Annotated in this window: 57 protein-coding genes (2 of these 57 running past the window's edge); 28 read left to right on the forward strand and 29 right to left on the reverse strand. The window is 64.3% G+C overall.

The window, feature by feature from the left end:
- The 3 genes from pyk to DFR67_RS16125 all read left to right on the forward strand — a co-directional run.
- Positions 1 to 1410 carry the 3' portion of a pyruvate kinase gene (pyk, locus tag DFR67_RS16115; protein WP_110470520.1) on the forward strand. It extends 9 nt beyond the left edge of the window, so the window shows 1410 of its 1419 coding nt (coding positions 10-1419); the start codon falls outside the window, past its left edge; its stop codon occupies positions 1408 to 1410.
- A gap of 328 nt (positions 1411 to 1738) precedes the next feature.
- On the forward strand, positions 1739 to 2620 hold the full coding sequence (locus DFR67_RS16120; protein WP_110470521.1) for an acyl-CoA thioesterase: 882 nt from the start codon (positions 1739 to 1741) through the stop codon (positions 2618 to 2620).
- A 23-nt stretch (positions 2621 to 2643) separates the two neighbouring features.
- Positions 2644 to 3168: a hypothetical protein gene (locus DFR67_RS16125; RefSeq protein ID WP_110470522.1), complete on the forward strand. Its 525-nt coding sequence runs from the start codon at positions 2644 to 2646 to the stop codon at positions 3166 to 3168.
- Between the two features lie 8 nt (positions 3169 to 3176).
- Here the strand turns inward: DFR67_RS16125 and DFR67_RS16130 are convergent, their stop codons facing one another.
- Positions 3177 to 3974, reverse strand: coding sequence for a crotonase/enoyl-CoA hydratase family protein (locus DFR67_RS16130; protein ID WP_170135236.1), 798 nt, complete (start codon positions 3972 to 3974; stop codon positions 3177 to 3179).
- Between the two features lie 176 nt (positions 3975 to 4150).
- Positions 4151 to 4816, reverse strand: coding sequence for a YoaK family protein (locus DFR67_RS16135; protein WP_110470524.1), 666 nt, complete (start codon positions 4814 to 4816; stop codon positions 4151 to 4153).
- A 251-nt stretch (positions 4817 to 5067) separates the two neighbouring features.
- Between DFR67_RS16135 and DFR67_RS16140 the strand changes: the two genes are divergently transcribed.
- On the forward strand, positions 5068 to 6906 hold the full coding sequence (locus DFR67_RS16140) for an AMP-dependent synthetase/ligase (protein ID WP_110470525.1): 1839 nt from the start codon (positions 5068 to 5070) through the stop codon (positions 6904 to 6906).
- 44 nt (positions 6907 to 6950) lie between these two features.
- Positions 6951 to 7604 (forward strand): HAD family hydrolase, encoded by a 654-nt coding sequence (locus DFR67_RS16145; RefSeq protein ID WP_110470526.1) that lies wholly within the window; start codon positions 6951 to 6953, stop codon positions 7602 to 7604.
- Here the strand turns inward: DFR67_RS16145 and DFR67_RS16150 are convergent.
- Complete coding sequence (locus DFR67_RS16150) at positions 7593 to 9146, reverse strand: MFS transporter (RefSeq protein ID WP_110470680.1); 1554 nt, start codon at positions 9144 to 9146, stop codon at positions 7593 to 7595. The genes DFR67_RS16145 and DFR67_RS16150 overlap by 12 nt on opposite strands.
- Positions 9147 to 9249: 103 nt before the next feature.
- Between DFR67_RS16150 and DFR67_RS16155 the strand changes: the two genes are divergently transcribed.
- The gene (locus DFR67_RS16155; protein ID WP_110470527.1) at positions 9250 to 9807 is read left to right on the forward strand and encodes a TetR/AcrR family transcriptional regulator; all 558 of its coding nucleotides are present in this window, start codon (positions 9250 to 9252) and stop codon (positions 9805 to 9807) included.
- Here DFR67_RS16155 and DFR67_RS16160 read toward each other — a convergent pair.
- From DFR67_RS16160 to DFR67_RS16170, 3 genes are all read right to left on the reverse strand, one after another.
- Positions 9794 to 10267, reverse strand: coding sequence for a phosphoribosyltransferase (locus tag DFR67_RS16160; protein WP_110470528.1), 474 nt, complete (start codon positions 10265 to 10267; stop codon positions 9794 to 9796). The two genes, DFR67_RS16155 and DFR67_RS16160, sit on opposite strands and share 14 nt — an antisense overlap.
- Positions 10268 to 10328: 61 nt before the next feature.
- Positions 10329 to 11420, reverse strand: coding sequence for an NAD(P)H-dependent amine dehydrogenase family protein (locus DFR67_RS16165; RefSeq protein ID WP_110470529.1), 1092 nt, complete (start codon positions 11418 to 11420; stop codon positions 10329 to 10331).
- 34 nt (positions 11421 to 11454) lie between these two features.
- Entirely contained in the window at positions 11455 to 12462 is a 1008-nt protein-coding gene (locus DFR67_RS16170; protein WP_110470530.1) for an aromatic ring-hydroxylating dioxygenase subunit alpha, read from the reverse strand.
- A 118-nt stretch (positions 12463 to 12580) separates the two neighbouring features.
- On the opposite strand from DFR67_RS16170, the gene DFR67_RS16175 reads away from it, so the two are divergent.
- Complete coding sequence (locus DFR67_RS16175) at positions 12581 to 13198, forward strand: TetR/AcrR family transcriptional regulator (protein WP_110470531.1); 618 nt, start codon at positions 12581 to 12583, stop codon at positions 13196 to 13198.
- Between the two features lie 25 nt (positions 13199 to 13223).
- Here DFR67_RS16175 and DFR67_RS16180 read toward each other — a convergent pair whose 3' ends face one another.
- Both DFR67_RS16180 and DFR67_RS16185 read right to left on the reverse strand, forming a co-directional pair.
- Positions 13224 to 15623, reverse strand: a complete 2400-nt coding sequence (locus DFR67_RS16180) for an FdhF/YdeP family oxidoreductase (RefSeq protein ID WP_110470532.1) — start codon at positions 15621 to 15623, stop codon at positions 13224 to 13226.
- Positions 15624 to 15713: 90 nt separating this feature from the next.
- Positions 15714 to 16817, reverse strand: a complete 1104-nt coding sequence (locus DFR67_RS16185) for an FUSC family protein (RefSeq protein ID WP_158539971.1) — start codon at positions 16815 to 16817, stop codon at positions 15714 to 15716.
- A 262-nt stretch (positions 16818 to 17079) separates the two neighbouring features.
- Between DFR67_RS16185 and DFR67_RS16190 the strand changes: the two genes are divergently transcribed.
- Positions 17080 to 17259, forward strand: coding sequence for a hypothetical protein (locus DFR67_RS16190; RefSeq protein ID WP_110470534.1), 180 nt, complete (start codon positions 17080 to 17082; stop codon positions 17257 to 17259).
- A gap of 20 nt (positions 17260 to 17279) precedes the next feature.
- Here the strand turns inward: DFR67_RS16190 and DFR67_RS16195 are convergent, their stop codons facing one another.
- The 3 genes from DFR67_RS16195 to DFR67_RS16205 are packed head-to-tail and all read right to left on the reverse strand — an operon-like array spanning position 17280 to position 20060.
- On the reverse strand, positions 17280 to 18065 hold the full coding sequence (locus DFR67_RS16195; RefSeq protein ID WP_110470535.1) for an ABC transporter ATP-binding protein: 786 nt from the start codon (positions 18063 to 18065) through the stop codon (positions 17280 to 17282).
- A complete protein-coding gene (locus DFR67_RS16200; protein WP_110470536.1) occupies positions 18046 to 19041 on the reverse strand; it encodes a FecCD family ABC transporter permease in 996 nt (331 codons plus the stop codon). Before DFR67_RS16200 ends, DFR67_RS16195 begins: the two co-directional genes overlap by 20 nt.
- Entirely contained in the window at positions 19038 to 20060 is a 1023-nt protein-coding gene (locus tag DFR67_RS16205; RefSeq protein WP_110470537.1) for a FecCD family ABC transporter permease, read from the reverse strand. The genes DFR67_RS16200 and DFR67_RS16205 overlap by 4 nt, the downstream gene beginning before the upstream one ends.
- Before the next feature lie 32 nt (positions 20061 to 20092).
- On the opposite strand from DFR67_RS16205, the gene DFR67_RS16210 reads away from it, so the two are divergent.
- The 6 genes from DFR67_RS16210 (at position 20093) to DFR67_RS16230 (ending at position 25962) form a co-directional block, all read left to right on the forward strand.
- Entirely contained in the window at positions 20093 to 21028 is a 936-nt protein-coding gene (locus DFR67_RS16210) for an ABC transporter substrate-binding protein (RefSeq protein WP_110470538.1), read from the forward strand.
- Positions 21029 to 21133: 105 nt separating this feature from the next.
- On the forward strand, positions 21134 to 21259 hold the full coding sequence (gene amiA / locus DFR67_RS31145; RefSeq protein WP_245937989.1) for a streptamidine family RiPP: 126 nt from the start codon (positions 21134 to 21136) through the stop codon (positions 21257 to 21259).
- Positions 21260 to 21348: 89 nt separating this feature from the next.
- Positions 21349 to 22044 carry a hypothetical protein gene (locus DFR67_RS30540; RefSeq protein ID WP_158539972.1) on the forward strand — a complete coding sequence of 232 codons (696 nt, stop codon included), beginning with the start codon at positions 21349 to 21351 and terminating at the stop codon, positions 22042 to 22044.
- Entirely contained in the window at positions 22041 to 23381 is a 1341-nt protein-coding gene (locus DFR67_RS16220) for a CocE/NonD family hydrolase (RefSeq protein ID WP_158539973.1), read from the forward strand. The genes DFR67_RS30540 and DFR67_RS16220 overlap by 4 nt, the downstream gene beginning before the upstream one ends.
- On the forward strand, positions 23378 to 24739 hold the full coding sequence (locus DFR67_RS16225; protein WP_211325083.1) for a YcaO-like family protein: 1362 nt from the start codon (positions 23378 to 23380) through the stop codon (positions 24737 to 24739). The genes DFR67_RS16220 and DFR67_RS16225 overlap by 4 nt, the downstream gene beginning before the upstream one ends.
- Complete coding sequence (locus DFR67_RS16230) at positions 24736 to 25962, forward strand: MFS transporter (RefSeq protein WP_110470541.1); 1227 nt, start codon at positions 24736 to 24738, stop codon at positions 25960 to 25962. The genes DFR67_RS16225 and DFR67_RS16230 overlap by 4 nt, the downstream gene beginning before the upstream one ends.
- Here DFR67_RS16230 and DFR67_RS16235 read toward each other — a convergent pair.
- A complete protein-coding gene (locus tag DFR67_RS16235; RefSeq protein WP_110470542.1) occupies positions 25912 to 26655 on the reverse strand; it encodes a SagB family peptide dehydrogenase in 744 nt (247 codons plus the stop codon). The two genes, DFR67_RS16230 and DFR67_RS16235, sit on opposite strands and share 51 nt — an antisense overlap.
- 232 nt (positions 26656 to 26887) lie before the next feature.
- Here DFR67_RS16235 and styD point away from each other — a divergent pair, with 232 nt between their 5' ends.
- Both styD and DFR67_RS16245 read left to right on the forward strand, forming a co-directional pair.
- Complete coding sequence (styD, locus tag DFR67_RS16240) at positions 26888 to 28378, forward strand: phenylacetaldehyde dehydrogenase StyD (RefSeq protein WP_110470543.1); 1491 nt, start codon at positions 26888 to 26890, stop codon at positions 28376 to 28378.
- Positions 28379 to 28406: 28 nt separating this feature from the next.
- The gene (locus DFR67_RS16245; RefSeq protein WP_110470544.1) at positions 28407 to 29519 is read left to right on the forward strand and encodes an NDMA-dependent alcohol dehydrogenase; all 1113 of its coding nucleotides are present in this window, start codon (positions 28407 to 28409) and stop codon (positions 29517 to 29519) included.
- 73 nt (positions 29520 to 29592) lie between these two features.
- Here DFR67_RS16245 and DFR67_RS16250 read toward each other — a convergent pair whose 3' ends face one another.
- From DFR67_RS16250 to DFR67_RS16295, 10 genes are all read right to left on the reverse strand, one after another.
- Entirely contained in the window at positions 29593 to 30558 is a 966-nt protein-coding gene (locus DFR67_RS16250; RefSeq protein WP_211325084.1) for an AraC-like ligand-binding domain-containing protein, read from the reverse strand.
- An 8-nt stretch (positions 30559 to 30566) separates the two neighbouring features.
- Positions 30567 to 31880 carry a phenylacetate--CoA ligase PaaK gene (gene paaK / locus DFR67_RS16255; protein WP_110470545.1) on the reverse strand — a complete coding sequence of 438 codons (1314 nt, stop codon included), beginning with the start codon at positions 31878 to 31880 and terminating at the stop codon, positions 30567 to 30569.
- A gap of 29 nt (positions 31881 to 31909) precedes the next feature.
- A complete protein-coding gene (gene paaE / locus DFR67_RS16260; protein WP_110470546.1) occupies positions 31910 to 33010 on the reverse strand; it encodes a 1,2-phenylacetyl-CoA epoxidase subunit PaaE in 1101 nt (366 codons plus the stop codon).
- 1 nt (position 33011) lies between these two features.
- Positions 33012 to 33521: a 1,2-phenylacetyl-CoA epoxidase subunit PaaD gene (gene paaD / locus DFR67_RS16265; protein ID WP_110470547.1), complete on the reverse strand. Its 510-nt coding sequence runs from the start codon at positions 33519 to 33521 to the stop codon at positions 33012 to 33014.
- A gap of 1 nt (position 33522) precedes the next feature.
- Entirely contained in the window at positions 33523 to 34440 is a 918-nt protein-coding gene (paaC, locus tag DFR67_RS16270; RefSeq protein WP_110470548.1) for a 1,2-phenylacetyl-CoA epoxidase subunit PaaC, read from the reverse strand.
- An 11-nt stretch (positions 34441 to 34451) separates the two neighbouring features.
- Positions 34452 to 34814 (reverse strand): 1,2-phenylacetyl-CoA epoxidase subunit PaaB, encoded by a 363-nt coding sequence (gene paaB / locus DFR67_RS16275; protein ID WP_110470549.1) that lies wholly within the window; start codon positions 34812 to 34814, stop codon positions 34452 to 34454.
- On the reverse strand, positions 34811 to 35773 hold the full coding sequence (gene paaA, locus DFR67_RS16280; protein ID WP_110470550.1) for a 1,2-phenylacetyl-CoA epoxidase subunit PaaA: 963 nt from the start codon (positions 35771 to 35773) through the stop codon (positions 34811 to 34813). Before paaA ends, paaB begins: the two co-directional genes overlap by 4 nt.
- Before the next feature lie 82 nt (positions 35774 to 35855).
- Positions 35856 to 36635, reverse strand: a complete 780-nt coding sequence (locus DFR67_RS16285; RefSeq protein WP_110470551.1) for an enoyl-CoA hydratase/isomerase family protein — start codon at positions 36633 to 36635, stop codon at positions 35856 to 35858.
- The gene (locus DFR67_RS16290) at positions 36632 to 37510 is read right to left on the reverse strand and encodes a 3-hydroxyacyl-CoA dehydrogenase family protein (protein WP_110470552.1); all 879 of its coding nucleotides are present in this window, start codon (positions 37508 to 37510) and stop codon (positions 36632 to 36634) included. Before DFR67_RS16290 ends, DFR67_RS16285 begins: the two co-directional genes overlap by 4 nt.
- Entirely contained in the window at positions 37507 to 38226 is a 720-nt protein-coding gene (locus DFR67_RS16295) for an enoyl-CoA hydratase/isomerase family protein (RefSeq protein ID WP_110470553.1), read from the reverse strand. The genes DFR67_RS16290 and DFR67_RS16295 overlap by 4 nt, the downstream gene beginning before the upstream one ends.
- Before the next feature lie 123 nt (positions 38227 to 38349).
- Here DFR67_RS16295 and DFR67_RS16300 point away from each other — a divergent pair, with 123 nt between their 5' ends.
- The 7 genes from DFR67_RS16300 (at position 38350) to DFR67_RS16330 (ending at position 45201) form a co-directional block, all read left to right on the forward strand.
- A complete protein-coding gene (locus DFR67_RS16300; protein ID WP_110470554.1) occupies positions 38350 to 38961 on the forward strand; it encodes a TetR/AcrR family transcriptional regulator in 612 nt (203 codons plus the stop codon).
- Positions 38962 to 39035: 74 nt separating this feature from the next.
- Positions 39036 to 41081 (forward strand): phenylacetic acid degradation bifunctional protein PaaZ, encoded by a 2046-nt coding sequence (paaZ, locus tag DFR67_RS16305; RefSeq protein ID WP_110470555.1) that lies wholly within the window; start codon positions 39036 to 39038, stop codon positions 41079 to 41081.
- Positions 41078 to 41389 (forward strand): EthD family reductase, encoded by a 312-nt coding sequence (locus DFR67_RS16310; protein ID WP_110470556.1) that lies wholly within the window; start codon positions 41078 to 41080, stop codon positions 41387 to 41389. Before paaZ ends, DFR67_RS16310 begins: the two co-directional genes overlap by 4 nt.
- Before the next feature lie 29 nt (positions 41390 to 41418).
- Complete coding sequence (paaI, locus tag DFR67_RS16315; protein ID WP_110470683.1) at positions 41419 to 41790, forward strand: hydroxyphenylacetyl-CoA thioesterase PaaI; 372 nt, start codon at positions 41419 to 41421, stop codon at positions 41788 to 41790.
- Between the two features lie 107 nt (positions 41791 to 41897).
- The gene (locus tag DFR67_RS16320; protein WP_245937990.1) at positions 41898 to 42818 is read left to right on the forward strand and encodes a WcbI family polysaccharide biosynthesis putative acetyltransferase; all 921 of its coding nucleotides are present in this window, start codon (positions 41898 to 41900) and stop codon (positions 42816 to 42818) included.
- Positions 42815 to 43825, forward strand: a complete 1011-nt coding sequence (locus DFR67_RS16325; protein WP_110470557.1) for a glycosyltransferase family protein — start codon at positions 42815 to 42817, stop codon at positions 43823 to 43825. Before DFR67_RS16320 ends, DFR67_RS16325 begins: the two co-directional genes overlap by 4 nt.
- Positions 43822 to 45201, forward strand: a complete 1380-nt coding sequence (locus tag DFR67_RS16330) for a glycosyltransferase (protein WP_110470685.1) — start codon at positions 43822 to 43824, stop codon at positions 45199 to 45201. Before DFR67_RS16325 ends, DFR67_RS16330 begins: the two co-directional genes overlap by 4 nt.
- A gap of 24 nt (positions 45202 to 45225) precedes the next feature.
- Here DFR67_RS16330 and DFR67_RS16335 read toward each other — a convergent pair whose 3' ends face one another.
- Entirely contained in the window at positions 45226 to 46422 is a 1197-nt protein-coding gene (locus tag DFR67_RS16335) for an acyl-CoA dehydrogenase family protein (protein ID WP_110470558.1), read from the reverse strand.
- Between the two features lie 456 nt (positions 46423 to 46878).
- Between DFR67_RS16335 and DFR67_RS16340 the strand changes: the two genes are divergently transcribed.
- From DFR67_RS16340 to DFR67_RS16355, 4 genes are all read left to right on the forward strand, one after another.
- Positions 46879 to 47148 (forward strand): hypothetical protein, encoded by a 270-nt coding sequence (locus DFR67_RS16340; RefSeq protein ID WP_110470559.1) that lies wholly within the window; start codon positions 46879 to 46881, stop codon positions 47146 to 47148.
- A 67-nt stretch (positions 47149 to 47215) separates the two neighbouring features.
- On the forward strand, positions 47216 to 47986 hold the full coding sequence (locus DFR67_RS16345; protein WP_110470560.1) for a thioesterase family protein: 771 nt from the start codon (positions 47216 to 47218) through the stop codon (positions 47984 to 47986).
- A gap of 178 nt (positions 47987 to 48164) precedes the next feature.
- Positions 48165 to 49115, forward strand: a complete 951-nt coding sequence (locus DFR67_RS16350; RefSeq protein WP_110470561.1) for an alpha/beta hydrolase — start codon at positions 48165 to 48167, stop codon at positions 49113 to 49115.
- Positions 49116 to 49117: 2 nt separating this feature from the next.
- A complete protein-coding gene (locus DFR67_RS16355; protein ID WP_110470562.1) occupies positions 49118 to 50707 on the forward strand; it encodes a flavin-containing monooxygenase in 1590 nt (529 codons plus the stop codon).
- Between the two features lie 2 nt (positions 50708 to 50709).
- Here the strand turns inward: DFR67_RS16355 and DFR67_RS16360 are convergent, their stop codons facing one another.
- The 4 genes from DFR67_RS16360 to DFR67_RS16375 form a co-directional block, all read right to left on the reverse strand.
- Positions 50710 to 51789, reverse strand: a complete 1080-nt coding sequence (locus tag DFR67_RS16360) for an AraC family transcriptional regulator (RefSeq protein WP_110470563.1) — start codon at positions 51787 to 51789, stop codon at positions 50710 to 50712.
- 80 nt (positions 51790 to 51869) lie between these two features.
- A complete protein-coding gene (locus DFR67_RS16365; RefSeq protein ID WP_146240461.1) occupies positions 51870 to 52370 on the reverse strand; it encodes a hypothetical protein in 501 nt (166 codons plus the stop codon).
- Between the two features lie 456 nt (positions 52371 to 52826).
- Positions 52827 to 53441 carry a Type 1 glutamine amidotransferase-like domain-containing protein gene (locus DFR67_RS16370; RefSeq protein WP_110470686.1) on the reverse strand — a complete coding sequence of 205 codons (615 nt, stop codon included), beginning with the start codon at positions 53439 to 53441 and terminating at the stop codon, positions 52827 to 52829.
- Positions 53442 to 53463: 22 nt separating this feature from the next.
- Positions 53464 to 54801, reverse strand: a complete 1338-nt coding sequence (locus tag DFR67_RS16375; protein WP_110470565.1) for an APC family permease — start codon at positions 54799 to 54801, stop codon at positions 53464 to 53466.
- 109 nt (positions 54802 to 54910) lie between these two features.
- On the opposite strand from DFR67_RS16375, the gene DFR67_RS16380 reads away from it, so the two are divergent.
- Positions 54911 to 55768, forward strand: a complete 858-nt coding sequence (locus DFR67_RS16380) for an RCC1 domain-containing protein (RefSeq protein WP_110470566.1) — start codon at positions 54911 to 54913, stop codon at positions 55766 to 55768.
- Positions 55769 to 56095: 327 nt separating this feature from the next.
- Here DFR67_RS16380 and DFR67_RS16385 read toward each other — a convergent pair whose 3' ends face one another.
- Together DFR67_RS16385 and DFR67_RS16390 are read right to left on the reverse strand one after the other, a co-directional pair.
- Positions 56096 to 56752 (reverse strand): Ltp family lipoprotein, encoded by a 657-nt coding sequence (locus DFR67_RS16385; RefSeq protein ID WP_110470567.1) that lies wholly within the window; start codon positions 56750 to 56752, stop codon positions 56096 to 56098.
- A 306-nt stretch (positions 56753 to 57058) separates the two neighbouring features.
- Positions 57059 to 57096, reverse strand: the final stretch of a protein-coding gene (locus tag DFR67_RS16390) for a globin domain-containing protein (RefSeq protein WP_110470568.1). Its footprint extends 424 nt past the window's final position; the window shows 38 of its 462 coding nt (coding positions 425-462); its start codon lies off the right edge, out of view — the gene reads right to left on this strand; the stop codon is at positions 57059 to 57061.

Here is a 57096-nt window from a genome sequence, read left to right on the forward strand (position 1 = left end):
CGTACCAAAATCGTGTGCACCCTCGGACCGGCCACCGCAACCGACGATCGGGTGCGTGAACTGGTCGAGAGTGGAATGGACGTGGCGCGGCTGAACTTCAGCCACGGCAAACACCAAGACCACAAGGAGATGTACGACCGGGTCAGGAAGGCGTCCGACGTGACGGGACACGCAGTCGGCATCCTCGCCGACCTGCAGGGCCCGAAGATCCGTCTCGGGACTTTCGCTGACGGCCCCGTGCACTGGACCGCAGGCGACGAGGTCAGGATCACCGTCGAGGACTGTGCAGGCACCGCCACCCGCGTCTCCACCACCTACAAAGAACTGGCCAACGACGCCCAGCCGGGTGACCGCCTGCTCGTCGACGACGGAAAGGTCGGACTGACCGTCGTCGAGGTCGACAACAACGACGTGATCTGCACCGTCACAGAAGGCGGCCCGGTCAGCAACAACAAAGGTGTGTCCCTGCCCGGGATGAACGTCTCGGTGCCTGCGATGTCGGAGAAGGATGTCGCCGACCTCGAGTTCGCGCTGGCCCTCGGAGTGGACCTGATCGCGCTGTCGTTCGTCCGCTCGCCCGCAGACATCGAACTCGTCCACGAGATCATGGACCGGGTCGGCCGCCGGGTCCCCGTCATCGCCAAACTGGAGAAGCCGGAGGCCATCGACAACCTCGAAGCGGTGGTCCTGGCCTTCGACGCAGTCATGGTCGCCCGCGGCGATCTCGGCGTCGAACTGCCGCTCGAAGAGGTCCCACTCGTCCAGAAGCGCGCCATCCAGATGGCTCGCGAAAATGCCAAACCGGTCATCGTCGCCACCCAGATGCTCGAATCGATGATCGAGAACTCACGCCCCACCCGCGCCGAGGCCTCCGACGTCGCCAACGCCGTCCTCGACGGTGCCGACGCAGTCATGCTGTCCGGGGAAACCTCCGTCGGCAAGTACGTCATGGAGACCGTGCAGACCATGGCCAGGATCGTGAAGGCCGTCGAGAACGGGACCCGCGACGTGCCACCGCTCAGCCACGTCCCTCGCACCAAGCGCGGCATCATCTCCTACGCCGCCCGCGACATCGGCGAGCGTCTCGACGCCAAGGCCCTGGTGGCGTTCACCCAGTCCGGCGACACCGTTCGACGCCTGGCCCGCCTCCACACGCGGCTTCCCCTGCTCGCGTTCACGCCGCTGCCCGAGGTGCGCAGTCAACTCGCCATGAGCTGGGGAACGGAGACCTTCATCGTGCCGCGCGTGGAATCGACCGACGAGATGATCAAACAGGTCGACGCCTCACTGCTCGAGATCGGCCGCCTCAAAGTCGGCGACCAGGTGGTCATCGTGGCCGGCGCCCCTCCCGGAACCGTCGGCACGACCAACCTGATCCATGTCCACAGGATCGGTGAGGACGACCACTGATTTTTGCTCGCTCCGCTCGCTTTGTCGGTGTGGCCATCAGGCGGTAGTTCTTCCCTTCTCCTCACCTCGCTAGCGCTCGCTCGTCGGCAGTCCAGAACCACCGCGGCCACACCTCCCAGGTCTTCGCATCGCTGCGCTCGCTCAGACCTCCGTCGAGCGGGCCGATACTGCCGTCGAGTGGGCCGAAACAGGCGTCGAGCGGGCCGATACTGCCGTCGAGTGGGCCGAAACTGGCGTCGAGCGGGCCGTTACTGCCGTCGAGTGGGCCATCAGGCTCCAGGCGGGTAGGTCGGCGCGGGGGTCGCGTGTCGTCCTCTACAGTTTTGCTGTGACTGAAGCCCCCGGTACGACGTCTGATCTGAACAAGCTGCTCGCACTCTTCGATCTGGAGGAGCCCGAACCCGACCTCTTCATCGGGCTCCATCCCACCGAGGTCGGGGCCCGCACGTTCGGAGGCCAGTTGCTGAGCCAAGGAGTGGTGGCCGCCGGCCGCAGCGTGCCGCGCCCGACCCCCGTGCACGCGCTCAACGCGCACTTCATCCGCGGCGGGGACGTCTCCAAACCGATCGAGTACCACGTCACCCGGCTGCGCGACGGCAAGCCGTTCGCGAACCGACTCGTGAACGCCATGCAGGACGGCGAAGAGATCTTCTCGATGCTCGTCGCGTTCCAGGACAACAAGGCCGGCCTGGAGCATTCGGTCCAGAGCCCGGACGTCGCGTACCCCGAAGACCTGCCGCCGCTCGGTGAGCACTTCAAGGGCTTCGAAGATCGCATCGCGTTGTTCGTGAACGCCATGCATCCCATCGACATCCGCTTCGCCAACGACCCCACCTGGAAAGCGCGGGAGTCAGGGGAGCGGCTCGAGCACAACAGGGTCTGGATGCGAACCGACGGACAGATGCCCGACGACCCGCTGATGCACATAGCGGCGCTCTGCTACGCCTCCGACACCACGGTGCTCGACTCGATCATCACGACCCACGGATTGTCCTGGGGCATCGACCGTCTGTTCGCCGCGACCGTGAACCACTCGATGTGGTTCCACCGCGACTTCAGATTCGACGAATGGTTGTTGTACGCAACAGAGTCACCCGTCGCTGCCGGCTCGCGTGGCCTGGGCACCGGCCGGTTCTTCACCCGCGAAGGTCTGCTGGCGACGACCGTCGTGCAAGAAGCGCTGATCAAATACTTCCCGCCGAAGAAGTGACCCGATAGGGCAGACTTTCAGCTATGGACACGCAGGCGGAGTCGGAGCTGAGCAGGTCGGATACGCAACCCGTACTGCAGACGCCGCAATACTGGTTGAGCCCCGGACCTGATCTGGCCCCGCGGACGTGGCAACGGCGCACGCGCACGCCGATCATCGTGATCAGTTCGATCGCTGCGACCATCCTGGCGGTGATCGCGGTCGGCGCGCTTGCTTTCGGTGTGCAAGAACGCGACTTCACCGTGGACGGCTCGGTGGTCCTCACCGATCAGCAGTACGAGGTCTCGGCCACCGACATCTGCGGTGGTACCGGCGAGTTCGAGGACGTGCGGGAAGGCACCCGCGTTCGAGTGCTGGACGAGGACCTCTCGATCCTCGGGCAATCCGTGCTGACGGCACCGGAGTTGTCCGACGGCCGATGCCGACTGCCGTTCTCGATCTCGGGCATTCCGGAGAATCGGGCCGGCTATGTGGTCGAGATCGGCACAACGCTGCGCCATGAGGCCGGTGAGTCGAACCTCCAACGCGGGATCGTCATCGAACCCTGAGGCCTGACTCAGATCTCCCGATCCCGGAAGACCGGTGTCTCGCGGCTCATGCCCGCCTTGCGGGCGATCGCATGGTTCTTGCTCCGCAGCAGACGGAGTTGCAATACCTGCTCGACCGGGAACGAGAAACGTGGGGACCGCGACCACGTCTTCTCGAACAACTTCTTGGTCGACGCCACCGAGTCGGGTGAGCGGGCGGCGATCTTCTCGATCAACGCGAGCGCTTCGGCGTGCGGATCGTCGGCGACCCCGGTCACCAGGCCGATCTCCTTCGCGTGAGCGGCCGAAAACATCTCACCGGTCATCGTGAGCCGTTTGGCGGTGTCGATACCGGTGAGCTGTGACAACGCTGCCGATGCCGACATGTCGGGGATCAGACCCCACTTGGCCTCGAGGATGGAGAAGTCGGCGTCGGGGGTGGTGAACCGGAAGTCGGCGCCGAGGGCGATCTGCAGGCCACCGCCGTAGCAATGTCCGTGGACGACCGCGATCACCGGGACGGGCACCCGGCGCCAGTGCCAAGCCGGATTCTGAAAACCGTTGGAGCCCTGCAGCAAATTGGGTACGAAGGTGCGCAGGATGCTCTTCTGTTTGCCCGCGAGGCTGCCGAAATCGAGGCCGGCGCTGAATGACTTCCCGGCGCCACTGATGATCACCGCGCGTAGCGTCCGATCCTTGGCTGCCTGCTTCGCGGCCCGGGTGAGACCGGCGAGCAGGGGCAGCGTGAGGGCATTGTGCTTGTCGGGCCGGTTGAGCTGGACATGCGCGATCGGCCCGACCGAGGTGTGCTCAACGCGGTACGTCACGGAGTCGTCGGCGGCCGGGCTGCCGTGTGGATCGGCGGCGAGCGTCAGCGGTGCAGGTGCGGAAACGCCATCGGTCGCTGGCATGTGGGGCTCCTTCAGGTGGGAACAGTCGCTACTACGGTACGCGGGCAGGCCACCTCGACGATGCGCTCGGTCCCTCCCTGGCCCTTGCGGTGTCAGGCGGCCGTGCGACGCTCGTCGACGACGAAGAAGACAAGTGTCACGGCGAGGAATCCGGCGGCGAGCCACACCGCGCGGGCGTCGAACAGTTGCGTTGCGACCGCGCCGACGAGAGCGCCCACGGCGAATGTTCCGGCGACTCTGGCGTAGGTGGAAAACGCCGACACCGCATCCGCGCGTTTGTCGACCGATGCGGCGTAACCGTATTCGACCATGTGCATCAGATTGCCGGTGGTGGCAACAGCGAAATATCCGAGGTCGCCGATCGTGCGGAACATCGTGATCGTCATCGCGGTGCAGAAGGCGATGGGAACGGTCACGTAGGTGTGGGAGACCGAGGTGGGTACGAACCCGACCACGGCGAGCACGAGGGCCTGGAGGCCGATCGTCCACCGGATCGGATGAGCGAGCAGGTGATCGACTCGACCGGATTTGATGTGGACGGCCAAGATCACACCGAGCAAGAACGCCAGGACCGGCCACAGATGCAGGAGTGCCTGCGCCCAGTGGCGGTCGGACAACCCGATCCCCATCAGGATCACATTCGCCGTCTGGACGTTGGCGAACACGCCTCCACGAACGAGGAACGTGTACGAGTCGAGGAATCCACTCGCCAAGGTGATCAGCAGTGCGAACCGTAGGGTTGTCGTCGTCTTCTGCACTGGGCACTTTCAATGGAAACGGTTGGTGTGGGCGATGTTACGGGCGACGTGATGGCCAGGGTCGGCATTTCGGCTGCCGACGTGTCGTGTCGCTGTCCACCAAACCTCTGTTCTCGCCCGGGTAACCCACCGAATTCGCCCCGCGGAAGGTGAACCGGGGATAGGTTCTCGGATACACGCATGTCCGATTTCTCGTTGCCGGGGGCGTGCCGCATTGAGACTTGTCGACACCATTCGTCAGGAGTTCACCGATGAACCCGAACACCACGCAGACCGTCTTTCACCACCCGTCCGGAGTGGCCGTTCACACCACCGCGGAGGCGTTTCAGCACACCGCGAAAATGCATCCGGATCGCGTCGCGTTGCGAACCCCCGGGGGTGTCCAGGAGATCACGTGGCGCGAGTACGCCGCGCGAGTGGAGTCGATCGCCTTGGGGCTGGTGAGCCTCGGCGTCAAACGCGGCGACACGGTCGGCCTGATGCTGACCAACCGGCCCGAGTTCCACCTCGTCGACACCGCCATCGTGCACCTCGGCGCGATCCCGTTCTCGGTGTACAACACCAGTGCGCCGGAGCAGCTCGCGTATCTCTTCGGCGACGCGGCCAATCGAATCGTCGTCACCGAACAGGTCTTCCTGCCCGCGATCCGGGCGTCCGGTGCCGAACTCGAGCACATCATCACCGTCGACGGTCCCGCCGAAGGTGCCATCGAGCTGCGCGCTGTCGAGACCGATCCCGATACGGAGTTCGACTTCCAGGCGTCGTGGCGAGCGGTGGAACCCGACGACCTCGTCACGTTGATCTACACGTCGGGGACGACGGGGCCGCCCAAAGGGGTGGAGATCACCCACCGCAACGTGATCGCGGCCGCTGAATCGGTATCCGCAGACCTTGACACCGGATTCGACGATCGGATCATCTCGTATCTACCGGCCGCGCACATCGCGGACCGGGTCTCCTCGCACGGTGCAAATCAGTTGCGCGGAATACAGATAACCTCGGTTGCCGACCCGCGCGAGTTCGCTGCGGCCCTCCCCGATGTGCGGCCGACGGTGTTCTTCGGCGTTCCGAGGGTGTGGCAGAAGATCAAGGCGGGTATCGAAGCCAAGGTCGCCGAGGAGACGAGCCCGGTCAAGTCGAAGCTCGCGGCGTGGGCGCTCGACGTCGCCGCGCGGGCCGCGAGAACTGACCTGTCTGGCCGTCCTCGGGGCCGTGCCCTGCAGGTGCAGTACCAGTTGGCGGACCGGCTCGTGTTGTCGAAGGTGCGCGCGGCGCTGGGGCTCGACGAACTGAAGCTGGCGATATCAGGTGCTGCGTCGATTCCTGCGGAGGTCATCGAGTTCTTCGTAGGGCTGGGGATCCCCGTCATCGAGGTGTGGGGTCTGAGTGAGACCACCGGCGCGGCAACGAAGACCACCGTGGACAACCTGAAGGTGGGTACGGTCGGCAAACCAGTCGAGGGTGTCGAGATCAAACTGGCCGAGGACGGTGAAGTACTCGTCCGTGCGCCGATCGTCATGCGCGGATACCGCAACAAGCCGGACAAGACGGCAGACGCCATCGATGCCGACGGCTGGTTCGCGACGGGCGATGTCGGCACCATCGATGCCGAAGGCAACTTGACGATCGTTGATCGAAAGAAAGAGCTCATCATCAACGAGTCCGGGAAGAACATGGCTCCGAGCACCATCGAGAATGCTGTGAAGGCGAACTCATCGCTCGCCAGTCAGGTGGTGGCGGTCGGTGACGACAAGCCGTACATCACCGCACTCATCGTGCTCGACCCCGACGTCGTTGCGCTTCGTGCAAAAGCCCTGGGCATCCCGGACGCCCAGATCGCGGATCTCGCAGCCAACCCGGAGATCATCGACGAGGTGACGTTGTCGGTGAAGGCCGGCAACGCCAGGCTGTCGCGGGTCGAGCAGGTCAAGCGGTTCGTCATCGTTCCGGAGGCGTGGGATCCCGGAGGAGACGAATTGACTCCGACGATGAAATTGCGGCGCAAGCCGATCGCGAGCAAGTACGCGCAGACCATCCTCGATCTGTATTCGACGCCTGCAGGTCAGGGCGTCGTCGATCTCGGCATCTGACCGCCGGGGTGTGAGGTCGGGCCTGCGCGGGAGATGATGCTCTGGTGATTGATGCATTGGTTTTCGATATGGATGGCGTACTGGTCGACTCCGAGCCGATCTGGGAAGAGGTACGCCGGAGTGTTGTGGCCGACCATGGCGGCACGTGGCTGCCGGAGGCGCAGACGGCGTTGATGGGGATGAGCACCCCGGAGTGGGCGGCCTATCTGAGTGACGACCTGGGTGTCGGCAAGCCGCCGGCGGAGGTGGCGACCATCGTCATCGATCACATGGTGGCCCGCTACGAAGAGCACCTACCGGTGTTGCCGGGTGCCGATGAGGCCGTTCGTCGTTGCGCACGGCGCTGGCCTCTGGGCCTGGCCAGTTCGTCGCCCCGCCGACTCATCGACGCCGTGCTGGAAGCAGCCGGCTGGACAGACCTGTTCGAGGTCACCGTCTCGACCGAGGAACTCGACCGCGGCAAGCCCGCGCCGGATGTGTACTTGCATGCCGTCCGGGAGTTGGGCCGAGAACCCGCGGCCTGTGCGGCCATCGAGGATTCGTCGAACGGGATGCGATCGGCGACGGCGGCAGGTCTGGTGCTGATTGCTGCGCCGCGCCCCGATTATCCGCCCGCCGAAGACGCTCTGGCCCCGGCCGCGTTGGTGATCGACGGAATCGACGCGCTGACGACCGATGCCATAGAGTCACTTCGCTGAGTTCAGGACGGCACGTGCAGCCGCCTGCGGTCCTGACGGCGTCCGCAGGCGCACGTAGACGAGCACGGCGCTCAGCGCGAGCACGGCCGCGGTCGCGATCGATGCAACGTGCATGCCGGACACGAAGGCGGCATTGGCCGAGTCCGTCAACGCTGCAGAAGCTTTCATGGGTAGGTCGGCCGCGACCGCTGAAGAGCCGCCGAGAGTCTCCCGTGCCGCTGCCGCAGTCGCAGGGTCCAGGCCGCCGGTGTCGAGTCCCCGGCGGAAGATCGCCATGACCACACTGCCCAGCACCGCCACACCGAGCGCGACGCCCAGTTCATAGGCCGTTTCGGAGACGGCCGACGCCGCGCCGGCCCGTTCGGGCTCGACTGCACTCACCACGAGGTCCGACGTCAGGGTCAAGGCGATTCCGACTCCGATACCGACCAGCACGAAACCGGCGATGAACAGGCCGAGGCCATCGTCGGTACCCAGCCCGATGAGCAGTAGTGCACCCACCGCCGACACGGCCAGCCCACATGCCAGGACCGTGCCGGCCGGCCACACCCGGACGAGATAGGCCGCACCCAGGGAAGCGGCGGCGCTTGCCGCAGTGCCCGGCAGCAAAACGAGGCCTGCCTCCAGCGGGCTGCAGCCCAGAACCTGCTGCAAGTACTGCGACCCGAAGAACAACACACCGGACAGGGCGAAGATCGACAGGAAATTGGTGAAGACCGCGGCCGAGAAGTCGGCTCTCTGGAAAAGCTTGAGGTCGATCATCGGTGCGTCGAGGATCCGCTGCCGTCGAATGAACAGGACGCCGGCCACAACTCCGACAAGCGCCGCGAACAGATCCGTCAGGCTCGGCCCGTGTGCCGCCGCCTCTTTCACGGCGTAGACGATCGGCACCAACGCCAGCATCGACAGCCCCGAGCTCGGCAGGTCGAACTTGCCCGGACTCGGATCCCTGGACTCCGGGATGACCAGAGGGCCCAGAAGAATCAGCGCGGCCATGAGGGGGAGATTGATCAGGAACACAGAACCCCACCAGAAGTGCTCGAGCAGCCATCCGCCGAGGAGCGGGCCGCCTGCCGCACCCCCTCCTGCCATCGCGCTCCACACCCCGATGGCGGTGACGCGTTGGCGCGGGTCTTTGAAGATGGTGCGGATCAAGCCGAGCGTCGCAGGCATCAGGGTTGCACCCGAAATGCCCTGCAGGACCCGGGCGGCGATGAGCATCTCAGCGCTGACGGCACACGCCGCGAGCAGGGAGGCGATGCCGAATCCAGCGGCACCGATCAAGAGCAGACGGCGCCGGCCGATGCGATCGCCGAGGTTGCCCATGGTGATGAGCAGTCCGGCCACGGCGAACGAGTAGACGTCGATGATCCAGAGGAGTTGTGTGCTGGTCGGCTCGAGATCGGCGCTGAGGAACGGTAGGGCGATATCGAGCACCGTCGCATCGATGGCGATGAGGAGAACGGCGAACGCGAGCACGACGAGCCCCAGCCACTCCTTGGGCCCTGCGGTCTCTCGATCGATGTGCTGCGTTCGGGGCATGTGCAACCCACTCACGACACGTGCTCCTTTGCTCGGCCCGAAAAAACCGTCCGGACGGTACAGCGAAGGTAGCAGTGAACCGTCCAGCCGGTAAAGTGGCCACATGGCCGCTGACACCCGTGATCGGATTCTCGACGCCCTGGAAGAGATGTTGCTCGACGAGGGATTGTCGAGGGTCACCCTCGAAAGCGTCGCGAAATCGGCTGGGGTGTCGAAAGGTGGGCTGCTTTATCACTTCAGCAGCAAAGACGCCTTGATCGCGGCGATGGTTCGTCGACTGGGTGAGCGCTCGGACGATCAGCGCGCCGAGGCCGCCCGCGGCGGTACCACGGTGGCCACCTGGTACCTGCAACCCCCGGAGTCGACGTCGGACAAAGAACTCGCGTTGTTCCGGTCGACCCTGGCGGCTTTGCGCAGCGTCGATGGCAATCCCGGTGAGATCCAGGAGGCGGTCACCGAGGTGATGCAACTCTGGGACGAGGGACTTCGCGCCGAGATCGACGACCCCGTGGATGCCGAGATCATCCGGCTGGTGGGTGACGGGCTGTATCTCGGCGGTTTGTTGGGTCTGCCGCCGATCGATCCTGCGCTGCACCAGCGCGTCGTCGATCGCTTGCTCGGAGTCGGCGCAGAATCTCCGGCCGGTATCAGCGAGGCGTGATGGGCGGCTCGGTGGACCACGGGAAGTTGATCCAGAGGTCGGTGTACTTCCACGTGTAGTCGGCGCGGATCACCGACGCAGGCTTCTCGTACAGCACGGCGGTCCTGACCTCCGAGGCGTGATCGCGGCAGAACGAGTGCACGAGTTCGAGCGTCTTCCCGCTGTCTGCGACGTCGTCGACCACGAGAACACTCAGGCCGTCGAGTTCGGTCGCGTCGAGGATCGGAGGCAAGATGACCGGACTGTCCAGGGTGGTCCCGATGCCGGTGTAGAACTCGACGTTCATCGTGAACAGGGCCTTGCAGTCCAGTGCGTAGGCCAGTGCCCCAGCAGGTACCAGACCGCCGCGTGCGATGCCGAGGACCACGTCGGGGACGAAACTCGAATCAGCGACGAGTTGCGCGAGTTCCCGGCTCGAGCGACCGAAGATCGCCCACGTCATCACTTCTCGATCGGTCATCGGCCAATCGTCCCACGGCTCGGCCGAGCGGCAAACCGCTCGTGGCGGCGAACCTGCGCGGTTATCGCTTGAAGCGGCCTGCGAATCCCCGCAGCGGGAGATCAGCACTGGTGATGATTCCCGGCGGCGCAGCGACGACGCTTCGGATCGAATTGAGTGCGGGCAGTCCGGTGACGGTCATGCCGATCGATGCGAAGTTGTCGGGATTGGAGAGGTCTACGCCGCGTTTCGGGAAGATCATGTGCTTGTTGTAGATGCAGGGATCGCCCTGGATCTGAGTGATGTAGCAGCCCTTGATATCCCAGTTGGGAGTTGTATGGGGAGTCATCTGCCATTCCAGATGGGTCTCGATTCTGGGAACGCCGTCGACCATGCCTTGGTACTTGATGTAGTTGCCGCCGAGGGATCCTTTCGGCAGCTGATACCAGCCCAGGTCGACGTCCTTGGTGCACGCGCCGAGTTCGTAGCTGAAGGTGACCTCGTCGAGTTCCAGGCCGAAACAGTCGGCCATCAGGAGCACGCTGTCGCCGAACACCCGGGTGTACTTCTCGAGTTTGTCCGGGATGCTCGGATCGTCCACCGGTAACCCGTAACCGACCTCGATCCAGGTGTCCTTGGAGTGGTGGCAGGACACATCGACGGATTCTATGGTGATGACGTTCTCGATCTCCGCGACGTCCGCCGAGCACACCACGCCGAGGATCTGATTGACGCCCGGGTTCATCCCGGTGCCGTAGAAGGTCGATCCACCACGCAGGCACGCCTCCGCGAGCACTTCGGTGACCTTCTTGCCCGATGGGTGCGGATGGTTCTCGTCACGGTGATGTCCGGTGATGAAGTCGGCGGTGGTCACGATGTTGATCCCCGCTTCCAGCACCTTCTCGTAGAGGTCCTCGTCGGGGAAGACGCCGTGAAAGGTCACGACATCGGGTTGTGCGGCGATGATCTCGTCGACGGTGCCGGTCGCGATGACCCCGATGGGGTCGAGTCCGGCGATCTCGCCGGCGTCGCGGCCAATTTTTTCGGCGGTGTAGCAGTGCAATCCGACGAGTTCGAGGTCACGGTGGGTTCCGATCCGCTTGATCATCTCGGTGCCGACATTGCCGGTTGCGACCTGAAAGATCCGGATAGGGGTCTGGGCTGGTGTGCTCATGGGGAGCCTTTCGGAAGGGTTTGTCGGTGGAGGCTCAGCGAGCCGTTGCTGCCTTCGGATCGAAGTCCGCAGGGTAGAACTGGGTGGCCCATTGGCGAATGGCGTTGAAGCCCTTGAACTCTGCGGGGGACAGCGCCGGCGGATCCGAGTAGCGCTGGTGCTTCCAGATGTGGATGTCGTTCTGGAACTGTTCGATCACACCGCGGGCATTGCGTAGTGCACGGGTAGAGGGTTGATCGCTCTCATCGTCGGGTGTGCGTCCTATCCAGACGGTGAACCGGATGTCTGAAGTGGTGTCGTCGATCGGTGTGACGGAGGTGAGCGTCCGGTTGTCGATCATTCCCCAACTCTTGGTGCCCGCCACGCCGATTCCGCTGTTGATCGCCTGCACGCCGCTGTTGATCTCCTCGGCGGGCACGTCGTCGAATGCGATGGTGAAATCGACGTAGGAGACCGGGGCGTCGAAGTCGTGACGGGTGAATTCGGGCACGAGTGGAGTGTTGTGCACGTATTTGAAATGAGCGAAGTCCACCCCGTTTTCCATCACGTACTGGGGATGGATCTCCAATCCGGTCTCGAACAGCGTGCTGTGGCCGTAGGCGGGGTAGTAGTCGGCGGCGCTCTTGTCGTCGTCGAAGCCGGACAACACGTCCGTGACGTCGAAGTAGGGTGCACAACGATGTTCGTCGAACCAGATGAACACCGATTCGCTGTGCTCGGTCACCGGGTAGGTGCGGATCCGCCTGCCCTTGTTGGGCCGTTTCTCATAGGGAATGCACACGTTTCGGCCTTCGCTGTCCCATTCCCAGCCATGGAACGGGCATCGCAGGATCTCGCCGTCCACGGTGCCTCCGTGGCCGAGATGGGCGCCGAGGTGTTCGCAGTAGGCGTCCATGACGGTGACCTGACCGGATGCCGCTCGCCAGGCGATCATCTCGGTGCCGAAGTACGTCATCCGGTGGACGTCGCCGGCCTTGATCTCGGCCGACCATGCGACCTGGAACCAACCGGTCGGCTTCATCGGCAATGGCGTCTTTGCCATTTCTGGCCTCCCCTGTGCGTCGTCGCTCTCGCAAGAAGAATAGACCCCTCTGCGAATGTTTGGAAGCGGGTTCTATGAATTCGCCGACAAGTGGCGAGGCGCCACTAGCATGGGGAAAATGACCAACACTGAGGTTGCCGGGCGGCGCAGCAACAAGCGGGGGATGGCGACTCGCGAGAGCATGCTTGACGCTGCGTTGCGCTCACTGGCATCCGGTGACCCCGGCGCCGTCTCTGGCAATCGCATCGCCAAGGACATCGGGGCCACCTGGGGGACGGTGAAGTATCAGTTCGGCGATATCGACGGACTGTGGTCAGCGGTGCTGCGATACACCGCAGAGCGCCGGGGTGACCTGCCGGCGAGCGCCTCCGTGAATGCGTCGCTGCGCGATCGAGTGAGCGCGATCGTCGATAATTTGTATGAAGGGCTGAGCGGCGCGGATTCTCGTGCCATCGAGACCTTGAGAGCGGCGATGCCGCGAGATCGTGCGGAGTTCGAACGGGCATACCCGCTCACCGCTGCAGAGTTCGAGTCGTGGCGGCAGGCCTGGCTGGACACCTGCCGTCGAGCATTCGCCGGTCTCGAGATCGACCCGCAGCGCGTGGCCGAAGTCGCTGCATTCATCCCCGGCGCGATGCGCGGCATGGTCTCCGAGCGCCAACTCGGCACCTACACAGACCTGGACCTGGCCAGGCGGGGATTCACCAACGCGATAGTCGAGTATCTCGAACCCTGACATCTCCGCGACGGGGCAGGCTTGATCAGCTCAGGTGTCGAGGCTGGGGGTGGGTCTTGTGATCCCAGTCGGATCCGGTCGAGTCCTGATCGGACCCGCCCGCTTTCGGGTCACCCCGGCCGGCGGGAACGAGAGAGACGATGATCGACTTGGACGTGGGGCAGTTGCTCTCCAGGGCCGTGGAATCCAGCGGCACGAGAGGATTGGTTTCGGGATAGTAGGCGGCCGCGCAACCTCGCGGCGTCGCGTACTCGACTATGCGGAACGACGGTGCGCACCGAATGTTGTCATCGTCGTCCCACCGGGAGGTGATGTCGACGATGTCGCCATCGCGATGACCGAGGGCCGCTATGTCCTCTCGGTGCATGAAGATGACCCTCCTTCCGCCCTCTATGCCCCGGTACCGGTCGCTGAGTCCGTAGATGGTCGTATTGAACTGATCATGACTGCGCAGTGTCTGCAAGATCAGATGATTTGCGGGAACCTGCAACACCTCGATCGGTGAGACGACGAATTCGCCCCGGCCAGACTCCGTTTCGAAGCTGCGGGTATCCCGGGGCGGGTGGGGGAGGATGAAGCCACCCGGTCTGCGGACATTCACCTCGTAGCCATCACAGCCGGGCACGACCCGCGAGATGTGGGCGCGGATGGTGCGGTAGTCCTCGCGCATCTCGGCCCAGTCGATGCCATGACGGTCGCCCAGGGTGGCCTGTGCGATACCGGTGACGATCGCGACCTCTGATCGCAGGTGCGGACTTGCCGGTGCAAGCGGTCCGCGGGAGGCGTGTACCGAACACGTCGAGTCCTCGACGGTGACGAACTGGGGTCCGCTCGCCTGCACGTCTTTCTCCGTGCGGCCCAGCGTCGGCAGGATGAGAGCGGTGTCGCCGCACACGAGATGGCCCCGGTTGATCTTCGTCGAGATCTGCACCGTCATCCGGGCGTTCCGAAGCGCCTCGAAGGTGACATCACTGTCGGGTGTGGCCTGGGCGAAGTTGCCGCCGAGACCCAGAAAGAAGTGGGCCTTCCCGTCGCGCAACGCTCGGATCGAATCGACGGTGTCGAGGCCGTGTTCGCGCGGTGGATCGAAGGCGAACTCGCGCTGCAGTGAGTCGAGAAAGTGCTGCGGCGGCCTTTCCCAGATGCCCATGGTGCGGTCACCCTGCACGTTGGAGTGCCCGCGAATGGGGAACAGACCGGCGCCGCGCTTGCCGATATTGCCCTGTGCCAGTGCGATATTCGTGACTTCTTTGATGGTGGCCACCGCGTTGCGGTGCTGGGTCAGCCCCATCGCCCAACAGAAAACCGTGGCTTTCGAGTCACGCAGGAGCTCGGCTGCATCTGTGATCTGCTGACGGGTCAGACCGGTCGTCGATGTCACGACGTCCCAGTCCACCGCCCGCACGTGCTCGCGCCAGGCCTCGAAACCGGTGGTGTGGGAGTCGATGAAGTCGTGGTCCAGCGCGTCCCACTCGACAAGCAACGATCCCAGGGCCTGGAACAGTGCGAGGTCGCCGTTGAGAGCGATCGGCAAGAACATGTCGGTCAGGTCAGTTCCCGGTCCCACCATCCCTCGCGGGGTCTGCGGGTTCTTGAAGTTCACCAACCCGGCTTCACGGAGGGGGTTGATGGCCAGGATCGTCGCGCCGTTCTGTTTCGCCTTCTCCAGGGCCGAGAGCATCCGCGGATGATTGGTACCCGGATTCTGACCGGCGATGATGATGAGTTCGGCGTTGTAGACGTCGTCGAGAGTGACACTGGCCTTGCCGATCCCGATGGATTCCTGGAGGGCTATCGAGGTCGATTCATGGCACATGTTGGAACAGTCGGGCATGTTGTTGGTGCCGAACGCGCGGGCGAACAGCTGGTAGACGAAGGCAGACTCATTCGAGGCCCGGCCCGAGGTATAGAAGATCGCCTCATCAGGTGTGGCAAGGCCGTTGAGTTCGTGGGCGATGAGTGAAAACGCCTCATCCCACGCGATGGGTTCGTAGTGGGTGCCGCCGGGACGTTTGATCATCGGGTGGGTGATGCGACCCTGTTGACCAAGCCAGTGCTCGGTGTGGCTGTCCAGATCGGCGATGCTGTGAGCCGCGAAGAACCCTGGCGTGGCCCGGGTGGTCGTCGCTTCTTCCGCCACGGCCTTCGCACCGTTCTCGCAGAACTCAGCGGTGTGCCGATGACCGGGGTCCGGATCGGGCCACGCGCAGCTCATGCAATCGAAACCCTCGGCCTGGTTCAGCTTCAGCAGTGTTTTCGCGGTGCGAACCGTACCCATGTGTCCCAGCGCTCTTTTCATCGAGACGGCCACGGCGGTCGCTCCTGCCGCGTGGCTCTTGGGTCGCTCGATGTCGAGCTGGTCGAGGTCGCGCTCGTTGTTGCCGTTCTTCTCAGGCCGCTCGTTGTTGCCGTTCTTCTCAGGCATGGTGCCCTTTCGTGTGCCGCACGCTCGCGGCCGCCGATCGATCATCCTCGTACAGCATTTCTACCCAACTATGTCCGGCCTCAAGCCTCCTCACGCAGACCGCGATGACAGTTCCCGAATGACGTGGCGGGCCGGAGCGGTGATGGTGACGAGCCTGGCGACCGAGCTGATGGTCACCGAGTCGGTGGCTTCGAGGATGTGTTCAACGGCGTGCAGACTCTGCCGGGCGGCATCGGCCGCCTGCTCGACATCGGTCTGGCTCGCCGCATCGTCGGAACTCTTCAGAACCAGCTCGGCCAGATGCCCGAACATCTCCGCCAGACACCGTCGCGTCTGTTTCTCGAACGGACCCGACTCTTGCCGAGTGGCTTGCAAGGTCTTACCCAGTTCCTCCACGTGCGACCAGGCGTGTCGCAAGGCCGACAATTTCGCGTCCCAGTCGGAGGACCCGATGCCGCCGGCTCGGACCCGGGGGTTGAGACGCCTGCTTTCACGATCGAGCGCCACGGCTCGCTCGGCGTCACGGACCAGCACGACGGCCGCTCGCGCCCGCATACCGGAATCGAAGGATTGCCGGTCGTCGCTGAGCGCTGCTGTGCCCATGTGATCGAGCACGTCGGCCAGGTCGTCGGCGACCCGCCGAATGGCATCGGCAGCATCGAGTTGATGAACCGGCGGCGCAATCGTCGCATTGACTGCGATGCCGATGGCCGCACCGATCGCGGTCTCGATGAGCCTGTCGATCAACGCGGATTCCTCCACAGAAGCCGACGTCAGGATCAGCAGGGCGGTGATGCCGATCCACGTGCCGCTGTCACCGAAGTAACGCCACTGGCCGACCAGCAGCCCGAGGAGCACTGCAATGAAAAGGGCAGCAAGATCCCAGGGGATGAATTCGGTTGCCGCGCTGGCCAAGATGACCGCGATGAACGATGCTGCCAGCTGCTGGGCGGCGGAACGGACCGATCGGTAGACGGTGGCGGCGACGATGAAGACAGCGGACCACGGCGCCAGGAACGGCTGCGAGAAGTCGAAGACCTCGGCAGCGAGTACCCAGGCGATCAAGGCGGCGACGCTCGCCTTGATCGCTTGTATCAGCGCCGCACGCTCCATGCCGCGCTGCGTGGCCGCTCGCTGTAACCATGTCGCGGGCGCGAGGAATACGGTGGCGCGGCGCGCCCATCTGCTGGTCACCGCGAGGAGTGAAACGCCGAGCACAGATCCTTCCGAGGGAGTGGGGGGCGGGCGGCGCCCGGCCTGCTCGATGAACCCGGACGCCTCGCCGAACCGACCGCCGCGGCAGTTACTCCGGCGTACAGCAGCGGTACCCATCTGACCGGAGAGCAAACCCGCGAGGGCGGTGTTTCTCCAACCCAGACAGTGGCTATCCGACTAGAACACCGATCTCCAGAATCGGGTCGGCACCACAGCAACAGGATCGAGGGTCGCAGCACTCATGGAAATCGTCGCATTCGTCGTGATCGCCGTCGTTGTGATCGCCGTGGTCTTTCTCTTGCCCCGCACGAAAAAGACGCAGCAGCCGAAGGACAATCAACCGCACCTGCAGCACGAGCACCGCACCGGACGGGCGCGGGCACTGCGCGATCGGCTCCGCTCCAAGACGCCCCCACATTGACCGGTTGTTGCCGGTGCTGATCACTCGGCAGTGAACATCGGTCGTCCGGCCACGGGGTCAGCGGTGATGCGGGCGCGGACGTCGAAGACCGATCGCAACAGATCCGCGGTCACCACCGTGGCGGGTCGTCCGTCGGCGATGATCTCGCCACCACGGAGCGCCACGATGCGGTCGCAGTAGCGCGCGGCCTGATTGAGATCGTGCAGAACCACCACGACGGTCTTGCCATGCACGCGGACCAGGTCGACCAGCAATTCCATGAGATCGATCTGGTGACGGATATCGAGGTACGTGGTCGGTTCGTCGAGCAGAAGGATGTCCGTGTCTTGAGCAAGCACCATTGCTATCCAGGCACGCTGTCGTTCGCCACCCGACAGAGAGTCCAGTCGGCGGTCGGCCAATGACTCGACACCCGCAAGGGCCATGGCATGGTGCATCGCCTCGTCATCGGTTCGGCTCAACCGCGCAAAGGTACCCAGCCGGGGAAATCGGCCCTGCTCTACCAGTTCGCGCACCCGCAGACCAGTCGGTGCGATGGCGGTCTGAGGTAGTACGGCCAACGCACGAGCCACAGCGGTCGATCGCTGTGCCGAGATGGGTGTCCCGTGTAAGCGGACCTCGCCGCGCCGGGGGAGAAGCACTCGTGCCAGGGTCATCAGGAGGGTGGACTTTCCAGACCCGTTGGGGCCGACGAGGGCAGTCAGTGTGCCCTTGGTGATCTGCACGTTCAGATCGTTGATCACAGACCCGCCGCGGTATCCCACCTGTAGGTCGCAACCCTGCAGTTCAGTGTTGTCGTCGCACATGATGCTCCCTTCGGACCAGCCAGATGAGGTACGGCGCGCCGAGTAACGCCGTGAGCGCGCCGACCGGGAGGCCGCTCACTGCGGGGCCGGCACCGGGTAGATCGAGGGTGATACTGAAAGCCACCAGATCGGCGCCCGAGAGACAGATCGCGCCGAACACGACGCTGACCGGGATCAGGTCGCGGTGATCCGCGCCCACCAGTGCGCGCGCTGCGTGTGGAGCCATCAGCCCGACGAAGGCGACCGCACCAGCTGCTGCAATGGCCGTCGCGGCGGCGATCACGGCAATCGCCAAGAGTGCGAACCTCGTATGGCTGGGCCGCGCCCCCAGACCTGTGGCCGCGATGTCACCGAGGCTCAGGACATTTGCTGCGGGCGCCAAGAACAACCCTGCCGCAGTGAGGGCAAGTACCCAAGGCCACAGAGAATCCCAGTCTGCTTGGGTACGGGCGTTCAGGGAACCGATCAGCCAACGCAGCACCACGCCCATCGGCTTCCCGTCGACAACCAGGAGTAGTGAGGTCACCGCACCGAGTACGGCGCCGATCAGAATCCCGGCGACGGCGAGGGACCGTCGGCCGACCAGGAACAGCATCGCGCCGCAGGCGACTGCGCCGATCAGGGCAGCAGCGGTTGCGAAATCGTTGCCCGGAAACAGGATGAGCGACACCACCACCCCGAGGGCGGCCCCGGAACCGACCCCCGCCGTCCCTGGTTCTGCCAGTGGGTTGCGCATCACCGCCTGTAGCAGCGCACCCGACAGTGCCAGGAGTGCCCCCGCCCCGATTCCCACCAGCACTCGCGGCAGTCGGTACCTGAACACGATCGTCTCGTGCGAGCGGACTGCGGAGGAACCGGACAGTGCTCGGAGGGTGTCGCCCATGCCGAGTTCGGAACGGCCCACGAGGAGATGCGCGACGATGAGTCCACACAAAATCGTGGCGCCGCCGATGAGGAGAACCACCGACCGTCTCACCGGGAAGACTCTTGGCGGTGCAGGGAATACAACAGCGCCGGTACCCCGATCAAGGTGGTGGTGATGCCGACGGGAATTTCAATGGGGTACAGCACTGTTCGTGAGACGAGGTCGGCGGCTGCAAGAAGTGTCGCGCCGACGATCGGGGTCAGCCAGAAGACACGGCGAGAGCTCGTGGTCTGTAGCGCCCACCGGCTCAGGTGTGGGGCGAGCAGCGCCACGTAGGCGACGGGGCCGCAGACCGACGCCACGACAGCCGCCAGCACCGCTGCGCACACCAGAGCCAGGACCCGCGATCGGACGACATTGATCCCCAGGCCGGCGGCGACGTCGTCGCCGAGGGCCAGCGCCGCCACCCGATGTCTCAGGAGATAGGCCACGGGGATGGCAACCATCAACCAGGGCATCACAACTGAGAGATGAGGCCATCCACGGTCGCTGAGGCTGCCGAGCAGATACCGGAACAAGAGCGGGATGTTGCCTTCGGTACCGAGGCTGACGAGGGCGATGACGAGGCCGGACGCCATGGCGCTCGCGGCGGACCCGATCAGCAACACCTGCGTGCTGTCCCGGGTACGCCCGACGGCCGCGATGACCACTGTTCCCGTGGCAAGAGCGCCGCCGAGCGCCACATATGGTAGTCCCGCGAGGGGCACAGGCAACGCGCACACCGTCACTGCGGTGAGAACCACCGCGGCACCCGACGACACACCCAGGATCTCCGGACCAGCGATCCGGTTCTGCATTGCGTCCTGCATCAAGATCCCGGCGAGGGCGAGTGCGGCACCTCCGAGCAGCCCCAGAAGTGTTCGTGGGAGTCGCGCGTCGAAGACGTTCGGGTGTAGTGGCGCTGAGGGGTCCAGCAACGCCGAAAGCGCCTGCGCGGGAGTCAAAGTCGGATCTCCGAGACACAGCGACGCCGCGAGCACGGCGCCGGCCGCGAGGAGCCCGGCGACCACGAGCGTCGGTGTGCGCGAACCGTACCGCGTTCGCTCCCGGCTGTTGATAATGGTTATCATTTCGCATTACATCATTCTGCAAGGGAGATCGAATGCGCAAGTTCACGACTTCATCCAGGTTTCAGCGGACGGCGGTGGCCGTCTCGACGTTGGCGGTTCTCACGACAACGGCGTGCGCAGGAGGCGACTCCGACTCGGGTACCGGCGCCATCTCGGTGACCGATGCAACGGGCGCGACTGTGTCGTTGGACGGACCTGTCGATCGGATCGCCTGCCTGACGATGATTTGTGTCGACGCCCTCAAGGAGGTCGGGATAACGCCGGTCGCGTATCGCGAGGATCTGGCGACCGACGACCGATTCTTCGGACCAGATGCCGGGATGCGGAAGATCACCGGTGGTTTCGGTGAAGAGAACGTCGAAGACATTGCGCTGTCCGAGCCCGATCTCGTGATCGGCTTGGCGGGCGTTCAGGACGGCCTACGGGTGGCAGTGGAAGAATCTGCGCCGCTCTACCTGGTCGATCCGGCCTCGTGGCAGCAGTCCGTCGACTTCCTGCGCACGGTCGGTCAGGTCACCGGTAAGGAGTCCGAGGCCACAGCGGCGGCGGACGCGTTCACGGAGAAGGTAGACGCCGCGAAGCAGAGCAGATCTGACCTCACGACGTTGTCGATGTACGGCGAGCCGGGGAGCCTGGGCGTCGACTCTGTCGGCACGCCGGTGGGGTCACTGCTCGCCGAGGTCAGCAGGTACCCCTGGGCTTCCGGAACGGACGCTTTTGCAACGGTGTCCGTCGAGCAGATCGCGTCTGTGAATCCCGACGTGATCTTCGCGCAGGCCTTTTCCGCGGGCTCTGATTCAGAGCCGCTCTCGGTGCGGCTCGCGGCCAACCCTGTGTGGCCGACCATCTCGGCGGCTGAGAACGATCGGGTGGTCGAGGTGGAGGCGGACGTGTGGGCCACCGGGCGCGGCACCGTGTCCTTGGGCATCGTGCTCGATGTGGTGATGGCAGAACTCGGACCCGCCTGACACTATTGAAAATGATTGTCATTTGGTTTACCGTGGGAACCGCTTGGTACCAAGAGTCCGATTCGGCTGTCTGCAGCTGAATTCAACTGCAATAAAAGGAGATTCATGATCGACAATGAGTTCTTCCGTCCCATCCAGGCGCCTGTCACGCTGGCGACCCACTCGGCCGGACACAGCAACGCCCTCGTGGAAAACCCGTTCGACGATGTCCAGGACACCGACGCCGAGTAGTTCTCGGGTCTTCTGACCCGTCAATGCCCGCATGCCACGCAAGCCGCACAGCTTGCGTGGCATGCGGGGCCGCAACGAGAAGCGAGACCGTGCACTTATCACCGAACACCTCGATCTATCGAGCCCGCAATGGCTATGTACTGCGCACTGCCGACGACCGACATTACGAACTGACCCTGCCCGACCGTGAGGTCGACGAGCTGCTCGACGTGCTCGGCGGGAATGGGGTACCAGAATCGACTGATGTGTCCGCGGTGGTGGCCGCGTTGGTCGACTCCGGGGACGTCGTGGTGCGCGCGACTCTGCCGACCGTGGCGGTGCACGGATCTGGTCGCATCGCGGAGAAGGTCGTAAATATGTTGAGTAGCAGCATAATACGCAGTACCGACCAGGCGGACGTCGTTTGTCACCTCAGTGACGACGAGGTCGACCCCGAGGCGATCGGGCAGGTGGATCTGGCGTGTTACCGGGATGGGATCAGTCAGGTGATCACGCCGCGGGCCGTCGCTCCCGGCGACGTCATCGGTCGCCGCCGCGCGTGCAACCTCCACCGCGACCGGATTCCGTCGCAGTATCGTCCCGTCGGCGGCCGACGACTCGATTCGCCGGAGCACCCGGTGTCCGATCGCGCGGCCGAGCTGATCGCACACCTGATAGTCGACGAGATCGGTCGCCGCGGCGTCGCGGCGGACGAGCGGTCGCACTACCTGCTGACCGTTGTGGACCTGCGAACGCTGACGTCGGTCCGGCGGCCGGTGTTGCCGATTCCTTCTGCGCCACAGTGATATCAGAGCTCGTTCGGGTCGGCGACACCGCGCTACGAACACTCGTCGCGCTGCCGGCTACCCGCCCGCACGCCGTCCTGGTGCTTCGTACGCCCTACGATGCAGACCAGCACGTGGACGAAGCGCGTCAGTGGACGCTGCGAGGTGTGGCGATGGTCGTGCAAGATGTCCGCGGACGATACGGGTCGTCCGGGCGCTTCCGTCCGTATGAGAACGAAGGCTCCGACGGGCTGGCGACTGTGGAATGGGTGCGCCGCCAGTGCTGGGGTCGCGCGCCCATCATCCTCTACGGCACATCGTATGCCGCCCACTGCGCGGTCGAGACCGCCATCGCCGCAGCCAGTTCCGACATGGACGTGGTGGACGGGGTCTCGGTGGCCGTTCCCGCGCTCGGACTCGGCGAGAGCGCACGCAACGTCGATGGATCCTTCCAGCTCGAATCCCGCGTCGGGTGGTGGCTCGAACACGGCGAGGGACAGCGGTCACCGGGAACAGCGATCCCGGACGGTGCGCTCTCGACCTTGCCCGTGGTCGACATCGGGGCTCGGGTCAATCCACCGATCGAGGCGTGGCACAGGGTCTTGCGGGCGGCCCGTCGAGACGCCGAACGCGCCACGAGCACTGCACTACTGCGGTGTCCGCTGCTCGCGATCGGCGGTACCGCCGACTGGTTCGCGCAGGACACCATCGACCTCTGGTCATCGTGGGGTGGGCCTTCTGCCCTCGTCATCGGCCCCTGGGACCACGGTTTGCGGAACTCGGGCCGCGCTCGACACATGCAGTCGTGGATTGCCGATGTGGTCGCCGGTGAAGCGCCGAGCGGTGCGCAGGTCCACGGTCTGCCTGCGGGGATTCGACGATATGCGCAGTGGCCGTCGAGCGAGACGCGGATCCACCTGAAGGGCGGTCATTTCCGTAGCGATCCCTCGACACCCTTTCCCTCTTTGGCATTCGGCGTCGACATCGGGCGTCCGGCCCGCAGGCCCGACTGCCTGCTGGTGGACTTCGAACACCGCGCATCGGTCGTAGTCGGGAGCCCGACCGTCCGAATAGTGAGCTCGCACGGCCACCATCAATGGTCGGCAGTGCTCGCGGTCCGCCGCCGCGACGGACGGCTCGAACAGCTCGCCCACGGGACATCGCCGCGGCCGGACATTCGTCTGACCCCGGTATCCACCCATCTCGAACCAGGAGAGACCATGGCCGTGATCATCTCGGCGCACTCGTTCCCGCGGCATCCGCGCGATCTGCAGGTGGGCGATGACCCTCTCACCGGAACCACCATGCGGACGACCGACCGCGAGGTCCACGGCGTGTTCGTGGAGCTCCCGGCGTGAGCGGCCCGGCGATCCTGACGGCCGAAGACCTCGTCGATCCGTATGCCGGCATCATCCGAGCGCTGCACCCCGTCGAGCGTCTGGACGGTATGCCCGATCGTTACGTCGGCCTGACCGCCGAGATCGCAGACACCAGGGCACATGGCAATTGGCCCAGTGACCTGGTGTCGCTCGGCACCACATTCGCCGACGACGCGGGTGCTCGCATCGCTGCCATCGGAGAGGCCGTGGAGCGCTACTGCGGAAACCATGTGCCTGTGGGCCTTGTGCGCGCCAGCGCCCGCGAACTGCAGGCTTCCGGGGTCCGCCATCTCGGGCCCGCGCAGCTGAACTTCTTCGCACCCTGGCAGCTACAGACGCCGGGGTTCCCCTTCTCGCAGTTCACCGACGACACGTCGGTGGTGTGGGCGAAGGGATCCGGTGACGATGGGCTACCGACGCTGGTGCCGGCGTCGTTCGTGTACCTCAACTGGAGGACCGGTGGGCGACAACGCGAACCGTGGCTGCACCATCTCAACTATGCGGGGATCGCCACCGGAGCGGGTCTCGAGGACGCGGCGACCCGTGGCCTGCTCGAACTGGTCGAACGGGATTCCCTGTCGCTGTGGTGGCATCTGAACCTGCCTGCCCGTGGGATCGCCCTCGAGAGTGTTCCGGGCTTGATCGATGACCTCGGCGACACCCGACTGCGTTGCCACCTACTCGAACTGCCCGCCTTCTTCGGGGTGCCGGTAGTCGCCGCGGTGATCCACGACCCCGAACTGGGAATCGTGGCCGGCGGCTTCTCCGCGAAACTCGACCCGGCGGCGACAGCCCGAAAGGCGGTCTTGGAGGCACTGCACAGCTGGGTCTTCACCCGGGGGCTGACGGACGCCGACGGCTGGGTGTTCGCCTCCATGGAAGCCGGCGTCCTCTCGAGAGGCCTGTATCTCGATCATCGAGCGGATCGGAGCTACCTCACGGGCGCCGGTGCGCGCAGCGAACACATTCGCGACCTGGGCGCTCAGGCCCAGGTGTGGCTCGACCCGCGAACCCAGCAGGCCCTGCTGTCGCGTTTCACCGAGCCGGCCTCCACCATCGGCGTCGGGGAGATGCCGACCGGGGACATCGGGACCTTGCATGCCCGATTGCGCGAGGCCGGGCATCACGTCGTCGTTTGCGACATCACCACGCCGGACGTCGCATTGACCCCGTTGCGGGTCGCCCGCGTGTGCGCCGGTGGACTCATCCCGAATGCGCCTGCCGCATTTCCGTATTTCGGACTCGCGCGGTGGCGAGAGGTCGCACAGGCGGCGGCGGTGGCCGGTGATCCCGACGATCCCGAGTCTCTACTCCTGATACCCCCACCGAGCCTGTGAATCCTTTCCGCACCTTCGTACTTGCCCGATCCATCTGCTGGGCAGGGAATGCGGTCACCCTGGTCGCGTTGCCCTTGTTCGTCTACCAGCAGGGTGGGTCAGCGCTCCTGACCGGGGTGGCGTTCGCGGTCGAGTCGATGCCCTATCTGCTGTTCGGGCTTTTTGCCGGCGCAACGGCCGATCGATTCGATCGCAAGAGAATCCTGGTGGTGTCGCAGATTCTCAGCGCGGTCATCCTGTCGACGATCCCGCTCGCAGCTGTCACGGGGATCGCCTCGATTGCCCATGTGCTGGTGGTGGGGTTTGCGGTCTCCACGTTGTTCGTCTACTACGATGCGGCAACCTTCGGAGTGGTGCCCGCGCTTGTCGGCCGTGACGGCATAGCCGATGCCACAGCCCTTTTGGTCACGACAGGAACCGTCATAGGAATCGCGGGACCCTTGCTGGGTGGTATCGCCGCTTCGGCCTTGAGCCCGGCCGGCGCCATCGCGATCGACGCGGGCTGTTACGTCGTCGCGGCGCTGATCACCGCTACGGTCGCTGTACCTGCGAGTACCGGGGCAGCGGACGCCGACCGGCGAGTGTGGCAACAGATCTCCGAAGGCCTGCAGTACATCTGGCGCCAGCCGGTGATCAGGATGCTGACTCTGGTCGGAATCGGGGTGAGCATGGCCAATGGGGTCGTGGTCGGGCTGATGGTGGTGGTTGGTGTCCGGCGGCTCGGACTCGACGACGGTGATGCACGCCTGGGTGCGCTCTACGCGGCGACTGCGCTCGGAGCCTTCCTGATCAGTCTCGTCAGTGCACATATCCAGCGGCGCATGGGCACCGGGAAGATCACGCTCGTCGGGATAGGAGTGGCTGCGAGTGCGATGCTGGTGTGGGCGCACACCACGTCCTTTGCAGCATCCTTGCTGATCCTTGTCGCATACCAGGCCGCCAACACGATGGTCGTGGTCAACGGGATCGTTGTGCGGCAATCGATCACCCCGGATCATCTGCAGTCCCGGGTGAACACGACAGCCCGGATGATCGCCATGGGCGGCACCCCGTTCGGTGCCACACTCGGTGGAGCGGTCGCCGAGGTGGCCGGTGCCGGCGTGGCACTGTCGATAGGCGCAGCGGCACTCGTGCTGGCGGTCGCCGGCGGCCTGCACGCCGGCGTGGGGCGCTTACCGTTGCTCGCCGAGCTCTCGGCGGGCGCCCACGGCAAAGGCGAGTAAGGGAATCTGGGTGTCGTCCAGCGACAGGACGTCGGCGACTCGATCGTCGTAGAAGCCGGAGATCGCGCAGCAGGAGAGTTCGAGGGCCTCACCCACCAGATAGAGGTGTGCTGCAGCCACCCCGGCGTCGACATGCACTGTCCGATAGTGTCTCTCGGAGTACTTCACCAGCGTCGCGGTCATTTCTCCGGCGAGGACGAGGCACACCGAGGCGCGTTGCGCGAACTCGGCTTGCACGAGGCACTCACCGAAAGCGGTGCGGATGTCGCCCGTCCTACGCTGAATGAGCCGGTGCCGGGCCGGGTCGAACGTGTAGATGGCCGAAGCGATGTCGTCGATGGGTTCCAACGCCACGACGTGGACTGTCATCGAGTTCAGGCCACCCGCGCTCGGATGGATATCGAGGGTGTGTGCTGTTCGCTCGCCGGTGGTCACCGTGCGTTGCGGCCCCAGGGCCCATCGCAACAAGGTGGACAACTCGAGATGTCGGAGCGAGCCGAAGACGTACCGTGAACGACGCTCCAGCAGTGCCCGGCCCAGGGGAAGCGTCGGTTCATCACCGGGCGCCCTGAGAGATACCGATCCGGTGCTGTCGCTCAGGGCTGTCGACATGCTGGGATCAGGGGCGTTGTCAGAGAGCGCCTGGTGTATCCGCTGTACACGATCGATTCGCGAAGAGAACTGCGTGGTCATCTCGGAAGTATAACGACAATCATTGTCGATAATGGTTCGTCGAGGTCGTTGGTCGACGCGAAGTGGCGCCTCTCTCGAGAACTTTCGGTGCGCGCATCGTCAACGATCCATGCGCGGATGTGCAAGTATCCCAGGTCACATTTATCCATGCTGGTCACAGTAGGCAAAACGTGAGAATGCCTGACCAGACCGCCGCAGGCGAGTCGGCCTGGCACCAGACGATAGGACAATCATGACCGCAGTACAGGATTCGTTGATCGCAGGCGGGGGTCTGCCGGACGAAACCCCCACTGAACTCTTCGTCGCCGGCACATGGCGGCAGTCGTCCGACGGGTCGAGCTTCACCGACCTGAACCCGGCGACAGAAGAAGTGCTGGCAGAGGTGTCGGCCGCCACTGCATCCGACGTGGATGAAGCAGTCCGCGCTGCACGCGCCCAGCTCGGCGGAGAGTGGGGGTCGATGCCCGGCGTGATGCGCGGGAAGATCCTGAACAAGGTGGCTGACCTCATCGAGCGGGACGCCGATGCGCTGGCCACCCTTGAATCACTCGACATCGGTAAGCCTCTCGGACAGCCGGCGATGCTCGACATCCCGAACGCCGCGGCAACGTTCCGACACTTCGCCGGCTGGGCCGACAAGATCACCGGCCAGACGATCCCGACCGCAGGGTATTTCGGCCAGCAGACGCACTCTTACACGGTGCGTGAGCCGGTCGGTGTCATCGGCGCGATCGTCCCGTGGAACACCCCGCTGATGATCGCGGCGTGGAAGCTCGCGCCCGCACTGGCAGCGGGCAACACAGTGGTCGTGAAGCCGTCTGAGGATGCGCCGCTGTCGATCCTGCACCTGGCGAAGCTGTTGCAGGAGTCAGGTATTCCCGACGGTGTGGTCAGTGTTGTACCCGGGCTGGGTGATGTGGCCGGCGATGCTCTGGTCAGGCACCCCGATGTCGACAAGATCAGTTTCACCGGCAGTCCGCGGGTGGGCAGGCTCATCGCCAAGATCGCCGCCGACACGTTCAAACGCACCACCCTGGAACTCGGTGGCAAATCGCCGCAGATCATTCTCGCCGACGCCGACGTGGAGGCCGCCATCAACGGGACGGCGATGGGGTTGTTCTTCAACCAGGGCGAGGTGTGCGCTGCGGGCACCCGCGTACTGGTCCATCGCTCGCTGTATTCGCAGGTGGTCGACGGCCTCGCCGCCGCAGCGTCGGCGCAGGTCCTCGGCGACCCCCGCGAGGCGGCGACCACGATGGGGGCACTGGTCAACGCCAAGCAACGTGATTCGGTACTCGCCTACATCGAGGCGGGTAAACGCGATGGCGCCCGGGTGGTTGCGGGTGGTCACAGGCATGGCGACAAAGGCTTCTTCGTCCAACCCACGATCTTCGCCGATGCGAGCAATGACATGACCATCGCACGCGAAGAGATCTTCGGTCCCGTGGGCACCGTCATCCCGTTCGATGACGTGGATGAGGCGATCCGTATTGCCAACGACACCGAGTACGGACTCGCAGCCAGCATCTGGACGCGCGATGTGTCGTACGCCCACAGACTCGCCGCACAGGTCCGCGCGGGGGCGGTCTGGGTCAACGGTTGGGCGGCGATTGATCCAGCTCTGCCCTGGGGCGGAATGAAATCAAGCGGCACCGGCCGGGAACTCGGCTGGGCCGGTATCGAAGCGAACACCGAAGAAAAAGTTGTCACCGTCGTCCTGTGACGACCGGAACTGTAGATAGGGAGTAGATATGAAGACTCAGGCAGCGGTGCTCTGGGAGCCCGGACAAGACTGGCAGATAGAGGAACTGATCCTGGACGATCCGAAATACGGCGAGGTGAAGGTCGAGCTCGCCGCCTCCGGTTTGTGCCACTCCGACGAACACGTCCGCGATGGCAGTGTGCCGGTGGGTCTCTTGCCGTTCATCGGTGGCCACGAAGGAGCGGGTGTCGTCACACAGATCGGTCCCGGCGTGACCAGCCTCGAGGTCGGCGACCACGTATCGCTGGCCTTCATTCCTGCGTGCGGCCGGTGCCGCGAGTGCGCCAACGGGCAGTCCAGCATCTGTGATCTCGGTGCTCATCTGCTCGAGGGCTACCAGGTGTCCGATGGCACGGCGAGACACCACGTTCGCGGGAAGGACGCTGGAATCCAGTGTCTGCTCGGAACATTCGCACCGCACACAGTTGTGAATGAAGCGTCCTGCGTAAAGATCACCAAAGACATTCCGCTCGACAAGGCCGCTCTGGTCGGCTGCGGTGTCACCACCGGTTGGGGTTCGTCGGTCTACGCAGCGGGTGTCGGTGCGGGTGAGACAGTGGTGATCCTGGGAATGGGCGGTATCGGCTGCGGTGCTGTGCAGGGCGCAGCGCTCGCGGGCGCCCGGCACGTGGTCGTCGTCGACCCGTCGTCGTTCAAACGGGAGCAGGCCAAGATCTTCGGTGCGACGCACACGGCGGCGGACATCGATGAGGCGCTGATCCTGGTGAACGAGCTGACCTGGGGTCACCTTGCCGACAAGGTCCTGATCACTGTTGATGTCGCGCGTGGAGAGCTCATCGCGCCTGCGATGAGCCTGGTGGCGAAGGGCGGTGTGTGCGTACAGGTCTCGGTCGGCAACGTTGCCGACATCGATACGAAGTTGAGCCTGTTCGATCTGACGGCGATGCGTAAAACGCTCAAGGGCGCCTGGTTCGGCAATGCCAACATCCGTTTCGACATCCCGCACTTGCTGCGGCTGTACATGGAGGGCCAGCTCAAGCTGGACGAAATGATCACCCGTGAGTACACCCTCGACCAGGTCAACGACGGATACGAGGCCATGCGGCGGGCCGAAAATGTCCGCGGACTGATCCGCTACTGACATACCGGTACCGACGATTCGCCCTCCTTCCGTTGCGTAGGGAGGGCGATTCGTCGCCGGCCCGCGAGCGCGCTCAGGCCTCGCGATAATGGCGCGGCGACACGCCGTACGTCTGTTTGAAGAGCCGAGAGAAGTGCGAAGCGTCAACCAGGCCATTGGTGGCGCAGATCGAGCCCACACTGCGGTGGCTCTGTGTCCGGTCGGCAAGATCGCGTCTACATCGTTCGAGCCGACGTTGCCGGATGAAGCCTGCCACCGACAGCCCATCGTAGGCGAAGAGTTTCTGCAGGTAGCGCACCGATACGTGATGGTGGGATGCGACCGCGGTTGGGCACAGGGTGGGGTCCCCGAGATGCGCCTCGATGTACGCGCGGGCGCTGAGGAGCACTGTCTGTCCGGATCCCAACGCGTCGACAGGCGCCGACGACCTGACCACCGCGCTCACGATGTCGGCGACCGCATCTTCGATCAGCGGCGTTGCCGCACTCGACCCTTGATGGTTCGAGCGTAACGACAACAAGAGCGGGCCCAGCAGAGCGCCCGCCCCTGTGGTGGTGGTGATGGTCCTTGCGGTGGCGTCCGTCAGTTCCCGGTCGGCGACGCGCAGCGCCTGGCGCGGGATGACGGCGACGAGCATGTCGAATGAATCGGTCAGGTGCAAACCGTATTCGACGCTGGTGTCGTAGATCGCCAGATCACCCGGAGCGAGCGTGGCATGCCGACCATTCTGCTGTACGGTGCTGTGGCCATGCAGTTGCAGTCCCACCTTGATGACGCCCGGGTCCGCGCGGCGGATGGTGGCCACCGAGCGACGGACATGTGAACAGTCACCGAGAACCTCAGCCAGTTGGAGATCACCGACGGTGATCGAGCTCAACGCCCCCGAGAAGTCGCCTGGCCGGTGGTCGGGTGAGGCGTCGAGAGGTACGAACGCCGACGAAATCGCTTCGCGCCATTCATCGAAACCCACCCGATCATGGGGCGGGGCGGTCGTGATCCCGTCAGGGGTCACCTGGTCGATCGATTCCGACTGCGGCATACGGCTCCTCAGATCTTGGGCCTCTTGTCGATCAGGCGTTTGGCTTTACCGACGGAGCGTTCGATGCCTTCCGGGCCGACGATGTCCACAGTGACCGTGACGCCTATCCGGTTCTTGATCAAGGTCTGTAGCGCCATCGACGCGGCGGCATGCTGGTCCGAGAGCACCCCGGGCCGGGCCTCGACCTTCACGATGAGGTTGTCCATCCGCCCGGCGCGTTCGAGCACACACTGGAACTGTGGTGAGAGCGCAGGAACGGTCAGGATCAGCTCTTCGATCTGGGTGGGGAAGAGGTTCACCCCACGCAGGATGATCATGTCGTCGGTGCGGCCGGTGACTTTCTTCATTCGCCGCATGGTGCGCGCGGTGCCCGGTAGCAGACGGGTCAGGTCCTTGGTCCGGTAACGGATGATCGGCATGGCTTCTTTGGACAGCGAGGTGAACACGAGCTCACCCTCCTCGCCGTCGGGGAGGACCGCACCGGTCTCCGGGTCGATGATCTCCGGGTAGAAATGATCCTCCCAGATGTGTAGGCCGTCCTTGGTTTCGACACATTCCATCGCCACCCCCGGGCCCATCACCTCCGACAGGCCATAGATGTCGACCGCGTCCATGTTCAGCGAGGTCTCGATCTCCTTGCGCATCTCCTCGGTCCAGGGCTCGGCCCCGAAGACCCCGGTCCGCAGTGATGTCGTGGCCGGGTCGATGCCTTTCTTGATCATCGCGTCGACGATGGTGAGCATGTAGGACGGTGTCACCATGATCGCGTCGGGTTCGAAATCCTCGATGAGCTGGATCTGGCGGTCGGTCATCCCCCCGGACATCGGGATCACCGTGCAGCCGAGCCGTTCGGCGCCGTAGTGCGCGCCGAGTCCGCCGGTGAACAGGCCGTAGCCGTAGGCCACGTGCACCTTGTCGGCCGGGCGGACCCCGGCCGCCCGAAGGCTGCGTGCGACCAGGTCGGCCCAGTTGCTGATGTCGTTCGATGTGTAGCCGACCACGGTGGGCCGCCCGGTGGTGCCGGACGATGCGTGGATTCGGGAGACCTTGTCCTGCGGCACCGCGAGCATCCCGAACGGGTAGTTTTCCCGCAGGTCGGCCTTCGCCGTGAACGGGAAACCAGCGAGGTCGCTGAGATCCTTGAGATCGGTGGGGTGCACGCCGGCGGCGTCGAACGCCGTCCGGTAGTGCGGCACGTTGTCGTAGGCGTGCTTCAGCGACCACTGCAGGCGCTGCAGCTGGAGTGTGGATATCCGGTCCCGCGTTGCGAATTCGATGTCGTCGCCGGGTGCGGTCGGAGTATTCGAGAGGACGCTGGTCATGGGTTTCTCCAGTGGTGGTGCGTAAGGTGTCAGGCGTCGAAATCGACGGTGACGGTGTCGCTGACGGGGTAGGTCTGGCAGGTGAGTACGAAGCCGGAATCGACCTCGGAATCCTCGAGGGCGTAGTTGCGACGCATGTCGACCTCGCCGCCGGTGACCTTGGCGCGGCAGGTCCCGCACACGCCGCCTTTGCAGGCGAACGGAAGATCGGACCGGAGTTGTTCTCCGGCATCGAGAATGGACTCGTCCCGGGGGAGGGTTCCGCTGACCGCTCGACCGTCGAGGGTGATCGTCACCTCGCTGCTCGGCCCGGTGATCCCGGGTTCACGATGCTTCTCGAGAGGTGGGGGCACGTCGTCGACGTAGAACAGCTCGTGGTGGACCGCGCTCTTGGGGACGCCGAGGTCGGCGAGGACGTCCTGCGCGTCGTTCACCATTCCAAATGGTCCGCATAACCAGAAGTCGTCGATGTCGGCGATGGGGACGAGGGTGTCGAGGATCGCGCGCAGGCGCTGCGCATCGAGGCGGCCGCTGAACAGTTCGACTTCTCGAGGTTCGCGGGACAGCACGTGGATCACGTCGAAGCGGGAGCCGTACTCGTCTTTGAGGTCGGCGATGTCTTCGGAGAACATCACCGAGCGGCTGCGGCGATTGCCGTACAGCAGGGTCACCTCCGCTTCCGGGTTGGCGAGCATAGAACCGGCGATGGAGAGCATAGGCGTGATGCCTGACCCGGCAGCGATGAGGACATGCCGGCCACCCGCGTCGGGATCGGCGACGAAGTTTCCCGTGGGCCCTTGCACGTCGACGCGGTCGCCCGGCTGCACCTCGTGGACGAGCCAGGACGAGAACAGCCCGTCGGTGACCTCCCGGACACCGACCCGGGGCGGGCTGCCGACCGGTGCGCAGATCGAGTACGAGCGGCGGTGCTCCACACCGTCGACCGTGCGGCTGAGTGTCAGTGACTGGCCGGCGCCGAAGACGAACTCGTCCGCGAGAGCGTCCGGGACGTCGAATCGCACGGCGACCGCGTCGTCGCAGAGCGGTTCGACGTCGGCGACGGTCAACGTGTGAAACGGCTTGGTGCGTTTGCTCGTCGGGGAGACTGCCGGCTCGGCGGTGGCTGTCATGTCAGATTTCCTTCACGTGATCGAACGGTTCGAGGCAATCGAGACAGTGGTATTGGGCTTTGCACAGTGTCGCGCCGAACTCCGACTTCAGATGTGTGTTCCGTGAGCCGCATCGCGGGCAGTCAATGACGCGGGGCGTAGCGGTCAAGGTCAGCGGTACCGGGCCCGACGATCGGGTGGGTGCTGGTCCGGGCAGCGAGTAACCCGTGTCGGACAGTTTCCGGCGGCCTTCGTCGGAGATCCAGTCGGAACTCCAGGCCGGCGACAACCGCGTCACGATCTCAACACGCGAATAGCCGTGGTCGAGCAGCTTGTGCTCGATGTCGTCGCGCATCGTCGCCATGGCCGGGCAGCCCGAATACGTGGGGGTGATCGTCACGACCACGCCGCCGTCGTCGGTCACTTCGACATCGCGTAGCACTCCGAGGTCGTCCAGGGTCAGCAGCGGCATCTCCGGGTCGAGGACCGAGGCCGCAATCGTACGCGGAGAGGTCATGTGCGCTGTCGTCACGTCACCACACGCCTTCCGGATGTGCCCGTGCGACGCTCTGCAATTCGGCGATCAAGTGGCCCATGGCCTCGGTGTGGATCCCGCGACGTCCGCCGCGGCCACCGATCGTTCCGACGTTGCGGTTGCCTGGTGCCTCCAGCTCGGCCGCATGCAGCACGTGCGCAATCACGGAATCGAACTCCTCCCTGGCATCACGCGGATCGACGGCGACCGAGACCGCCGCGAGGGCGATCTCATCGTCGGTTGGCAGGAACAATTCGTCGATGTACGGAAAGACCCGCTCGAGGGCATCGGTGATTCGTCGTTTGGATTCATCTGTGCCACAACCCAAAGTGACGACCCACCGCGCAGCGTAGTCGCGGTGATAGGTCAGTTCTTTGACGCCCTTCGATGCGACGGCGGCCAGGACCGGGTCACGTGATGTCCGTAGCCGATCGAAGACGGCCAGTCGCCAGGTGGTGAAGAGAAGTAGCCGGACCTGGGTCTTGGCGAAGTCTCCGTTGCCGATCTCGCACAGCCGGACGTTGCGGAAGTCGCTTTCGTCGCGAAAGAAAGCCAGGGCGTCTTCGGACGGCACCGGCGAGGTGTCGGAGATGTACGGCACCACAGCGGGATCCGCGGCGGCGGCGCGAGCGAGAAGCAGGCGCGCCTGTCCCAGGAGATCGAGGCCCACGTTCGCGAGTGCCACCTCTTCTTCGAGTTCCGGTGCGCGAGTGCTCCACTGCGCGAGCCGCTGGGAACTGATCAGGGCGTCGTCGCCGAGCATCAGGCAGTACGCCGCCAGGGCGGTCAGATCGACGTCGTCGGGGACGGTGGTGTCGACGCCGGCAAGCGGATCGTCGAAGCTGGTGCCGAAGGCCCACTGTCCGTGAGAGTCTTCGTCGACCAGCCCTTCATAGGCGTTGTCGTGGTCAATCATTGGGCCAGGCCTCACATGTGGGGAACGTCGTCGGGGATGTCGTAGAACGTCGGGTGGCGATACACCTTGTCACCGCTTGGGGCGAAGAATGGATCCCTTTCTGACGGACTGGAGGCGATGATCGAGTTGGAGGCGACCACCCAGATGCTGACACCCTCGTTGCGGCGGGTGTAGACGTCGCGGGCGTGCCGTAGCGCCATCTCGTTGTCAGCTGCGTGCAATGAGCCCACATGGACGTGGTTGAGGCCGCGCTTACCACGGAGGAAGACCTCGAACAGCGGCCAATCAGCCTTCACGGCAGACTTTTTCGGCTCGACCGGAACATCTTCGATCGGGACGGCACCGTGGCCGCCTTCGGCGCTCTGTTCACTCATGATGCTGCTTTCTTGTCTCGCGCCGCGAATGCCATCGCGGCTTCTCGAACCCAGGCGCCGTCCTCGTGTGCGGCGCGGCGATTGGCGATACGTTCGATGTTGGAGGTGCCGTTCCCCTTGACGACGGCCAGGAACTCGCTCCAATCGGGCTCGCCGAAGTCGTGCGATTTCCGGTTCGCGTTCCACTTCAGGTCGGGATCGGGAAAGGTGACGCCAAGAGCTTTCGCCTGCGGGATGCTCATGTCGACAAACCGTTGGCGCAGTTCGTCGTTGGTGTGACGTTTGATGCCCCACTTCATCGACTGCTCGGTGTTCGGGGACTCGTCGTCCGGGGGGCCGAACATCATCAATGCCGGCCACCACCAGCGGTTGACCGATTCCTGCACCATGGCGCGCTGCTCGTCGGTGCCGCGCATCATTTTGGTCAGCAGTTCGAAACCTTGGCGCTGATGGAACGACTCCTCCTTGCACACGCGGATCATGGCGCGTGCGTAGGGTCCGAACGAGCTGCGGCACAAAGGAACCTGGTTGCAGATGGCCGCCCCGTCCACCAGCCAGCCGATGGTGCCGACGTCGGCGTACGTCAGGGTTGGGTAGTTGAAGATCGAGGAGTACTTCTGCTTGCCCTCGATCAGCTTCTCGGTGAGGTCGGAACGGTCGGCGCCGAGCGTCTCGGCCGCGGAGTAGAGGTACAGGCCGTGGCCGGCCTCGTCCTGCACTTTGGCCATAAGGATCGCCTTGCGGCGCAGCGAGGGGGCGCGGGTGAGCCAGTTGCCTTCGGGCTGCATGCCGATGATCTCGGAGTGCGCGTGCTGCGCGATCTGCCGGATCAGGGTCTTGCGGTAGCCGTCGGGCATCCAATCACGGGGTTCCACTCGTTGCCCGGCATCGATGGTGTGGTCGAACTCCTGCAGCAGTGCCTCTTCGGGCGCTCCGGAAATGTCGTGTGAGGTGTTCATACGTCCTGCCTTAGTAACCGAATGATCGGTTGGTATTTAGTATCCACGAAAGTGACCCGGAACACAAGATCCGGGCGGAAGATCAGCGGCCGGTGAAAGCCGGCTTCTTCTTGGCCAGGAATGCGTCGACCGCTGCCTTGTGGTCGGCCGTCGTGCCGAGGCGCTGCTGGGCTGCGCGCTCGCGTTCGAGCGACTCGGCCGGCCCTCCCACGGAGGCTGCGACCAGCGACTTCACCTCGCGATAGGCGGCCGTGGGACCGGCCGCGAGTGTGGTTGCCAGGGTGTGCGCGGTCGTGAGGACGTCCTCGTCTGCGACCACCCGATGGACCAGACCCCAGTCCAGCGCCTGATCGGCCGTGACGCGGTCTCCGAGCAGCATCAATCCGGCTGCCCGGCTGCTGCCCAGTGCGTCGACGAGAGCATGACTCAGGCCGGAGTCGCTTGCCAGCGCGATCCCGGTGAAGGCTGTCGCAAAAGTGGTCTTCGTGCCGGCGACGCGTATGTCTGCGGCGAGGGCGATGCCGAAACCAGCGCCGACGCAGGCACCCGGGATCGCGACGACGACCGGCACCTCGATGTCGGCGATGGCCGCGATCAGTGGGTTGTAGTGTTCGGCGACGGTGTCCATCGCGGTGGTGGGGTCCGCCTCCAGTGCGCTGACATGCTCGGACAGATCCTGTCCGACGCAGAAGTTCTTACCTTCCGCGGTGATCAGGACCGCCCGGACCGAGGGGTCCTTTGCGGCAGTCGTCACCGCGTCCAGGAGAGCGAGTTTTGTGGCGACGTCCAGCGCGTTGTGCGCGGCCGGGCGGGCCAGGGTGATGGTCGCCAGACCGTCGGTGGTGTTCAGTACAGCAGTCATGATGTGACCTCATCCCAGGTGTAGAAACCTTGTCCGCTCTTGCGTCCGAGTTCACCCCGGGCGACTTTGTCGCGCAACAACTGTGGGGGTGTAAAGCGCTCACCGAGGGTTGTGGCCAGGTGCTCGGCGATCGCCAGTCGAACATCGAGGCCGACCAGATCCGTCGAGCGGAGCGGACCCATCGGATGTCGGTAGCCGAGCTCCATCGCGTGGTCGATCGATTCGGCGTCGGCGACACCGTCCTCCAACATGCGAATGGCTTCGAGTCCGAGGCAGATACCCAGTCGGCTCGTGGCGAAGCCGGGGGAGTCGTTGACCAGGACGCCGGTCTTGCCGAGGATGCCGACCCAGTCCCGCACACTTTCGACGACATCGTCGGCGGTGGCCGGCGCGCGCACGATCTCGACCAGCGCCGAGGCCGGTACCGGATTGAAGAAATGCATACCGATGAATCGGCTGGGATCGGCCAGTGCGGAACCGAGTTCGGCGATGGAGATCGAACTGGTGTTGCTCGCGATGACCGTCGACGGCGACACGGTCTTGTCGACAAGGCCGAGGACCTCGAGCTTCAGTGCCGGAATTTCCGGGACCGCCTCGACGACGAGGTCGAGCTCGGACGGCAGCTCGGTGGGATCGCCGACCGTCGAGACCCTTGCGAGGATCTCCGCCGGATCGCCGTCCAGCTTGCCACGCTCATGTGCGCGGGTGAGACCCGTCGCGACCCGCTCGCGGGCCGCAGCCTGGCCGGCCGTCTCGGCGATGACGACGGTCGAGCCGAGTGCGGCGAAGACCTGGGCGATGCCGGCGCCCATCCGGCCGCCCCCGATCACTCCGACTGAACGGACGACTCCGACGGTGCTGGGAATGTTCGTCATCTCTTCTCCAGGAAAGCAGTCATACGTAGGTGTTTCTCCTCGTTGTCGAACAGCACGGCTTGCGCGATGTCGTTGGCCCAAGGGTGCGAACCGGGGGCGTCGACGATGGTTTTGGTCAGGCGCAGCGCGAGGGGCGCCTGCCGTGCCATCCGATCCAGGAGCTCGTGCGCCGCGGCGAGGTGGTCGTCGGCGATATCGGCGACGAGTCCCGTCCTCAAGGCGGTCTCCGCATCCAGGTTTCGCCCGCCGAGCAGTACCTGTTTGGCCACCGATGCCCCGATGAGACCGGGTAGTCGGTACGTCGCGCCGGCGGCCGCCAGGATGCCGAGGCCGGGTTCGGGATTGCCGAAAACCGCAGACGGGGCGGCGATCCGGATGTCGCAGGCATACGAGAGTTCCGCACCACCGCCCAGCGCGTAGCCGCTGACGGCCGCGACGGTCGGGAGCGGGAGTTTCGCGATGCGATCGAACAGGTTGCGGTTGATGCCGGCAAATGCATCATCGCGGGTGCGCCCGCGGAGTTCTTTGATGTCCGCACCGCCGGCGAAGTGATCGCCGCGTCCGGTCAGGAGCAGCAGCTTCGGTTCGCGTTCGAGCGTTGCGCAGACGTCGTGCAGGTCGGAGATCATCTGGGCGTTGATTGCATTTCGCTGCGCGGGGCGGTCGAGCGTCACGACGCACCGATCCGGCCGGTCGTCGATGTCCAGCGTGCTCACAGTCGGTCACACCCTTCGAAGTCGTCGTGGCTGTCCTCTATTAATAACCGACTCTTTGGTCGGTTAGCAAGCGTCACATCAGTCGATCCCCGACTTTGGGTCGTCGTCTGGGAAGATGTGCCCATGGCGACTGCGCGTGTGATCAAGAGGACTGGGCTCCCCGGGCGTCCCGGCTACGACCTCGACTCCCTGCTTGCTGTCGCGGTCAAGGTCTTCAACGACAGGGGCTACGACGGCACCAGCATGGAAGTGCTGGCGCAACGGCTCGGCATCAGTAAATCGTCGATCTATCACCACGTATCGGGAAAGCAAGAACTGCTCGAACTCGCCCTGAACCGGGCGCTCAACGCGCTGTTCGCGGTGACCACCGAGGAGCAGACGACCCAGGGTCCTTACGTCGACCGCCTGGAACACCTGGTCCGGCGCAGTGTCGAGATCCTGGTCGCTGAACTTCCGTACGTCACCTTGCTCCTGCGTGTCCGGGGGAATTCGGAGATCGAACGCAAGGCGCTGGCTCGTCGTCGAGAGTTCGATGCCTTCGTGAGCGGGCTCGTCGTCTCTGCAGCGCAAGAGGGTGATCTGCGCGAAGACGTCGACCCCGCGCTGGCCTCGAAGCTGATCTTCGGAACCGTCAACTCGCTCATCGAGTGGTACAAACCGCGCACCGGCGGTTCGTCGTCGGATCTGGCCGATGCCGTCGTGGCTGTGACCTTCAACGGGCTTCGTCGCTCCTGATCGTTCTCTTGACATGACCCCGTCTGCCGCGCGAAGGTAATTACCGACCGAACGTACGGTGAGACGGAGATGTTGTGACCAGAATGTTGGAGAGTTACGCACAGGGACGTTGGTTCGCCGCGTCCGATGAGGGCACACCGCTGCTCAGCGCAATCGATGGAACCGAGGTCGCGAGGATCTCGTCGAGCGGACTCGACGTCGCCGGCATGATCGATTACGCACGGACTGTCGGAGGCCCGGCACTCGCCGCCCTGACCTTCCACGAGCGCGCGGGGATCCTCAAGCAACTCGGGCTCACGTTGATGGCCGGCAAGGACGAGTTCTACGAGGTCTCCCGGCTCACCGGCGCCACCAAGCGCGACTCCGGCGTCGACATCGACGGCGGATTCGGAACAGTGCTCAGCTATGCGAGCAAAGCTCGTCGCGAATTGCCCAACGACACGGTTTATCTCGACGGCGAGGTGGAGCAGCTCGGGAAGAAAGCGACGTTCCTCGGGCAGCACATCTACACGTCGCGTCAGGGCGTGGCCGTGCAGATCAATGCTTTCAACTTCCCGGTGTGGGGCTTCCTCGAGAAGCTGGCCCCGGCATTCATCGCGGGCGTCCCGTCAATCATCAAGCCCGCCAGCCAAACCGCGTATCTGACCGAAGTGGTCGTCCGCCGGATCATCGAGTCGGAACTGCTCCCGGAGGGCTCGATCCAGCTCCTGTCGGGCAGCGCCCGCGGGGTGCTCGACCATCTCGGTGGCCAGGATTCGGTGGCGTTCACCGGTTCGGCCGACACCGCGGCGACGCTCCGGTCGCATCCGAACGTCGTAGGGGAGGGTGTGCGGTTCACCGCCGAGGCCGACTCGCTGAATGCGTCGGTGCTCGGCCCCGACATCGCGATGGCCGACCCCGAATTCGACCTCTTCATCAAGCAACTCGTGACAGAGATGACGGTGAAGGCCGGGCAGAAATGCACCGCGATCCGGCGCGCGCTGGTGCCGCAGGCGCTGGTCGGCGCCGTGATCGAGTCAGCAACGCAGCGCCTGGCGCAGGTTGTCGTCGGTGATCCGGACGCCGAGGGTGTCACCATGGGTGCGCTCGCCAGCTTTGAGCAGCGCGACGAGGTGCTCAAATCCCTTCGCGGGCTGACAAAGTCCGCGGAGATCGTCTTCGGCGACCCGGAATCGGTCGACGTGGTCGGTGCCTCCGCGGCATCCGGTTCTTTCATGTCGCCCATCCTCTTGCGTGCCGGTGACAAGTCGGCCACAGAGCCGCACGAGATCGAGGCCTTCGGACCGGTGTCGACGGTCATCGGTTACGACGACACCGCCGACCTGATCGATCTCGCCGCCCGAGGCAAGGGCAGCCTCGTGGCGTCCCTCGTCACCAAGGACTCGGTGATCGCTCGTGAGATCGTCCTGGGCCTGGCGCCGTACCACGGCCGGGTTCTGGTACTCAACAGCGAAGATGCCCGGGAGTCGACCGGACACGGATCGCCGCTGCCGGTGCTCGTGCATGGTGGACCCGGACGAGCCGGCGGGGGCGAAGAGCTAGGCGGCATGCGCGGCGTCCTGCACCATATGCAACGCACTGCAATCCAGGGAACCCCGAACGTGCTGACCGCTGTCGGGAACAAGTGGGTCACGGGTTCTGATCGCACCACCGGTGATGTTCATCCGTTTCGCAAAGACCTGGGCGAACTGAAACTCGGGGACACGATCGTCGGTGGCCCACGGCAGGTGACACGTGCCGACATCGACCATTTCGCCGAGTTCACCGGTGACACCTTCTACGCTCACACCGATCCGGAGGCGGCGGCTGCCAATCCGCTGTTCGGAGGGATTGTCGCGCACGGATACCTCGTGGTCTCGCTGGCTGCGGGGCTCTTCGTCGATCCCGACCCTGGCCCGGTCCTCGCGAACTTCGGGGTCGACAGCCTGCGCTTCCTCACACCCGTCAAAGCCGAGGACTCGCTCACGGTGACCCTCACCGCCAAACTCATCACTCCGCGGCAGAGCGCCGACTACGGCGAAGTTCGCTGGGACGCAGTGGTCGTCAACCAGAACGACGAACCGGTCGCCACCTATGACGTCCTGACGCTCGTCGCCAAACCAGAAGGAGTTCAGGCATGAGTTTTCGTCTCGCCGTCTGCTACGGCACCCCGAAGGACCCATCCGCTTTCGACGAGCACTACGTGAATGTGCATGTGCCGCTGGCGGACAAAGTACCTGGTCTGACCGACTACACCTGGGGGAAGGTCGCATCGGTCGACGGGTCCGTGCCGCCCTACTACGCCATCGCCAATCTGTGCTTCCCCGACGAGGCCGCGCTGAAAGCCGGTATGGCCTCGGACGAGATGAAGGCCGCGGGCAAGGACCTGCGTAACTTCGCCGATGGCGGCGTCACGATGTTCACGCAGGAAGAGCGTTCGGTACGGTGACCGCGACTGACTTCCTGGTCGCGCGGGAGATGCTGGACGCCGACGTGGCGTCTCGCTCCCTCGGCATCGAACTGCTCGAGCTGTCCGCGGGTGGTGCCAGGGCGTCCATGACGGTCACCCCCGAGATGGCCAACGGGTACTCGATCACCCACGGCGGGTACGTCTTCATGCTGGCCGACACGACGTTTGCGCTCGCTTGCAACAGCCATGACGAGCCTGCGGTCGCGGCGCGCGCAGACATCCGATATCTACGTTCGACCACTGTGGGAGACGTGTTGATCGCCGAAGCGGTGGAGCGGGCACGATATGGCCGTAACGGGATCTACGACGTCACGGTCACCCGGGACGGCGACGTCGTAGCCGAGTTCCGCGGAGACAGTCGGACGTTGTCACGCCGGTGACGGATGCGCGCCGGCCCTTGGCGACATCGGAGTGACGAAGTCGATGATTGCATCCCGTCACGATCGGATACCCGGTGTCAGGCGGGTCGATCGGTGAAGGGTGTGAGGTGGACGGGCGGACGTTGCATTACGGCGAGTTCTACGGCGTCAAGGATGGCCCGGATACCGACGCGCGGGATCTCCTGCTCGTGTGGGGCAACTGCCAAGCAGAAGCTCTGCGCATCGTGCTGTCGAGTTCTGTGGACCTTCCGTACCGGACCGTGCGGGTGCCGCCCGTCCATGAACTGGAGTCCGCCGACATGCCATCGGTCGAACGGCTGGTCCGGCGCGCTGCGGTGATCGTCACCCAACCGGTCCGCGCGGGATACCGGGGACTACCGATCGGCGGCGAAGATCTGGAAGCGATGGCGCCTGCTGCGACGCACGTGATCTGGCCGGTCATTCGCTACGGTGGCCTGTACCCGTTTCAGGCGATCGTCAGGCATCCCGCGAGCCCGGCCGCCTCTCCGGCAGCAGTCCCGTATCACGATCTGAGAACCATTGTCGCGGTCAGAGATCGTCGGACGAGGTTTGCAGAGTGGAACATCGATGTCGGACCTGAGCGTCTCCGCGCGGCGGCTCGCTGGAGTGTCGAGCAGCTCGCCGCCAGAGAGCGTCGGCACTGCGACGTCGCGGTCTCCGACGCCCTGCTCGGGTTAGGGGCTGACGCTGCGCACACGATCAATCACCCCGGTAATCCGGTGCTGCTGACTTTGGGTATCCGGATCCTCGAAAAACTCGGCGCCGGTGCACCACGCCTGCCGGAGCGCGAACTGTTGGGGAATATTCGGGCCCCGCTGCAACGGAGTGTCGTTGACGCACTGGGTCTGGCAGGCAAGGCCCGCGACAACTGGGTCGTCGACGGCGTGCCGGTGAGCGAAGAGTACGTCCACGAGCGCCAGATGGCCTGGTACGTAGAACATCCCGAGTTCATCGAGGCCGCTCTGGACCGCTATGACGAGCTGATCGAAATTCTGGGGCTTTCATGACCCGACCTCTTGGGCACTTCATCGTCGGCCCCCGGTCTCACGGGGTCGTCCGGTACGCACACGCGGTTCTCGACGCCGCCGTTGCGCACGGAGGTGAACACCAATTCGTCGACGACAACGTCGTCTCCACCGAAAGTCTGGCGACTGCGACCGATTACGGAATCGTGCACATCCACGTCACCGACAGACTGTTCGGCGCGACCCCGGCGGAGGCGCAGCGGACCCTGCTCTCGATGATGGCAAAATTCCGGGCCCCGGTATCGGTGACCCTGCATGACATTCCACAGCCTTCCGACGGGGTACGCATGGGTGCTCGCTCCGCGTTCTATGCCGCGGCGGCGAGGGCAGCCGCCGGGGTGATCGTCTCAAGTCATCACGAGGCCGCACTGTTCGCCGAGTTCGTCGATGCGTCGATCGCGGTAGAGGTGGTGCCCCTCATGTTCGACGGCGTCCGTGTTGAAAAGCGGACCCGCGCGGACCACATCACTGTGGGCGTTCTCGGGTTCCTGTATCCGGGAAAGGGACATCTGGAAACTTTGCGTGCCATGGCCGTTCTCGACCCGGCAGTTGGCTTCGTCGCGCTCGGTGCGCCGTCGCCGGGTCACGAACACCTCGTCCACGACCTGGAGAAAGTTGCGGCCGACTCGGGACGCAGGTGCGAGGTCACCGGCTTCCTCACGGACGATGAGATGCGGCGACGAATAGCCGAGGTCACCGTGCCGGTGGCCTACCACCGGCACATGTCGGCCTCCGGTTCGATCAATGCCTGGGTCGCGGCAGGCCGTCGACCGCTGGTTCCGCGTACCGCGTACACCCGGGAGCTGACTGCGCGGTCGCCGGGGGTGGTGACGATGCATTCGAACAGCGACGCCGCCTTACGGTCTGCCATTGCGGCCGGGGTCGCGGACCCCGATCACACATGGGCGGACCCGTCGGTGACGCCATCACCGACGGCGGTCGAGGTCGCGCAGACATATGACCGGCTTCTGCGACGGTGGAGCGCGTGAGCGTCGTCAGCCTGGGGGATGGGCGTGTCGTTCCACCGGACAATCGGTGGGACCTCGTAGGTGAGTGTTCGGCGACACCGCGGGTCAGTGTCGTCATCCCGTACTACAACCAGCCTCGACAATTGTCCCTCGTTCTCGAGGCGCTGACTGTCCAGACGTATGACGCCGACCAACTCGAGATCGTGATCGCCGACGACGGATCGGCGGAGCCGCCTCCGGTCGACGGTTGGACCTCCCGTCTGAGTGTTTCCGTGGTGAGGCAGTCGGACAAGGGCTTCCGCGCTGCAGCCGCCCGCAATCTCGGGGCAGCCGCGTCGACGGGGTCGGTACTGTGTTTTCTCGACGCAGATACCGTCCCCACCCCCGACTACATTCGTCAGGCCGTCAGGCTGCCCGCGTCCGCACCGGACGTCCTCGTCGTCGGACGCAGAGTGCATGCGGATCTGCGTGGGGTCTCTGCCGGAACCGTGGCCGACTTTTTCTCCGAGAACCCCGTTTGCGATCGATCACACGATGACCGCGAGCCTCGGTGGTTGGCGGACGCCTACGACCGCACATCGAACCTTCTGGACCCCGGGTGGGACGGCTATAAGTACGTCATCAGTGCCGTGTTCACCTGCAGTCGAGAGCTGTTCGACGACATAGGCGGGTTCGATCCTGCATTCGTACAGTACGGAGGAGAGGATTGGGAACTCGCGAACCGAGCGTTCATGATGGGCGCGGTGTTCGCCCACGAACCCGCTGCGATCGCGTGGCACGACGGACCGGATTGGGCCGGGCGATCGGTTCCCGACCGGGTGGCTGAGAAGAACGCCGAAGCGCTGGCGCTCGCTCCGCTGATCACCGATCCCGCTGCCAGGACTTCCGGCCTTCGGTATTCGATCCCGGACGTCGCGGTGGTCGTCGCGACGGATGGACACACTGCAGCGTCATTGATGCGGACGGTGGCCAGTGTTCTACGCGGCGTTGACGGAGCGGTCTGGTTGCATGGGCAGGAGGTTGAGAGTCTGTACAGCGCAATGGGTATCGATGATTCGCGGGTGCGGTTCGGGAGGCCGGGGCGGGCGGTCGTCTCTCGCTGTCGATTTCTCCTCGAGGTGTCGGGGCGGCTGGTATTCGGTGAGAACAGTCATGCGCTACTCGCCGGAGAACTCGGCCCAGGGCAAGCCGGGCAGGTGATCGTCGACTTCGACGGGTCGCAGTCGGCGACGGTCAGTGCGTGGTCCTCGCGTGCGCGCCACCGCTCGCGCCGATGGTCGAACCGGACCGGGCAAACCGAGGACGACCTGATCCGAACGTTGTTCGGCGTTCGTCACGTTACGTCGGATCAGGTCGGGATCGTGATTCGAGATGGAGATCCGTCGCTGTCCTGGTGATCCTCCGAAACGGTTGTCGGGCTGTCAGTCGGGTTCGGTCCGCCCGAGGATCTCGTCGGAGATTATTCGCATCTGGATCTCGCTGGTGCCCTCGAAGATTTTCGTCAGCCGGGCGTCGCGCCAATACCGCTCGACCTGGAAGTCGGTGGTGTAACCGGCGCCGCCATGGATCTGGACGGCCTCACTGGTGACCTGCTCCGCCATCTCTGTTGCGACGAGTTTGCACATCGATGCTTCCAGCGAGCATCGCCGGCCGGTGTCGATGTCGGTGGCGACCGAGTACATCAACTGACGCGCAGCCTCGATGTCCGCCGCCATCTTGGCAATCTTGAACCGCAGGTACTGGAAGTCGGCCAGGGGATGCCCGAATTGGCGACGGGCGTGCATGTAGGCGATGGAATCCTCGAGAGCGCCGCGAGCCAGTCCGATAGCGCGCGCAGCGGTGTGGGCGCGACCCACCTCGAGTCCGGACACGGCCAGGTAGAAGCCCTTGCCCTCTTCACCGAGCATCCGATCTCTTGGTATCCGGAAGTTGTCGAAGGCGACTTCCCAGGTGTTCCATCCGAAGTACCCGATCTTGCGGATCTTGGTACCGGACATTCCCTCGGGAAAGTGGTTGCGTTGCTTGTCTATCAAGAACGCACTGATGCCGCGATGAGGTTTGGCGGGATCTCCTCTCGGATCTGTTCTGGCGAAGAGAACCATGTAATCGGCCTCGTAGGCATAGGTGCACCACATCTTCGTGCCGTTGACGACCCAGTCGTCACCATCGCGGGTGGCGCGGCAAGCGATGTTCGCGACGTCGGACCCGGCTTCGGCCTCGGACAGTGCATAGGCGCCGAGGTACTCCCCGCGTGCCACTCGGGGAAGAAGATCTGCTTCCTGCGCAGGTGTGAATCCGCCGCCCATCCCGTTGCCCCGCGCAAGCAGTCCGCTCACACTCATCCACGCCCGGGACAGTTCCTCGGCCACCAAGCAGTATTCGAAAACCCCCAGCCCCAATCCACCGAACTGCTCGGGGATCATGATTCCGAAGAACCCGATTTCGGACATCGATTTCTTGAGGGCGTCGGGAATGGTGCCCTGCACCGGGTCGAGTTCGTTCGCGACCGGAAACACCTGCGTCATGGCGAATTCGCGGGCGAGATCGCGGATCGCGAGTCGATCATCGGTCAGGTATCGAGGTGAATCGGCGCGGGGCTGTGATGGCCGATGGGTCATTATGCTCCTGCAGTCTGGTGATCTTGACTCGGACACGAGTCGGCGTCGGTTCGGCGACCAGTTGTGATGCTCACCCAGTAGAACATGACCACTCGGGGCGCAGATGCGGCGACCCTTGATACGAGGCACTGCGGATGTCACCGTGACAAAAGCGGCTAAAGCGTTGACCACGTGCGCATTTCGATTTTCGGGGAGTAGTCGTTCGCCGCGCTCAGTCAGATGGGAAATGGCGATTGACGACAACGGCGGAAGCGCCTGATCGACAACCGGATCGAGGTCTTGTGCGTAGGTGGCCGTCCGGCCTATTCTGGTGTCGCGGTTGACACCGAGCCGCGGCAGAGGACACCAGGCCGGCGTCGGGAGTTGTGCGACACAGGCCACGACGCATTCACGATCTATACGTTCTCGCGCAGGCTCCATCTATGCGGCGCGGGATACGGGTCCGGGGACAACCGCATGCATTCGCGTGATGACGATTCGACAGAGGTCTCTCGAGAGCCGTCAGCGCTGCCTGACAGGTGGACGTCGCAGCCGAGCGCATTCAATGGGCGTGATGAACCCGATCTACCTGCGACCATTGCGCTCGCTGCAACGTTCGCCCTTGGCGTCGGGTCGGTGGTCTTCGTGGTGAGCCTCGTGCTCGGCGGACTGGTGTCGGCGCTGCTGAGCCTGCTGATCGTGGTCGGCGCGATCGGATCCGCATTCGTGCTTCGATGGCTCGAATAAAGAGGTCGTTCGCGGACGACTACACTCATCTCAGTTAATCAAAAATAACTGAAATGGTGGAGCTCGGATGGCGTATTTCGAACGGCTCGGACCCGAGACCTTTCGTCCCACCCCGCACGTCGGAGGTGCCTGGAACCTCGAGGAACAGCACATCGCGCCTGCGCTGGGACTACTGGTCCACGCGGTGGAAGGCGACCGCGACGTCCGGCGAGACGACTGTCTCGTCATCGGAAGACTGTCCTACGACATTCTCGGCACTGTCCCGCTCGCGCCCTGCGACGTAGCGGTCACCGTCCTTCGTGGCGGTCGGACGATCGAGTTGGTGGAGGCCGTGCTGAGTCATGCCGACCGCGCGATCGTCCGGTTGCGTGCGTGGCTGATGCGCTCGGCGGAAAGCGCCACTGATGTCGGCACGTCGCTGCGTCCGATCGAGCCGCCGGAAGCATTCGAGGCGTGGGATCCGTCGACGCTGTGGCCAGGCGGGTTCATCGCCTCTACAGAGGTCCGGCGCAAATACGTCGAACCCGGCAGGGCCGTTTCGTGGGTGCGTACCGCACTGCCGCTGGTGGACGGAGAGCAGGCCAGTACGTTGGCGTCCGTCGCGGGTCTGCTCGATATCGCGAACGGACTGGCGGTTCGTGCCAATCCACGTGAAGTCGCCTATCCCAACCTGGATCTCACTGCACACCTCTTTCGGCAACCGGCGAGTCGGTGGATCGGGTTCGACACCTCGGTGTCGTTCGGCCCGGCCGGGATCGGGCTCACCAGCAGCACCCTTCACGACCTGTCGGGCCCAATCGGGACTCAGGCTCAGGTACTGACCATCCGCCCGCTGTGATCGGGTGCGGCTAGTGCCCCCGTGGTGGCCGCAACTGTCGCGAAGTTGGCCGCGTCGGCGATAGGGATCGGGTGCGGATACCTCCTATGTTGTGAGGACTATGGCCTACGTCACAGTCGGACGCTGTCGATCGCGCCGACCAGCGTAGGTCTGTCACCGCGGTGGAGAGGCCACGAACATGCCATTGGATGAGGTCAGTCAGGGATTTCTCGCAGAGATGGCGGCGACGCGCACTCCGCCGGTGCACGAGGGCACGCCCGCCATCGCACGGATGTCAGGAATGGTCTTTGCCGGGTTGAGTGGACGTGGACCGGACGTCGGCGAGGTGCGGAACCTGCGTCTGGCCACGCCCGACGGCGACACGATCCGGGTGCGCGTGATTATCCCGGAGGACGCACCGCGGTCGGTCATCGTCTACTTCCACGGTGGAGGTTGGGTGATAGGCGATATCGACTTGCAGTACGACCATCTGGCTCGTGACCTGGCAACCCGCACCCGGTCGACGGTCGTGCTGGTCAATTACCGCAAGGCGCCCGAGCACCCCTTTCCGACCGCTCTCGAAGACAGCTGGCTCGGTCTGTCCTGGGCCGCAGGGAACGCCGGCGATCTCGCCGTCGCGGACGCTCCGCTGATCGTCGGCGGCGACAGTGCCGGGGGCAACATCGCGACTGTGTTGACACGATGGGCGCGGGACCGCGGTGGCCCTGCCATCGGTTGCCAGGTGCTGGTGTACCCGGTCACCGACTGCGACCTCGATCGCCCCTCCTATCTGGCGCCCGAGAATCAACTGCTTCTCGGCAGGGACACGATGGCCTGGTTCTGGGGCCACTACCTCGCCGACCCATCAGAGCGCATGAGTCCCGATGCCTCGCCCATACGTGCCGACAGTTTGGCGGACCTTCCGCCTGCGCTGGTGTACGTCGCGGAGTTCGATCCGCTCCATGACGAGGGTGTTGCGTATGCCGAGGCATTACAAGCTGCCGGCGTTCCGGTGACGCTCGAAGAAGCAGCCGGGCAGATGCACGCCTACTTCCAGATGGCCAACATCTTCCCGGGCTACACCACGGGTATCGAGCTCGTAGCCCAGTACATCGGAAAGTTCCTCGCAGACAACGGAAGAGGTGCCTGAACATGGTTGATCACGATGTCGTCATCATCGGCGCGGGATTTTCCGGGCTGTATCAGCTGTACAAACTCCGGCAACTCGGTTTCAACGCCATCATCCTCGAAGCAGGCCCCGAGGTGGGCGGCACGTGGTACTGGAATCGGTACCCGGGCGCCCGCTGCGACATCGAATCGATCGAATATTCATACTCATTCGACCCCGAACTGGAGCAGGAGTGGAACTGGTCGGAACGCTACGCAGCGCAACCCGAACTCCTCGCCTATATCCGGCATGTCACCGAGAAACATGATCTCCGGAGGGACATCGAGTTCGAGGCCCGCGTGACCGCACTCGATTTCGATGACGACTCCTGCCGATGGAGGGTCCGTGCCGAGGACGGTGTCGATCGCACCGCGCGTTTTGTCGTCGCTGCGACAGGGTGCCTATCCGTACCCACTCAACCCGACATCGAGGGCGTCGGCGACTTCGGCGGCGAAACCTATTGGACGTGGGACTGGCCCGAGGGCGGCGCCGACCTGACGGGCAGACGTGTTGCCGTTGTCGGCACCGGATCATCGGGGCTGCAGACCATCACGACCATCGCGCCGGATGTCGGGCACCTCACTGTCTTCCAGCGCACGCCGGTGTTCGCGGTCCCGGCTTTCAACCGCGAGATCGACGACGAGTTGGTCGTGGTGAAGTCGCGATACCGTGAGTTCCGGGCCGAGAGTCGATTGACCCGCGGTGGCGCGCACTGTGCAGATCCCGATCCCAAGTTCTTCGACCAATACAGTCCCGAAGAGGCCGTAGAAGAGTTGTCACGACGGTGGGCCGACGGTGGATTGTGCTATCAGCAGTCGTTCCTCGACCTGGTCCAGGACCCGTCGGTCAACAAGGCAGCCGCCGACTTCGTCGCGGACCGTATCCGCGACAAGGTCATCGACCCGATTCTCGCCGAGAAGTTGATACCCACCACGTATCCCATTGCGACCAAACGCATGTGCGTCGATACGGGCTACTACGAGGTGTACAACCGGGACAACGTCACGCTGGTCGATCTGCGCGAGGATCCACTGAAGCGGGTCACCGCTCGCGGCATCATCGCCGGGGACACCGAGCACGAGTTCGACGTCATCATCTTCGCCACCGGTTTCGATGCGATGACCGGTGCGCTGAGTGCCATCGACATCCGGCACGGGGAGGTGACGCTGAGCGAGAAATGGGCGGACGGGCCCCGGACGTATCTGGGCCTGATGTCGGCAGGACTGCCGAACCTGTTCACCATCACCGGGCCGCAGAGCCCGTCGGTGCTGTCGAACATGCTGACCTCCATCGAGCAGCATGTCGAGTGGATCACCGATGTGCTGACAGTGATGCGTGATCGAGGCCAGCGCCGTATCGAGCCAGAGGAGCAGGCGGAACGCAGCTGGGTTGACATCACCAACGACACCGCGGACATGACACTCTTCCCACAGGCGGCATCGTGGTACATGGGAGCCAACGTGCCGGGCAAACGGCAGGTCTTCTTGCCGTTCGTCGCCGGCGTCGACGTATACAAACAGATCTGCGACGGGGTTGCCGTCGCCGACTATCACGGCTTCGAGATCACTGCCTGAGGTCAGCCCGGGCGATGCGGATCGCTCCAGCGCCGCATCGCGCGGGTGAAGCTGGACCAGTCGCGGTACCCCAGACGTTCGGCGATCTGAGTGCGCGGCAGTGAGGTATCCCGAAGTAGGTCGTGGGCCACGCTGCGTCGCGTGTCGTCGTGGATCTCTCGGTACGAGGTCCCCTCGCGCGTCAGGCAGCGTCGCAGGGTCCTACTCGAGTACTGCAGGTCGGCTGCGCATTCGTCAAGTGTGCGGTCGAGGGTCGGCAGGGTCATCAAATGAGCGCGCACGCGCCCAGCTACTCCACCCGAGCGGACGCGCTCGGCGCGAATTCTCTCGCAGTGGTCGACCATCACCGCTTCGGTGTGCTCGTTCGCCATGGGCAGTTGCCAATCGAGGTAGTCCTTGTCGAAGATCAGTTCCGTGCGATCGTGGCCGAACAGGACCGGTACGCCGAATATCGCCCGATACCGGGCGACCGCGTCGGGTGGCGGCGGCTCGTGCTCGAAATGAACCTCTTGCAGGGGATCGGCTGAAGGATGCGCAAAGAGTTCGCGCTGCATCTGCAGGCTCGCGCTGATGTCGCGCTCGATCACGAAACACGCTATGTCGTCAGGAACATTGTCTGTGCGCAGGGTCAGCGCCCACCGGTCACCGGGACGGAACTCGCCGTGAATCGTCGAGAACGCGAAGGTCAGCGGTGAATAGCGAAGACCAAGGCGGACCATGTCGGACACCACCGAGCACGTCATGAGTAAGTAGCCGTAGTACCCGTAGGCCGTCAGGTGGTGATCGCGGCCGATCTCCACGCCCATACCGGGCAAGTCATCGAAGGCGTGAAGGAGGTTGCGGATGACGGCTATTTCTTGTTGTGCCTCGATCAGGTGCTCGGCATCGGCCAGTGCATCGGCGCTGATTCCGGTCCCGGACAACAACGTTTCCGTGGCGCACCCGCGATGGGCGGCCCAATCACAGATCAGCGAGATCCCCACCGTCGTTCGCGGGTGGTCCCACGGATCCGTGGTGGCGGCGAAAACCCTGGGGTAACCGTGGGCGTCTACAGGCGCATGACCGATGACGGCATCGCTCATGTACTCGCCCCTGGCTGCATGTGACCAGTATCATGACCTGAAGTGCAGGAAGCAACAAGACGGCTGGTCGCGGGATTGGCCTACGCGCTCGAACGGTGATGCCACTGCGCAACCAGTCGCGCCGCTGTGGACACAGACATGGACGACCTGACGATGAGATAGGACGTCGAGATGACCGAAGCCCCGTTCACCCGGGCTTCGTAGTCGACTCCGACTGCAAGATGCCTGGCCCACCTGATGGCAACCGAGGGCGCTGTCCCGCGCGAGGCGTCGCACACCACCAGTAGGCGGCAGTTCGACGTGGAAGTCAGCGCGCTCACAGCGAGGTCGGTCAGACGCTGTTGTTCGGCGCGATCGGCCACCCTCGTTCGCCAGTTGCACAGGCCGCGGCGTGCACGCGGTGATCGGGGGCAAGCGGTGACGATGACGATGGAGTCCGGGCCTGTTTCGCGGGTGTCGTACATGTCGGCCGGACTGCCACGAATGCTGTCGATCACCGCAGCCGCATCAGACACGGCGCAGTCCGCCACTGCCACCTGCACCTTGTTGTCGGTCAATTCCCGTGCGATTGCGTTATGCAACTCATTGTGGTTGCCGATGATACTCGCCGATCGTCTGTGATCACGTGATGGTTTTGCTTCGGCGAGGTGTTTCTGATCGCGTGGGACCACGGACGAGGACCTGATTGTTCTCAACTCTTTTCTGGTAAAGGACTGTTCGGCTGAACCGGAAAGCGCGATGCATCAGCTCACGGGGCCAGGTGGAGCAATGTCGTAGGGCTGCATGGGAAGAACGGTTACCGCTTCCACGGCGCACTCACTCCTTCGTGAACTACCTGTTCTTTGGACTCTAGCCCACAAAAAAATAAAAGCCAGTCGAGAACGTCAATGCACGTTTTTCGCCAAAAAGTCGAGCGGTGAAAACAAAAATGGTGCCTGTGAACAACCGGAAAATAAAAAGGCGGCCGCGCAGTCGTCTGAGAAAACGGAAATGATGCATAGCGGGCGGTGCGGTCGCGCGAATGTACGAGCTCACTCTCAGGACGAGATCACCGAACGGGCGTCGCCGGAGACCAGAAGTGCTTGGTCGTCCGCGATCAGACGTAGCGTGAACCGATCACCATAGCGGTGGCTGATCTCATCGATCACAGCACGCCCGGAGACGATCCCGTCGGCGTGCGGAACGACTACCTCATCGATCCAACAGAGCCCGGTCGTGGAGTCGAGACCGATCGCCTCCGCAGGATCATCGAGCAAGCCGAGCGGTTCGATGTCGGCGCCGACAACGCACGCACCCGCACTCGCGCCGACGTAGGGGAGACCTGCGCGCACGTAATCGGTGAGTATGTCGGCGAACCCGGTGCGGCGCATCGCGGCCAGCAGGTGGAATACATTGCCGCCGGAGACAAAGACAGCATCGACGGTGGTCAAGGTCTCCTGTGCGTCTGCTGCTGTCATGGATTCGATGTCGAGTTCGACTGTTTGCCAACCCTGCTCACGCAGTGTTGCTCGGTCGAAGTCGACCCAGGCGCGGTCGTCGTAGATGGACGAGGCTGTCGGGACGAATCCGATACGTGCGCCCGGGCCGACGAGGGGCGTCAGGAAGCGCGGCACTGCGGACAGCCATCGGCTCACCAGAAGAAGTTCGGCCACGTGCACAGGGTGACACGCGAGATCAGGACGCGCGGCGCCGCACCCATGTCGCAGCGAAGTGCAACACCACGCCGATCGCGAGCAGTATGCCACCGAACATCCATACCTTCGCGCTCTGCTGGGTGAGCAATAGTACGCACGACGCCACCCCGAGAACGGGAATGACTGTCGGGATGCGGAAGTGTTTGTGCTCCACACGATCGCGGCGGAGAACGAGTACCGCGACGTTGGTCGATATGAAGACGAAGAGCAGTAGTAGGACCACCGTCTCGGCCAAGGTCGACAAATCACCGGTAATAGTGAGCAACATCGCCACAACGGTGGTTGCTGCGATCGCCGCCCACGGAGTGCCTCGGTTGGGCAGAACCTTGCCGAGCGCGCTCGGCAACAGCTTGTTCTCGGCCATGCCGAAGGCCAGGCGGCTGGCCATGATCATGGTGAGCAGGGCGCCGTTGGCGACCGCAACGAGGGCAATCGCGCTGAACACCCAGTCGGGGATGCCGACGCCAGACGCACCGACCACTGCGAGCAGCGGTCCGGACGACTCGGACAGTTCCGCGGACGGCAGGGCGATCGAGCTGGCGAGCCCGACCAGGACGTAGATGACGCCGGCGGTGATCAGGGACCCGAAGAGCGCCAGGGGGTAGACCCGGCTCGGGTTGCGGATCTCCTCGGCGACATTCGCCGAGGTCTCGAATCCGACGAATGAGTAGTAGGCGATGATTGCTCCGCTGAGGATGGCCAGCGCGGGGGTGGAGCCGTCGGGGAAGTCGCCCACTCTGGATACCTCCCCGTTCCCGTCGCCGAGCATGATCGCGACGGCAACGAGGACGATGACCAGACCGCTGAGTTCGATGACCGTCATCGCGACGTTGCTCTTCACCGATTCACTGATGCCCCGGGCATTGAGGCAAGCGACCAATGCCAGGAACACGATGGCGGCAGGGACCGCGGGGACGTCGATGAACGTGGCGAGGTACTCGCCAGAGAAGGCGAGAGCGAGTCCGGCCGCACTGGTCACCCCGGCAGCCAGCATGCAGAATCCGACGAGGAACGACACGATCGGTCGTTTGAAAGCGCGCGCGGCGAAGATCGCTGCCCCGCCGGCCTGCGGGTACTTGGTCACCAGTTCGGCGTAGGAACCTGCGGTGAGTAGAGCCAGTAGGAGTGCGACGAGAAGCGGCGCCCAGAGCGCGCCCCCGACCTCTTCGGATAGGACACCCATCAGGGCGTAGATCCCCGCCCCGAGCACGTCGCCCAGTATGAAGAAGAAGAGCAGGGGACCCGTGATCTTCCTCTTCAGCTTCGATGCCGGCTCATCGCCTGTCGCCTGGGTTCCCGAATCGGCTTCGGCCGTCATCCACTTCTCCTGTTCAGTGATCGTGGGTCTAGACATAGCCGGTCCGCCGAGAATGAAACCTGACGGTCGGGGTGTTCGGGCGGCACACTGTCGGGTTTAGGGTCGTGCGGTGGAAAGAACTGGCCCCCTCGGCCCGCGTCGAGGCGCAGTGATCGCCGCCGGGCGCAGACACTCCGTCTGCGTGCTACCGGACGGCACGGTGGCGTCCTCGGGCGTTCGCGTTGCCGCAGAGTGCAATGTAGACCGGTGGCGAGGCGTTGTGGCAGTCGCCGCCGGCAACGTGCACGCGGCCGTCAACACAGGACGATCACACACTGTGGGATTGCGCACGGACGGAACCGTTCTCGCGACCGGCTGGAACCGCGATGGGCAGTGCGACGTCGATGTGTGGACGGATGTTGTTCACATTGCAGCAGGGTGGCGACGTACCCTGGGCGTTCTCGCAGACGGAACCGTACGCGCTGCCGGCCGCCGCGATGAAGGAGCGTGCGACGTCGAAGGGTGGAGTGACATCGTTGCCGCTGCCGCAGGAGATTGGCACTCGGTCGGGTTACGCGCAGACGGTACCGCCGTGGCGGTGGGAAACAACCGGCGAGGACAATGTGACGTGGCGACATGGCGCGATCTGCGGGCGGTCGCCGCAGGCTACCTCTCTACGGTGGCGCTCGACGCGGACGGACGAGTCTTGACTGCCGGAGATATTCATTTCGACGCCCGTGAGGTGTCTGGTTGGCGTGACGTAGTTGCAGTATCTGCAGGCAGCCACCACGTGGTCGCAGCGACCTCGGATGGCGGGGTTCTCGGCGCGGGTAGCAACAGCCACGGGCAGTGTGAGCTCACATCGTGGCGTGACGTCGTCTCTGTCGCCGCGGGCTCGGAACACACCCTCGGACGGCGTTCCGACGGTTCAGTCCTGGCAGCGGGCAACAACGATTACGGCCAATGCGACACGGCGCGCTGGTCGTAGGGGCGACTCGATGTCATTCCATGGGCTGATGTGTTCAGCGCGCCACCGGGCCAAGATGAACAACAAGAACGTACAGGCAATGGGAGGGGGTTGCGATGAGCGCGGGTTGCAAATCGAGTGCTGCTGGGCGTCGCGTCATACCCGTGCTTCTTCGCCGTTCGTGGATTTACCGCGTCCTGATGTCTGCGGCATGGGTGGTGTTGTTCGTCTCGCTTTATGTCGGTGCGTCTCAATAGCGACATGCCCTCATCGGCGACCGGCCCTGCGGCCGGCCGCCTATGACGGCATGGAAGGCTTGATACCACGTAGAGATCAGGGCGCCGGCTCTCAGTAGGCTGCGTTGGCTCCGTATTCTGCTTCCGCGCTTGTGTAGCCTTCGTACTCGAGCTGCTCGACGAGGCTCGACTTGGAGAATGAGGTCATCTCGAGGTACTGCTTCGCACTTCGGACAGCCTGCTCATTCCAGTCGACCCCGATGGTGTCCACCGCAAACGTCGCATCCTCGGTCGAGTACTCCTCGTATTCGAGCTGCTCGATCAGTCCACTGCGGGAGAAACCGCTCATCTGGATGTACTGCTTGGCCGACTGAATCGCGTTGCGCTGACTCGAACTTCCCTGCGATCTGGTGGGAGCCGGTGCGGCTTCGGTGGTGACCACAGGCGCAGTAGCCGGTACCTCGGCCGCCGTGTTCGCCGGTCTCGTAGCGACGGGCGGCGCCACAGTGGCGGACGCCGTAACCGTTTCGACGACGGTGATCGGTGCCACGGTTGTCGTTCGGGCCGCAGACGTGGACGGCGTAGCTCTCGAGGTCTTCGAGTCGTCCTCATCCCCTCCGCCGACGAGCCCCACAACGATCAGCAACAGGACGACTCCTCCGACAACCCAAGGCCATTTCTTGGCCTTCTTCGACACAGGCGGCGCTGGTGGTTGCTGGAAGTCGGGCTGTGGGTATCCGGGCGGCGGCGAATCTGGAGGCAAGGACATTGAGAGTTTCTCCTTTGGGGTGCGCTGCTTGCGCGGCAGCGGTGAATTGAGGTCGTCTGATTTATAGCAACCGGCTACGACAGCTCCAGCCGCAGCCTCAATCCCCAGAAGTCTGAAAGTGCCTCCGCGAGAATCAATGTCATCTGATCGAACTACGCCCAACGGGTGGACAAGTCAATCGGGAAAGCATCGATCGACGCCGTCGATCAGCCGACGCTCCCGGTCGCCACCGCATCTGCGATCACCCAGAAAGTGTTCTCGATGACCTCGAAGAAATAGAAGATTGTTTCCAGCATTGTGGTCCTTTCATGACCTTTTGTCTGCGGCTTCGGGGTACTGACTGG

The organism is Williamsia limnetica (genome assembly GCF_003217475.1).
Classification (GTDB): Bacteria; Actinomycetota; Actinomycetes; order Mycobacteriales; family Mycobacteriaceae; genus Williamsia; species Williamsia limnetica.

Bases quoted from the DNA above. Each gene is read 5' to 3' on its own strand.
- DFR67_RS16125 (WP_110470522.1), top strand. From the start codon at position 2,644: ATGGACACGCAGGCGGAGTCGGAGCTGAGCAGGTCGGATACGCAACCC.
- DFR67_RS16140 (WP_110470525.1), top strand. From the start codon at position 5,068: ATGAACCCGAACACCACGCAGACCGTCTTTCACCACCCGTCCGGAGTG.
- DFR67_RS16150 (WP_110470680.1), bottom strand. From the start codon at position 9,146: ATGCCCCGAACGCAGCACATCGATCGAGAGACCGCAGGGCCCAAGGAG.
- DFR67_RS16155 (WP_110470527.1), top strand. From the start codon at position 9,250: ATGGCCGCTGACACCCGTGATCGGATTCTCGACGCCCTGGAAGAGATG.
- DFR67_RS16160 (WP_110470528.1), bottom strand. From the start codon at position 10,267: ATGACCGATCGAGAAGTGATGACGTGGGCGATCTTCGGTCGCTCGAGC.
- DFR67_RS16165 (WP_110470529.1), bottom strand. From the start codon at position 11,420: ATGAGCACACCAGCCCAGACCCCTATCCGGATCTTTCAGGTCGCAACC.
- DFR67_RS16170 (WP_110470530.1), bottom strand. From the start codon at position 12,462: ATGGCAAAGACGCCATTGCCGATGAAGCCGACCGGTTGGTTCCAGGTC.
- DFR67_RS16175 (WP_110470531.1), top strand. From the start codon at position 12,581: ATGACCAACACTGAGGTTGCCGGGCGGCGCAGCAACAAGCGGGGGATG.
- DFR67_RS16180 (WP_110470532.1), bottom strand. From the start codon at position 15,623: ATGCCTGAGAAGAACGGCAACAACGAGCGGCCTGAGAAGAACGGCAAC.
- DFR67_RS16190 (WP_110470534.1), top strand. From the start codon at position 17,080: ATGGAAATCGTCGCATTCGTCGTGATCGCCGTCGTTGTGATCGCCGTG.
- DFR67_RS16195 (WP_110470535.1), bottom strand. From the start codon at position 18,065: ATGTGCGACGACAACACTGAACTGCAGGGTTGCGACCTACAGGTGGGA.
- DFR67_RS16205 (WP_110470537.1), bottom strand. From the start codon at position 20,060: ATGATAACCATTATCAACAGCCGGGAGCGAACGCGGTACGGTTCGCGC.
- DFR67_RS16210 (WP_110470538.1), top strand. From the start codon at position 20,093: ATGCGCAAGTTCACGACTTCATCCAGGTTTCAGCGGACGGCGGTGGCC.
- amiA (WP_245937989.1), top strand. From the start codon at position 21,134: ATGATCGACAATGAGTTCTTCCGTCCCATCCAGGCGCCTGTCACGCTG.
- DFR67_RS16235 (WP_110470542.1), bottom strand. From the start codon at position 26,655: ATGACCACGCAGTTCTCTTCGCGAATCGATCGTGTACAGCGGATACAC.
- styD (WP_110470543.1), top strand. From the start codon at position 26,888: ATGACCGCAGTACAGGATTCGTTGATCGCAGGCGGGGGTCTGCCGGAC.
- DFR67_RS16245 (WP_110470544.1), top strand. From the start codon at position 28,407: ATGAAGACTCAGGCAGCGGTGCTCTGGGAGCCCGGACAAGACTGGCAG.
- DFR67_RS16250 (WP_211325084.1), bottom strand. From the start codon at position 30,558: ATGCCGCAGTCGGAATCGATCGACCAGGTGACCCCTGACGGGATCACG.
- paaK (WP_110470545.1), bottom strand. From the start codon at position 31,880: ATGACCAGCGTCCTCTCGAATACTCCGACCGCACCCGGCGACGACATC.
- paaE (WP_110470546.1), bottom strand. From the start codon at position 33,010: ATGACAGCCACCGCCGAGCCGGCAGTCTCCCCGACGAGCAAACGCACC.
- paaC (WP_110470548.1), bottom strand. From the start codon at position 34,440: ATGATTGACCACGACAACGCCTATGAAGGGCTGGTCGACGAAGACTCT.
- paaB (WP_110470549.1), bottom strand. From the start codon at position 34,814: ATGAGTGAACAGAGCGCCGAAGGCGGCCACGGTGCCGTCCCGATCGAA.
- paaA (WP_110470550.1), bottom strand. From the start codon at position 35,773: ATGAACACCTCACACGACATTTCCGGAGCGCCCGAAGAGGCACTGCTG.
- DFR67_RS16285 (WP_110470551.1), bottom strand. From the start codon at position 36,635: ATGACTGCTGTACTGAACACCACCGACGGTCTGGCGACCATCACCCTG.
- DFR67_RS16290 (WP_110470552.1), bottom strand. From the start codon at position 37,510: ATGACGAACATTCCCAGCACCGTCGGAGTCGTCCGTTCAGTCGGAGTG.
- DFR67_RS16300 (WP_110470554.1), top strand. From the start codon at position 38,350: ATGGCGACTGCGCGTGTGATCAAGAGGACTGGGCTCCCCGGGCGTCCC.
- DFR67_RS16310 (WP_110470556.1), top strand. From the start codon at position 41,078: ATGAGTTTTCGTCTCGCCGTCTGCTACGGCACCCCGAAGGACCCATCC.
- paaI (WP_110470683.1), top strand. From the start codon at position 41,419: ATGCTGGACGCCGACGTGGCGTCTCGCTCCCTCGGCATCGAACTGCTC.
- DFR67_RS16325 (WP_110470557.1), top strand. From the start codon at position 42,815: ATGACCCGACCTCTTGGGCACTTCATCGTCGGCCCCCGGTCTCACGGG.
- DFR67_RS16335 (WP_110470558.1), bottom strand. From the start codon at position 46,422: ATGACCCATCGGCCATCACAGCCCCGCGCCGATTCACCTCGATACCTG.
- DFR67_RS16340 (WP_110470559.1), top strand. From the start codon at position 46,879: ATGCATTCGCGTGATGACGATTCGACAGAGGTCTCTCGAGAGCCGTCA.
- DFR67_RS16345 (WP_110470560.1), top strand. From the start codon at position 47,216: ATGGCGTATTTCGAACGGCTCGGACCCGAGACCTTTCGTCCCACCCCG.
- DFR67_RS16350 (WP_110470561.1), top strand. From the start codon at position 48,165: ATGCCATTGGATGAGGTCAGTCAGGGATTTCTCGCAGAGATGGCGGCG.
- DFR67_RS16355 (WP_110470562.1), top strand. From the start codon at position 49,118: ATGGTTGATCACGATGTCGTCATCATCGGCGCGGGATTTTCCGGGCTG.
- DFR67_RS16360 (WP_110470563.1), bottom strand. From the start codon at position 51,789: ATGAGCGATGCCGTCATCGGTCATGCGCCTGTAGACGCCCACGGTTAC.
- DFR67_RS16375 (WP_110470565.1), bottom strand. From the start codon at position 54,801: ATGACGGCCGAAGCCGATTCGGGAACCCAGGCGACAGGCGATGAGCCG.
- DFR67_RS16385 (WP_110470567.1), bottom strand. From the start codon at position 56,752: ATGTCCTTGCCTCCAGATTCGCCGCCGCCCGGATACCCACAGCCCGAC.